A 56532-nucleotide genomic window follows, 5' to 3' on the forward strand; every position below is an offset into this window, starting at 1 on the left:
TCTACACGCATCACTTCGTGCATGCGAATCCGCCCGACACCACGATCACGCCGATCTCGCGCACGATCGGCGCGAGCCAGATCGTCGACGAACTGCTGTTCTGCTTCACGCACACCACCGAGATCGACTGGATGCTGCCGGGCGTCGCGCCGACCGGCAGACGCGTCGAGATCCCGCTCGTCGCGATCGTGAAGTTTCGCGGCGACAAGCTCTATCACGAACACATCTACTGGGATCAGGGGAGCGTGCTCGTGCAGGTCGGCCTGCTCGATCCGGCCGGCCTGCCGGTCGCGGGCGTCGAAACGGCGCGCAAGCTGCTCGACGAAACCGTGCCGTCTAACGGCCTGATGCGCCGCTGGCAGGACAGCGAACCGTCGCCGGACGCGCGTTGACGCGCCCCTTCCGTCACCCTTCGATTCCGGGAGATACCCCATGACTACCCTTGCTGGCAAAGTCGCGATCGTCACCGGCGGCGCCACGCTGATCGGCGCCGCGGTCGCGCAGGACCTGACCCGTGCCGGCGCGTGCGTCGCGATACTCGATCTCGATACCGAGAACGGCTCGCGCGTCGCCGATTCGCTCGGCGAACGCGCGATGTTCGTCGCGATCGACATCACCGACGACCGTGCGATCGAGCGCGCGGTGTCGGCCATCGCCGAACGGTTCGGCGCGATCGACATGCTCGTCAACCTCGCGTGCAGCTATGTCGACAACGGCATCCAGGCGACCCGCAACGACTGGCTCGCCGCGATGGACGTGAACGTCGTGTCGGCGGCGATGCTGGCGAAGGCCGTTCATCCGCACATGGTCCGGCGCGGCGGCGGCGCGATCGTGAACTTCAGCTCGATCTCGGCCCAGTGCGCGCAAACCGGCCGCTGGCTGTATCCGACCTCCAAGGCGGCGATCCGCCAGCTCACGCGCAGCATGGCGATGGATCTCGCGCCCGACCGGATTCGCGTCAACTCGGTGTCGCCGGGATGGACATGGTCGCGCGTGATGGACGAGATGACGCGCGGCGACCGCGCGAAGACCGATCGCGTCGCCGCGCCGTTTCACCTGCTCGGCCGGGTCGGCGATCCGTCGGAGGTCGCGCAGGTCGTGACGTTCCTGTGCAGCGATGCGGCGAGCTTCGTGACGGGCGCCGACTACGCGGTGGACGGCGGTTATTCCGCGATGGGCCCCGAACAGGCGGTGCCGGCCATTCCGCGCCTGGCGGAATGACCGCCCGCCGCCGCTCCCCGCATCCATTCCGGCCGGCATCCGGCCATCCAAGGACATTCTCATGAGACGCATCGCTATCGTCGGCGCCGGCCAGTCCGGCCTGCAACTCGCCTTCGCCCTGCTCGACCAGGGCTACCACGTCACGCTCGCGACCAATCGCGACGCGGAGCAGATCCGCGCCGGCAAGGTCATGTCGAGCCAGTGCATGTTCCATACCGCGCTGCAGATCGAGCGCGATCTCGGCCTGAACACCTGGGAGGAAGCGTGCCCGTCCGTCGAAGGCATCGGCATCGCGGTGCCGCACCCGGACGGCAACGGCCGCAAGGCGATTGACTGGTCGTCGCGGCTGACCCGCTATGCACAGTCCGTCGACCAGCGCCTGAAGATGGCCGACTGGCTCGACGGCGTTCGGCGCCGCGGCGCGGACGTGCGTATCTGCGACGTCGGCGTGCCCGAACTCGAGGAACTGGCGCGCAGCCACGATCTCGTGCTGCTCGCCGCCGGCAAGGGCGAAATCGTCAACCTGCTCGGCCGCGACGACGCGCGCAGCGCGTTCGACCGCCCGCAACGCGCGCTCGCCCTCACCTACGTGAAAGGGATGGCGCCGAGCCAGCCGTATTCGCGGGTGCGCTTCAACCTGCTGCCCGGCATCGGCGAGTACTTCGTGTTCCCCGCGCTGACCACGACGGGCCCGTGCGAAATCATGGTGTTCGAAGGCATTCCGGGCGGCCCGCTCGACTGCTGGGCCGACGTGAAGACACCCGAGCAGCACCTCGATCGAAGCCTGTCGTTCCTGCAGCAGTATGTGCCGTGGGAATTCGAGCGCTGCCGCGACGTCGAGCTGACCGATCCGAACGGCACGCTGTCCGGGCGCTTTGCGCCGACGGTGCGCAAGCCGTTCTTCCGGCTGCCGTCGGGCCGCACGGTGTTCGGGATGGCCGATGCGGTGGTGGTCAACGATCCGATCACAGGCCAAGGATCGAACAACGCCGCGAAATGCGCGAACGCCTATTTCGACGCGATCGTCGCGCGCGATGCCGCGCCGTTCGGCGAGGACTGGATGCAGCAGACGTTCGAAGGCTACTGGGCCTACGCGCAGCATGTCGTGCGCTGGACCAACTCGCTGCTCACGCCGCCGCCGCCGCACATTCTCGAACTGCTCGGCGCGGCCGGCCAGTTGCCGTCGCTCGCCGCGGCGATCGTCGACGGCTTCGACGATCCGCGCCGGTTCTCCCCGTGGTGGTTCGAGCCGTCGGCGTGCGCGGCGCTGATCCGCGAACACAGTACCCGTTCGGAGTAACCGACATGGAAACGACCGTTAACTGCAGCTCAAGCGTCGACCCGATGCAATTGCGTGCCGCGTTCGGGCAGTTCCCGACCGGCGTCACCGTGATCACCACGTGCGCGGCCGACGGACGCAAGGTGGGCCTCACCGCCAATTCGTTCTCGTCGCTGTCGCTGGATCCGCCGCTCGTGCTGTGGAGCCTTCGCAAGGTCGCGCCGAGCCGGCCCGATTTCGTCGCGGCCACCCACTTCGCGATCAACATCCTCGCGCACGACCAGATCGACCTGTCGCGCCGCTTCGCGACGCCCAGTGCCGACAAGTTCGACGGCGTGCTTCACGTGGATTCGGACAGCGGCGGCGTGCCCTGCCTCGACGGTGCGAGCGCGCGCTTCGTGTGCCGCAACGTCGGCCATTACGAAGGCGGCGATCACCTGCTCTTCATCGGCCAGATCGAGCAGTTCGACGCGTTCGGCAAGGCACCGCTCGTGTTCCATGCCGGCCAGTATCGTGCGATTGCCGATCACCCCGATCTTTCACACGCCGTTTGATTAGTTATACAAATGAATATCCAGGAGGTGGTGAACATGAAACTCGGCTCTCGCTTGCTCGTCGCCGCAGGCCTCGCGATCGCCGGCCTGGCCGGCCACGCGTCGGCCAACGCGGCCGACCTGCCGCCGGTCAACCTCGGCATGACCAGTTTTCTCGACGGGATGCCGCCGGCTGGCTCCGGCTGGTACGGCACGCAGTACCTGCAGTACTACACGGCCGGCCGCATCAACGACAATGCCGGCAACAAGGTCGGCCTGCCGAAGCAGGACATCGACCTGTTCGCGGGCCTGAGCCAGCTCGTCTATCAATCGCCGCTGACGTTCGCCGGCATGCATCCGGGCCTCGACGTGATCCTGCCGTGGATTGCATCGGCGCGTACCGACGACGGCATCGGCAACGTCGCGCTGAATTCGCGGGCCGGGTTCGGCGATCTGCTGATCGGCCCGTTCATCCAGTTCGACCCGGTGATGGGCGCGCAGGGCCCGCGCTTCGCGCAGCGCGTGGAATTCCAGTTCATCGCGCCGACCGGCGCGTATGATCCGTCGCGCGCGATCAACCCGGGCAGCCATTTCTGGTCGTTCGACCCGTACTGGGCGGCGACGCTGTGGCTGACGCCGAAATGGACCGTGTCATGGCGCCTGCACTATCTGTGGAACGCGACCAACCATCAGCCGGCCGCGTCGCTCGGCCCCGACGTGACGTCGACCCGGGCCGGCCAGGCGATCCATGCGAACTTCGCGACCGAGTATGAAGTGCGCCCGGGCCTGCGGCTGGGACTCAACGGCTACTGGCTGCGCCAGACCACCGACATGAAGGAAAACGGGCAGGACGTGCCCGGTACGCGCGAGGCCGTGCTGGCAATCGGCCCGGGCGCCATGGTCAGCTTCTCGCCGCACGATCACCTGCTGTTCAATACGTACTTCGAGTTCCAAGCGCGAAACCGGCCGCAGGGGACGCGGATGGTGCTGCGTTATGTGCATCACTTCCAGTGATGCGGTGGCGCGGCGGGCACGCAAACCGGCTTGCGCGAGCGGCGCGATTCGTTCGGCCCGCGCACCGGCCGGGAGGCCGGCAACGGGGCCTTCAGGGTTAGCAGTAGGGGGCAGCCGATGAGGGCGGTGGACTACGGCTTGCTCCATGGCCGACCATGGGTCCAGGATGCGTTGACGCCGCTATGGTCGACCTGTCTCGCGGCGCCGCCTGGGGAGGGAGCCTCCATGAAGCCTGTTGCCGTGCCGGCCGGCGCGTGTGTCGGGGCCGGCACGCAAAACCTTTGGCACTGCGCTCGAAGCCGCGCGTGTCCGCCGCTCACGGCGCGATGCTGACGAACGTCGGCAGCAGCACGCGATAGACGTGAATCATCGCCGGCCCGAGCAGCACCAGCATCAGCGCGGGAAAGATGCAGAAGATCAGCGGGAACAGCAGCTTCAGCGCGATCTTCGCCGCACGCTCTTCCGCGCGCATCCGCCGCCGCGTGCGCAGCATGTCCGACAGCACGCGCAGCGATTCGCTGATGCTCGTGCCGAAGCGATCGGCCTGGATCAGCATCGCGCAGAACGACTCGATGTCCTCGACGCCGGTGCGCAGCGCGAAATTGCGCAGCGCCGTCTCCTTCGTGAAGCCGGAGCGCATCTCGAGCAGCAGCAGGTCGAGTTCGCTCGCGACCACGTCGCTGCGAAACCGCAGTTCCTCGCTCACCCGCATCAGCGCCGCGTCGAGCCCGAGCCCCGCTTCGACGCACACCGTCAGCAGGTCGAGCGCGTCCGGAAAATCCTCGAAGATCGTCCGCTGGCGCACCTTGACCCGCTGCGACAGCACGACGTTCGGGATGTAGTAGCCGATCCCGGCGAGCGCCACGAGGATGACCGACAACAGCGCGCGCTCGTCGCCGAGCTTGGTCGTGATCAGCCCCAGCAGCGCCGCGCACGGCAACGCGAGCGCGAGCAACGTCTTCGCGGTGAAATAGAGTGCGGCCGCGCTCTGGTTGCGCCACCCGGCATTCATGAGCCGGATGCGCAGCGGCGAATTCTCCCAGCCCTCCTTCGGCACCGACAGCTTCGAGATCGGGGCGGACAGCTCGACCAGCTTCGCGACCCAGCGCGACGCCAGGTCGTCGCCCAGGCCCGCGGCGGCACCCGCACCCGTATCGGCGCCACCGGCCTGCTGGAGCCGGCGCTGGATACTGCGCGGCGCGAACAGCAGCATCGCGACGAGCACGCCGCCGACCACGAAGATGAACAAGCCGCCCAGCATCACGGCCTGGACCACGTTCAGATTTTGCATGACAGCCTCGCAACGGTTCGTTATTCGACTCGCGCGTCAGACGCGAATGCGGACAATGCGGCGGATCCAGAACAGGCCGAAGAGCATCGACACCAGCATCCCGCCGACCATCCTGATCCCTGCCGGATCCTCCCAGAGCACCGACAGGAACTCGCGGTTCAGCAGCGCCATCGCCGCGGCGGTACCGAACGGCAGCAGCCCGAGAATCCACGCCGACAGCCGCCCTTCCGCCGACAGCACGCGCACCTTGTCGAACAGCTTGAAGCGCTCGCGGATCAGCGCGGCGATGCTGTCGAGCAGCTCGGCCAGGTTGCCGCCCGTCTCGCGCTGGATCAGCACCGCGATCACGAAGTAGCGCAGGTCCTGCACCGGCACGCGCGTCGCGAGGTTCATCAGCGCGTCGTGCAGCGACACGCCGTAGTTGACTTCGTCGAACGTGATCCGGAACTCGCCGCCCATCGGATCGGGAAACTCTTCGCCGACCATCCCGAGCGTGCCCGTGAACGAATGACCGGAGCGCAGCGCGCGCGCGATCATGTCGCAGATGTCCGGCAGCTGCCGCTCGAGCTTGAGCATCCGGCGCGCACGGCGGCGCATCACGTACATCGTCGGCAGGCACGCGGCAAACAGCGCGCCCGGCAGCGCGGCCAGTTGCGGCAACGTGGCGAGGCTCAGCGCGAGCCACGTGAACGCCGCGAACACCACGCTGAGCACGATCAGCTTCGGCAGCGTCCAGTCGAGGCCCGATTGCTGGATCACGAGATCGAGCGAGTGCACGCGCGGCAAGCTCAACAGCAGCCGGTCGAACGGCTTCGAATCGTCGAGCATCCGCTTCTTCAGGATCGACAGCCGCTCCTGCTGCACGTTGCCGCCGGCCGACATCGCGCGAATGCGCGATTCGATCCGGCGCGCGGCGGCGCCGTGCCGCGCGTTCCACCATTGATAGGCGCCTTCGATCGCGAGCACGACCGCGACGAAGGTGAGAATCACAAAACCGTAAAAGATCGTGTTCATGAAGCCTCCCCGGCAGCAAACGGCGCCATGTCGTCAGTTCGTCTCGTAACGCTGGGACGGGTCGTACAGCGAATCCGGCAGGTTGATGCCGAATGCCTGCAGCCGCTCGACGAACTTCGGCCGTACGCCGGTCGCGCAGAAGTGGCCGCGTACCGTGCCGTCGCGATCCACGCCCGTGCGCTTGAACGTGAAGATCTCCTGCATGTTGATGATGTCGCCTTCCATCCCGGTCAGCTCCTGGATGCTGACGATCTTGCGCTTGCCGTCCGTCAGCCGCGCCGCCTGCACGACCACGGAGATTGCCGACGCGATCTGCTGGCGCATCGTCTTCGGCGGCAGCGACAGGCCGGAGACGCTGATCATGTTCTCGAGCCGCGTCAGCGCATCGCGCGGCGTGTTCGCGTGGATCGTCGCGAGCGAGCCTTCGTGGCCGGTGTTCATCGCGTTGAGCATGTCGAGCGCTTCGGCGCCGCGCACTTCGCCGAGGATGATCCGGTCCGGCCGCATCCGCAGCGCGTTGCGCACCAGCGTGCGCTGCGTGATCTCGCCCTTGCCCTCGATGTTCGGCGGGCGCGTTTCGAGCCTCAGCACGTGCGGCTGCTGGAGCTGCAGCTCGGCGGCATCCTCGATCGTCACGATCCGCTCGTTGCGCGGGATGAAGCCGGACAGGATGTTGAGCAGCGTCGTCTTGCCGCTGCCCGTGCCGCCTGACACGAGCACGTTCACCTTCGCGCGCGACAGCGCATCGAGCAGCTCGGCCATCGGCGGCGTCAGGCTCTGGTAGCGCACCAGGTCGTCAATCTTCAGCGGGCTGACCGCGAAGCGCCGGATCGACATCAGCGGCCCGTCGATCGCCGACGGCGGGATGATCGCGTTCACGCGCGAACCGTCCGGCAGCCGCGCATCGACCATCGGGCTCGATTCGTCGATGCGTCGCCCGACGCGCGACACGATCTTCTCGATCACCTTCATCAGGTGCGCGTCGTCGTAGAACGTCACGTCGGTCAGTTCGAGCTGGCCGCAGCGTTCGACATAGACCTGCCGGCACGTGTTCACGAGGATGTCGGAGATGCAAACTTTCGTTCACGAGGCAGGCCGCCTTCCCGCCCATATCGCCGCCGAGCTGGGTTCGTACCGTTATCGCGTGTTCGTCGAGCAGCTCGGCTGGCAGCTGCCGTCCGAAGACGAAAAATTCGAGCGCGATCAGTACGATCGCGACGATACCGTCTACGTATTGGGACGCGATGCGAATGGGGAGATATGCGGTTGCGCGCGGCTGCTGCCGACCACCCGCCCCTACCTGTTGCAGGAAGTGTTCCCGCACCTGCTGGCCGACGAGCATCCGGCGCCGCGCTCCGCCCACGTCTGGGAGCTGTCGCGCTTCGCGGCGACCCCCGAGGAAGGGGCCGATGCCGGCAGCCTGGCCTGGTCGGTGCGGCCGATGCTCGCCGCCGCCGTGGAGTGCGCGGCACGGCGCGGCGCGCGCCAGTTGATCGGGGTCACGTTCTGCAGCATCGAGCGGCTGTTCCGCCGGATCGGCGTGCATGCCCACCGGGCCGGCGCACCGGTGTCGATCGACGGGCGCATGGTGGTGGCATGCTGGATCGACATCGACGCGCAGACGCTGGCCGCGCTCGACCTCGACCCGGCGCTTTGCGCGTCGCAACCCGAAGCGGCCTGAATGCCGGGGTCGCGCAGCAGCGCTTCGAGCGGGCCGAAGCCGAACATCTCGTCGTACACGTCGATCGCGAGCTGCCGCCGCTCGATGTCGTTCGCGGGCGTTCGCTCGTCGTCGAGGATGCGCGAGATCAGCGCGGAGATTTCCTGGCGGACCTGCTCCTGCGGCATCCGCGACAGGTGCTCCAGCTCGACGCGTTCGAGCACGGCCTGGTGAATTTCGCGGCGCAGCTTCTGGTATGCGTCGCGTACCGACGAATGCGCCGGGCCGGCCGGTTCGCTGCCCGCCGCCAGCGGCTGGGCCCGGTGCAAGGACATCTGTTCGCGCAATGACATGATGGTTCCCCGAAAGATTTACATGGACTTGAGCTTCGGCGTGGCCTTGCGGCCGAACAGCCGGGACATCAGCGGTTCGCTGCGCGTCGCGCTGCGTCCGACGCGCACTTCTCCGTCGACGAGATGTTTCGCGCAACCCTGCAATGCCCGCGCGACCGCGGTGCCGCGCCCGAGCCGCGATACCGGATGCCCCTGGTTGATCGCTTCGAGCACGGTGTCGGCGTCGTCGGGAATCATGCAGGCGGCCTGCAGGCCGAGCACTTCCTCGAGCGCGGTGCGGGTCCGGTCGCTCGCGCGCGTCGCGCGGTTCACGATCAGACGCATCTGGTCGGTCGAGTAGCCGAGCGACACGAGGATCTCGAGCAGCCGGCGCCCCGCGCGCACGTGCGGCATCGCGGGCTGCAGCACGATCTGGATCTGGTCGCTGCGATCGAGCGCGACCATCGACAGCGGATTGATGCCGACGCCGACGTCGAAGATCACGAAGTCGTAGCGCGGCGCGGCGACGCCGAGGATCCATTCGAGCGCATCCTCGCGCATCTCGGCGGCCTTGACCGGGTCGCCGGCGCCCGCGAGCACGTGGAAGTTCTCGGTCACATGCGCGACGCTCGCGTCGAGAAACGCGCTGTCGAGCCGCTCGATCTGCGCGCAGAGCTGCGGCAGCGTCGACGGCGGGGTTTCGTCGCTGACGAGGAACGCCGCGTCGGCGAACTGCTGGTTCAGGTCGATCAGCAGCACGCGGCGCTTGAAGCCTTCCGCGATCTCGAACGCGACGTTGCTGGCGACAAAACTCGTGCCGGCGCCTCCCTTGCACGACATGAACGACACGATCCGCGTATCGTCGGTGTCGCTCCGCGTGCTTTGCGCGGCGGCACGCTCGAGCGCGTTGCCGAGCGCCTGCCGATCGAGCGGCCACTGCAGCACGTCGCGCGCACCCGCGCGCATCGCGTCCAGCAGCACGTGCGGCGATGTGTCCGCAGTCACGAGGATGCAGGTCAGGCCCGCGTGAGCGCGGCAGATTCGCTCGATCGCCGACAGCTCGGACGGGTCGGACGACGTGCCGTCGATCAGCAGGATGTCGAACGCGTCGAGCCCGTCGGTGCGATGCTCGATCTGCGAAGGGCGGCCGGTCGCGCGCGTCGCGCGATAGCGTCCGCAGTCGGTGACGAGTCGCGCGATCTGCGTGAGCCGCGCGGTGTCGTCGGAAGCTACGAGGATGTTGATCATGTCGTGTGCCTCGTCTGTTCGATTAGTTGCAGGCAGTGCCGCCGGTCGCGGAAGTCAGGCTTTCGCGCGGCAGCGTTGTCGTGAACGGCGGCATCTTGATCGTCACGTTCACGAACGGGATCATCGTCTTGACCGTGACGTTCTTGACGCTCACGGTCACGAACGAGCAGGTGGTCACGTCGCAGCTCGCCGGCGAGTAGTCCACCGACACGTTCGCGCTCGACAGCAGCGGCAGCAGCTTCGTCACGCGCTTCGCGACGCCGGCGGCATCCACGTCGCAGACCACCGCCGTGCGCGCGCCGAGGCGTACGGCCTCGCTCGCGGTGTTCCAGTAAAACAGCACGCGGCCGAATTCGAAGATGCCGATCAGCAGCATGATCAGCACCGACGCGATGAGCGCGAACTCGACGATCGTCGAGCCTCGCTCGCCGCGTCGGTGCGACAGGGGTGGATGGCGCGCGCTCATGACACTTGCCTCATCACGGTGACGATGTTGCCGAAGGTGATCGACTTCAGCCCCGGGTACGCGGGGATCGGTTGGTACTGGTAGCCCTTGATCTTCACTTCGACGACGTTGATGCTGCCCGTCGCCGTGCCGCTCGCCGCGTTGTTGTCCGCGTCGTAGGTCGGCAGGTTCGAGAACTGCGCCGGGTCGGACGCATCGCCGCAGCCGGTCGTATGCGACGCATCGCAGATGGTCACCATCGACGTGGTGAGCCCCGGCACCAGCTCGGTGCCGGCCGACCCGCAGTTCGTGCTGCCGTACACGACGAGACACTGCGCCGCCGCCACCGGATACGCGCTGTCGGTCGGCAGCCAGACCGACAGGTAGCGCGCGGCGTCGCGCGTTGCCTTGGTCAGCGTCTCGTACTGGTAGATCGCGCGGCCGAACTCGGCCACGCCGGTCGCGAGCATGATCATCGGCATCAGCACGAGCGCGAACTCGACGGCGGCGACGCCACGGGTGCGGGAACGGCGAAACGGGGGCCTTTTCATGATCGCCTCTCTCTATTGAACCAGCATCGGTACCTGGACCCCGGACGCGCTGCCGCTGCCGGGCAAGCCGTGCGTCGCGCACGGATTGTTGCCGGAGACCGACGAGCCGAGGTATTCGAGGTGCGCCACGACACCACCGCTGCCGGGGCTGAACGGCAGAGGATCGAGCATCAGCACGCAATCCCATTGCGTGACGTGCACCTTGCCGCTGCTTCCGCTCAGCGTGGAGCAGTCGCCTTCCGGCGCGAGCGCGACACGGCGGTCGCTGCCATAGGTCTGGTAGTTGCTCGCCGTCGAGGTGCCGTTGGTGGAGATCCCACTGCCCGCCGGCGGCGCGCCGTCGCCCTGATAGGGCTTGAAGTTCGCGCGGTCGATCACGAACTGCGTGTACGCGTCGCCCTTGATGCCCGGCGTTCCGGGCGGCCCGTAGTTCGGGCCGACATACGCGTAGCCGGTAAAGTCGGGCTGGCCGCTCGAGCCGTTCGCGCCGTTCGTATAAATGCCGAAGCGCGTATTCCAGGCGCGCAGCGCCGCCGACTTCAGGCCGGTGCTGCCGAGGTCGGGCGGGCTCTTGATATTGCAGGTGTTGCCCGACAGCTCGCCCGCGATGGTCGGTTCGTTCGTCGAGCCGTCGAGCGCCGCCCAGCCGAAGTTGCCGGGCCCGTAGGTCGAACCGGACGGCGACGTGAGCCAGTCGCCAACCTTGTAGGGCGGCGCGCCCGTCGCGCGGCACACGAACACCGGGATCGCGCAGGTGGTCTGCCCGCCGCCGACCGTCGCGATCGCGCTCGCCGACACTTCGGCCGCGTTCGCGAGCTTGGTGCCCGGCAGCACGTTCAGCACCTCGATGAACCAGTGCGCGATGTTGCTCAGCGACGCGATGCACTTCACGTACTTCATGTTCGCCGGCGTCGTGACCGAGTTCTTCGTCAGGAACGGATTGGACAGCGAATCGCTGAACGTGACGTTCGAATTCGTCACCATCTGCACCGACTTGTTCTGGAAGAACACGAAATTCAGGTGGCCGGCGGCAATGCCGTCGGCCTCGGCGACGGACAGACTGATGGCCGAAGTCAGGTCGCGCGCGGCGGACAGCGCGCACGCATCGGCGCTGTTCTGCAGTTCGCTGCGCGTGACGTACAGCTTGCCGAGGTCCAGCGCGAGACCGACGAACCCGATCATCACCGCCAGTGCGAGACCGACGATGATCGCGACGGCGCCGCGCTGGCGATGGAGGCCGCGACGCGTGACTTTCGGATAGCGAGCTGCGCTGGACATGGCATTCTCCCTGAGCGTGCCGTTGTTATTGGGTCGCCTTGCCGATGCCGATGACGAACGCATTGGCAGGCGGCTGGATCTGCTTGAACGACTTGTCGTAGTTGTCGAGCGCGGCCGCGGCGGCGCCGCCGTCGATGCCCGACGCCGACGCCGATGCCGCGTGTTCGGCGGCATGCGGGTCGATGATCTGGGCCTGCATCACGGTGCGGACCGAATCGCCGAAGCGGCTGTCCCACACCGGGGTCGACGACATGCAGCCGGCAAGCGCGAACGCGAGCGGTGCGGCGAGCGCCGCGCGGCGCACGAATACGAGGTAGGCGGATTTCATGGAGCTTCCCCTTGGATAGCTTCAACGATCGGTGGAATGGGGTTCCGAGCGCGCAACCTGCGCCCGGGCAACCGAGGGCACCCGTTGCTTCGGTCGCGCCGCCGGCTGGGCCGGCGTGCCGGGGCCGGCTGCCGCGAGGCGCGCGGCGGCGGCTTCGATACGCGCGACGCGGGCCGCGTTTGCCACGTTTGCCGCGTCTGGCTGCGGCGCGGTGGCCGCTACCGGCGCGGGCGTCTTCTGCTGCTCGGCCGGCACCGGCGGCTGTGCGTCCGTGCCCTGCGGCGCGCGCGGCGCGGGCAGTGCGGCGGCCGCAGCGGCTGGCGCTTCCGATTGCGGTGCCGGTGCCGGAGTCTGGGCCGGTGCCTGGGCCGGTGCTTCCTGCGGTGCAGCCGCCGCGCCGTTCGACGGTTGTGCGCCCGGCTTGCGGACCCCGCGGCGGCCTTCCATGTTGCCCGTCGCGTACACGTCGAGTTCGTTCGGCTTCGAGAAGCTGTCGGTCGGCAGCGGCACGTCCGCGGTCTGCAGCGGCTTCACGAGGTGCGGCGTGATCAGGAAGATCAGCTCGGTGCGGTCCTGCTGGAACGACGTGCTGCGAAACAGCGCGCCGAGCACCGGCACTTCGCCCACGCCCGGGATCGCCTTCAGCGCGCCGCTCGCGTTGTCCTTGATCAGCCCGCCGATCGCGAACGATTCGCCGTCGCTCATCTGGACCGTCGTCGACGCACGCCGCGTCGTGATCAGCGGCAGGATCGACGTGCCGCCGATGTTGGTCGCGCTCAGCGTGACGCCCGTCTGCGACAGCTCCGACACTTCCGGTGCGACCTTCAGGCTGATCCGGCCGTTCGACAGCACCGTCGGCGTGAACTTCAGCGCGACGCCGAACTCCTCTTCCTGCAGCGTGATCGACGACGTACCGTTGCCGCTGCTCTGCGGGATCGGGATGAAGATCTTGCCGCCGGCGAGGAACGTCGCTTCCTGGCCGCTGATCGTCACGAGATTCGGCTCCGCGAGGATCTTGACGAGGTTGTCGGTGTTCTGCGCGTCGGCCGAGATGCTGAACGGCTTGTTGTTCGCCTTGTTGAAGATGGCCCCGCTCGCGACGCCCGCGAGCAGGTTGCTGACCAGCGCGCCGCTCCACGAACCGAACCCGCCCTGGATGTTGAACGCGCTGCCCATCTGGTTGATCAGCGTCTTCGACACCTCGGCCACCTTCACCTCGAGCATCACCTGCTGCGGCGACGTGACGCTCAGCATGTTCAGCACGCCGCCGCCCTGCTTGCCGCCGCCAGCGGCATCGCCGGCGCTGTCGCCGTACGCGCGTGCGATCTGCATGGCCTGCTGCGCGGCCTGCGAGTTCGACACGCTGCCCGCCAGCACGATCGTGCCGGCGGCGGTCGACACATGGATGTCGCGTTCGCCCGGCAGCAGTTGCTGCAGGGATACCTGCAGGCCGGCGGCATCCGCGCCGACCGCGACGTCGATCACGCGGCATGCGCCGCTCTTGCCCTGCACGATCATGTTCGTCGTGCCGACCGACAGCCCGAGGATGTACAGCGTCTGCGGCGACACCATCGTCGCCTGCGCGACGGCCGGGTTGCCGATTGTCCGATTGCGGACCGGCTCCGGCATCGGCACCAGCAGCGACTTGCCGAGCGGCACGCTGACGCTGGTCGACTCGCGCACGGCACCGACGCAGTTCGGCCCGCGCAGCGGCCCGGCCGTTGCGGCGGCCGCGGCGGCCGGCGCCGGCGCCATGCTGATCGTCATCTGCACGGGCCCCTTGCCGACCGCGGCCGGCGCGCTGGCGCCGCCCTTCGTCAGCACGCCCGCCTCGATGCCTTCCTGGGCCAGTGCGCCATAAACGGTCAGCCATCCTGAACAGAGGATCGCGGCCATCATCGTGCCCCGTGCGACGCGCGTCCGCAGTGGGCCGGTACCTGTACGTTGCGGTTTGAGCTTCATTTTCTCTGATCCCCCGAGAGACCGGCGCCGTGCCGGTTGTCGACTTCCGAGGCCGCCGTATCCTGCTGGCGGCCGATCTGTTTATCTGGCTGTGTTGATCTGCTTCAGAAACATTCCACGCTGCCCTTCACGCCCGCCAGCACGCCGACGCAGTCGCGCCGCGCTGCCGGCGCCGCGTGCGACGCGACGTGCACGCGCACCGTCCGCACTTGTGCGGGAGCGGGAAGCGGCGGCAAATCGGGTACGGGCGGCTTGCCGAGCAGCGTCATCTTGGTCGCGCCATCCGTGTTCAGCGTCTTCTGGTCGACCTGGTTGCGCAGCACGAGCGACAGCGTGCCGACGCTGCGCGCGAGGTCGAGCCGTTCGGCCTGATCGGGCGTGACTTCCAGCGTGACCGCGTTGACGACCTTCGGTGCGGTGTCGTCGCGGCTGACCTGCTGCGCGACGGCGAGCACGAGGATGTGCTCGAGCACGATCTTGGAGATGCTCTGCCCGTCGGTCTTGCCCTGCTGCTCCTGCGTGTTGACGATCACGTCGACGTAGGTGCCCGGCAGCGCGAAGCCCGCAACGCCGACCACGTCGTTCACGCGCACCGTGATCGCGCGGCTGCCGTCGGCGATCACCGCGGACAGCCCGCCCTTCGTGCCGAGCGGCGCCAGCTTCGACTCGATCACCGGCTCGCCGCGCGCCAGGCTGGTGCGCACGACGCGCCCTTCGAGCACCTTCGTATCGGTGAACGCGCCGGGTGGCACGCTGCTCGACGGCCAGCTCACCATGTGGATCTGGTTCTGCCCGAGGGGCTCGCCCAGGTTCAGGTCGGCGGCCGCCACCGCGACGGGCGTGACCGAGTTCGTGGATGTCTGCACCAGCCAGTGGGACGCGAACACGACCGCGGCAAGACCCGCGACCATCGCGACGGCCAGCATCATGAGCGCTCGACTGTTTTTCATGGCAATGCTCCTCGACGATTCGTAAAAAAAACGGCTCAACCGGTGATGTACGTACGTCCGCCTCGCTCGACGGGCGGCGTATGGTTGCCGTCCCGTTCGGGCGCTGCGCCGAAATAACTCGCCCACGCGTCGTACAGCGCGTCGTGCGTCACCTCGGGCGGATCGCCGCGGTAACGCGCGCCGGCGGCGACAAGGCGCAGAAGATCCGCCGGAAAGCACGCGAGAAACGCCTTGCCGGTCGGCAGGTGCAGCCGATGCAGCAGGAACTCGAATGCATCGCTCGCCGAGACGAGACCGAGCGACGCGCAGGCCGCGTCGTACACCGCGCGGTAGTGGTCGATCGATAGCGCGCCGACGTGAAGCTTCGAGCCGAGGCGGCGCAGGAACGCGTCGTCGCAGAACTGCTCCGGCGCGAGGTTGCTCGAGAACACCGGCCACACGTCGAACGGCAGCACGAAGCGGTTGCCGGATTCGAGCGTCAGGAAATCGACGCCGCGATCGAGCGGGCGCAGCCAGCGATTGAGCAGGTCACGCGGCTCGACGCGCTGGCGGCCGAGATCGTCGACGATGTACATGCCCATGTTCGCTTTCATGTGCGGCGGCGCCTGGTAGAAGCCGGCCGCCTCGTCGCGGCGCAGGTCGAGCTCGTCGAGCGTCAGTTCGCCGCCGGACAGCACGACCGGCCGCTTGCACAGGCGCCAGCGGCGATCGACCGACTGGCCGCCCGATTGCGGTTCCGCGTCTACATGCACGAGCGGGTCGTAGATCTGGATCACTTCACCGGCCGCGCAGATCGCGTGTGGCACCGGCACGCGGCCGTGCATCAGCGAGCCGAGCCGCTCGGCGAGGAAGGTCTTGCCGCTGCCGGCCGGGCCGTAGATCAGCAGCGGACGGCCGGCGTTCAGCGCCGCGGCCGCCGCATCGATGACCGACGTGTCGATCACGATGCCTTCGAACGCGGCCCACACGTCGCCCTGGTCGATGTGCAGCTTGCGCACCGAATGCGCGCTCACGGATTCGAGATACGCGTCGAGCGTGACCGGTGCGGGGCCGCTGTAACCGCTGCGCGCGCGTTCCTCGAGCGCGAGCACGCGGCCCGCGTCGGTCAGGCGGAACGTCACGTCGAGATCGGTCGCGCCGCGATGGGTGAGCTCGACGAGATGCTCGCGCACCAGGAACGCGAAGATGTCGTCGAGCACCGCGAGCGGCAGGCAGTGCCGCTCGACCAGGTCGCCGTATGACGGGCGGCCGAGCATCAGCGTCGACTTCAGCACGAGCCCGGCGACGAACGTCGTGCTCAGCCCGGTTTCGCCGAGCGAGCGCGGCGCCGCCGGCAACTGCGCGCCCAGCTTCGTATTGGCCTCCCGCGACGGCAACGGATCGGGCAGTTTGGATACCTGCGCGTCGCGTCTCGGTTCGGTGTGATTCGTGTTCATGGTCGTTCCGTCCTCGTTGCGGGTTCGTCGCGCTATGCGCACGACGCGAACAGCATGCCCAGCGTGCCGGCCGCGATCGCGACGCCGTACGGCAGCGTACCGACCGACGCGATCTCCGCGGGGCCGTCGGCTGCCCCTGCGCGCGCCCCTTGCGAACGATGCGCGAGCAGCGCGCGGACGTTCGCCCACATCTGGCGCATCCGCCCGCGCAACAGCGCGAACGCGATGGCGCCGATCCCGCCGGCCACGAAGGTGGCCAGCACGATGTAAAACGTCATTTCCGCACCGACCCATGCGCCGATCGCGAGCATCAGCTTCACGTCGCCGGCCGCCATCCCGCGCAACAGGTAGAACGGCAGCAGCAGGCCGAAGCCGGTCGCTGCTCCCGCGAGCCATCCGAGTGAGCCTGCCAGGACGCCGTGCAGCATGCACTGGGCGGCCAGCGCGCCGACGAGTCCGACCGCGACGAGGCGGTTCGGAATGCGGCGGGCCGCGATGTCCGTGCTGGCCGCGGCGACCGCGAGCAGCGTCACGCACAACGGAACCGGGTAAGGCGGCGCAACGAGTAACATGGCGAACCTCGCGGAGCGAATCGATGGATCAGGAAACCATGGCCAGCGCGGTGGTCACGGCAGCCGTCACGGCCGTTGCGATCACCTCGTACGTATCGGCCAGCGAGCCTCTCAGCGTGACGACGCTGCCCAGCACCGCGACGGCGAACATCGCCCCGAGCAACGCATATTCGATCGACGTCACGCCCTGCTCGTCGCCGATCCAGCGGCGACATACGGCACGCAGTCTGGCTTGCATGATGGTCTCCGGTTCCGGTTGATCAGATGACCGGGACGGCTCGAGCACTGCACCAGCCGAGCCGTCCGCGGTACGGTCCATCAGATGCCTGCAACCGCCGAATCCAGGTCGGCCGCGATCGTGCTGAACACGGTCTTGAGGTCCTTCCCGATCGTCGACAGCGCGAGGATGATGCCTACCGCGATCAGTGCGGCGATCAGGCCGTATTCGATGGCGGTCACGCCGTCTTCATCGCGGACGAAACGGCTGGCTTGTTGAATGAACTTGGACATGGTTATCTCCTTGCGTGATGACTTTCAAAGCCCTCGTGTACCGGCTGGATCGATCGATCTGGCGTCGATACGTCGAGGAAAGTTGTTAATGCCGTGTGGTGCCGGCGAACGATTCGGACGAACCACCCGCCGCACCGTCCATCAGAGTCCTGCTACCGCCGAGTCCAGATCCGCGGCGATCGTGCTGAACACGGTCTTCAGATCCGTACCGACCGTCGCCAACGCGGCGACGATTCCGATCGCGATCAGTGCGGCGATCAGGCCGTATTCAATGGCCGTCACGCCGCGCTGATCCCGAATGAACCAGGCGATCTTTTCGATGATTCTTGACATGAGCACTCTCCTTTCGGACTGCTATGAAATACCCTTCGTCTGTCATGACGTCGGGGACGGGCACCACCGGCACTACGAGAAAATCGAAACGTGACGCTCAGCTGCGAAGACAGGGATGCGCACACCTGTCTGTGTGAACGGATTTCAGTGAGAGTGAACACGAGAGATGCGCGTACGGTTCGACCAGCCGGATAAGCCGGGCAGGCCGATCGACCGGAACGGCGCGACTGCCGTTCGGCGCATGGAATCCAGTTGAACGGGAGACAAACTCCCGGCGATGCGGTAATTCGTTTTCAACGCGGCCAGCCGGCCGCGATGTGCTGTGGTCTTTCATTTTTATTCCCCATGTGCTGCGATGCCGATCTTCTTGTTGCCCTGACGCTATCGGGTCTCATCGGTCGATCGACGACGATTCTCGCGGTTCATCGACCTGGAGCTGCGTGTTCCCCGACGCGCTCCGGCCCTCTTCTCCGCAGGTGATTCCGAGGCAGGTTCCGTCTGTCTGTTCCCGGAACCGCCCGGTCGTCACGTCGTCGACTGCCGTGCCAACGCTGACGCAAAGAGCAGGCCACCTTGGGCGAAATCCATGCACATCAAGGGTTCCAGCGATCCCCTAGTTCCCGGGTCAATGGTGCGACGAACGAAATGTTTCAACTTTGATATATGCATTCCCGCGAGCGAGGTACGCCGGAACGCTCGCCGCCGCGCTGCACAAAGGGTCCAAAAAATTTTCTCGGGATTTTCCCGGACGCGGGCAGCCGGTTGCATTTCACAGCATCGGCGGGACGCGACACCGCTCGAAACCGCGGAATGTTTCAGGCCAGAAACATAAATCCGGCCTGGGTCGTTTTCTCATACCTTAAAACGCGATTTTCACGCCTGTCACCGATTAATCGGGATCCCGCCTTCCAGTGCGCGGTTTGCAACACGCGATTTTTTCTTCAACAATGCATTCACCGGACAACGCCATTCAGAGCGATTCGATCCGGTGGCACGACAACATGAAAACGGCTGCGACAGACCAAGCAGCCTCCACCACAAACGGGGCATCATGTACACAGCCAATCGTGGAACGCGCGATCGCGCAATACGCTGTGCTCAATGGTTGACAGCGGACCGGATCGTTCCGTACAGCTGCATCATGCTGATGCTCTTCGCCGCGCTGCTGGCCGTCTGGGGCATCGTGACGGACGGCTTCACGTCGAATGCCACCGCCCGCCCGGGCACCGACTTCTCGGTCTTCTGGACCGCATCGAACCTCGTGTTGCAAGGCCATGCCGCGGCGGCCTACGACTCTTCGTCATTCCTGCAGGCCGAGTTCGCGCACTTCGGTGCGTATCTGCAGCACCGGCCGCTTCCCTGGCTCTATCCGCCGACGATGTTGCTGTTCATCGCGCCGGTTGCCCTTGTGCCTTTCCTGCCCGCATATTTCCTCTTTTTCGCGGGCAGTCTTTTATGCTACGCGTTCGCCGTCTCGCGGTTGTCGGGATTGCGCGCGCATCTTCCGCACCCGCGCGCCGCGGCGCTCGTCGTGGTCGCGTATTCGGCGGTGTGCATGTCCGCGCTGTTCGGCCAGAACAGCATCCTGACCGCCGGCATCGCCGCGCTCGCGCTGCATCTGCTCGGCAAGCGTCCGGTTGCGGCCGGCGTGCTGATCGGGCTGCTCGCGATCAAGCCGCAACTCGCCGTCGTGTTCCCGTTCGTGCTGATCGCGGCGCGGGCGTGGCGCACGTTCGCGGCGGCGGCGATCAGCGCGACGCTGTTCGCGGCGGCCGGGATCGCGCTGGCCGGGCCCGGCGCGCTGCACGGGTTGAGCCACGCCATGCAGACGGTACGCGACCAGCATTTCATGCTCGCGTCTTACTGGCTCGCGTCGCCGACGCCGTTCGCCGCGTTGCGGCTCGCGGGTGCGCCGGTGGCGGCCGCGCTGGCCGCGCAAACGGCGGTCGCGCTACTGGCGATCGCCGCGGCCGTCGACGTGTGGCGCCGCACGCGCGACATGCGCCTGCGCGCCGCGGTGCTGGCCGTCGCCACGCTGCTGACGACGCCGTATCTGTGGAACTACGAACTGACCTGGCTCGGCATCGCGATCTTCTGCCTGATCGCGCACGGCCTCGACGAGGGCTGGCAGCCCGGCGACCAGGGCATCCTCGTGCTCGCGTGGCTGCTGCCGATCTTCGAGATGCTGAACCGGCTGATGAAGCTGCCGCAAATCGGGCCGGTCGTGCTGCTCGCGGTGCTGTTCGTCGTCGTGCGTCGCACGGCACTCATGTCACGGAGCACGCAATGAAAGCGCCTTCGTTCGCTCGTCATGCGCATTCCGCCGTCGATCTGCATCCGGAACTCCCGATCGCGGGCCCGCGCCGCTATCCGCACTGGCTCAATCGCGATCGCGTGCGCCTCTATGCGGGTGCCGTGCTGCTGACCGAGTTGCTGTTCATCGGCATCTACCTGGTCCGCCTGTTCCTGTCACACAACGCCGCACTGGAGCCGCTGTCGCAGGATTTCTCGCCGATCTGGAGCGCCGCGCGGCTCGCCGCGCACGGGCATGGTGCCGACGCGTGGCATTTCCCCGCGCTGTTCGCGGTCCAGAAGCTGGCGATCCCGACAATGACGCTCGCGGACGGCGCGCTGCCGTGGCTCTATCCGCCGACGATGCTGCTGCTCGTGCTGCCGCTCGGCTGGCTGCCGTACATGCTGGCACTCGTGCTGTGGCTCGGCGTCACGTATGTGCTGTTCGCCGCGACGATCCGCGCGACCGTGCAGCGCGATGCCGCGTGGCTCTGCGCGCTCGCGTTCCCCGGCGCATTCCTCACCGTGATCGTCGGTCAGACCAGCCTCTTTACCGCGATGCTCGCGGGCATCGGCCTGCTCGCGCTGAACCGCCGCCCGGTATGCGCCGGGATCTGCTTCGGCTTGCTGACGATGAAGCCGCAACTCGCGGTGCTGTTCCCGCTCGCGCTGCTGTGCGCGGGCCAGTGGCGCGCGCTGGCCGCGTGGGCCGCGACGATCGCCGGAAGCGCCGCGCTCGCGACACTCGCGTTCGGTGTCGGCCCGTGGGTCACGTTCGTGCATGTGATCGGCAACGTCTACGCGATCGTCGGCACCGGTCACGCCAAGCTCGCCCGCATGCCGACCGTGTTCGCGCTCGCGACGATGGCCGGCTGGCCCGCGATCGTCGCGCGCGGCCTTCAACTGCTGTCGGCCGCGGCCGCCGCGGTCGCCGTCGTCTACGCGTGGCGCGGCGCGTGTTCCTACGCGCTGCGCGCCGCGACCCTCGCATGCGCATGCCTGCTCGTCAGCCCTTATCTGTACGACTACGACCTGACCTGGTACGGCATCGTGATCGCGTGGTACGCGCGTTATGCGTGGACGCACGGCTGGCGGCGCTTCGATCGCGAATGGCTGATGCTGCTGTGGACGATGCCGCTCGCGGGCCTCGCGGTCGTCTCGCATCTGTCGTTCCAGTTCATGCCGCTCGTGACGCTGGCATCGCTCGCGCTGCTCGTCAGCCGGATCGCGCAGGAAAGACACGACGTGCCGTCGATGCCCGACGCGCGCGACGACTCGACCGAGACCGGCTTCGCACATCCGGTCCGACCGCACCACCGCCCGGCGCACGGAATGCGCCGCACCGGCCGCCCGACGCTCGGCGCAGGCCGGTAAAGCGACATCACAAGGGGAATCATCATGCGGGAACCACTCTACACGCCGCTCGTTTCGCTGGTCGTGCCGTTCTATAACGAAGGCGAGGCCGTCGAGCGCTTCTTCGACGTCGTGATTCCGTTGCTGACGGCCATCGACGCGATCCGCTTCGAGATCGTCTGCGTGAACGACGGCAGCCGCGACGACACGCTCGAACGCCTGATCCGGATCAGCACCGGCGAGCGGCGCGTGCGCGTGATCGATCTCACCCGCAACTTCGGCAAGGAAGCGGCGCTGACGGCCGGCCTCGACGAAGCCACCGGCGACGCGGTGATTCCGCTCGACGCCGACCTGCAGGATCCGCCGAGCCTGATTCCGGTGATGATCGAACACTGGCGCGCCGGCGCGGAAGTCGTGGCGGCAAAGCGCAGCAACCGCGCGTGCGATTCGTTCGCGAAGCGCACCGCGGCCGCGATCTACTACCGCGTGCACAACCTGCTGTCAGATGTGAAACTGCCGGAGAACGTCGGCGATTTCCGGCTGATGGACCGCAAGGTCGTGAACGCGCTGCGCAACCTGCCCGAGCGGCATCGCTTCATGAAGGGGCTGTTCGCGTGGGTCGGCTTCAAGACCGTGATCGTCGAATACCAGCGTGACCCGCGCAGCGCCGGGCACTCGAAGTTCTCCGGCTGGAAGCTGTGGAATTTCGCGCTGGAAGGGATCACCAGCTTCAGCACGGTGCCGCTGCGCAGCTGGACCTACATCGGCGTCGGCATCGCCGCGCTCGCGTTCCTGTACGGCTCGTTCATCATCTTCCGCACGCTGCTTTTCGGCAATCCGGTGCTCGGTTACGCGTCGCTGATCTCGGTCACGCTGTTCATCGGCGGCATCGAGCTGATCGGGATCGGTGTCGTCGGCGAATACATCGGGCGGATCTACGACGAGTCGAAGCAACGGCCCGTCTACCTGATCCGCCGCCGCTACCAGGCGCACGGCAAGGTGATCGAACTTCCGGTCGCGCGCGATGCGCGCCGCCAGATCGCACGTCGGCGCGTGCAGTTGCCGGGCCGTGCGCGGATCGACGTACGCTGAACGCGCGCAGACGGCCATGATCGACCTGCTCCACGCCGAGCGCACGCGGCTCGTGCGCTTCGGTTTGTCCGGGCTCGGTTCGACCGCGCTCCATACGCTGGTCGCGTCCGCGCTGTTCGCGCTGTTCGATGCGACGCTGGTCGCCGCGAACGCGGTCGCGTTTCTCTGCGCCACGGCGTTCTCGTATCTCGCGAATACGCTGTGGAGCTTCTCGTCGACGGTACGCACGCGCAACGCGCTGCGTTTTCTCGTCGTCACGCTGGCCGGCTTCGTCGAAACGCTGCTGCTCGCGCGTGCCGCCGAAATGCTCGACGTGTCGCGCGCGACGAGCATCGTCGCGATCGCACTGCTGATCCCGCCGACGACGTTCGTGCTGCATCGGCTCTGGACCTACCGGTAAGCGCGCGATCGCCTGCCGCCCGGCCGCCGGCTACCTGCCGCGAATCACTCCTTTCCGCTCGCGAATCGTCATGCCGCCACGGCGACGGTCGCTCGCGATCGCGCCGGCTATCCACCCCTTTCTCCGGTCAAAAATAATCGGCAAATCGATTAACAGATTCAATTTTCTTCCATTTATGCAACGCATCGATCCGATTGAATCCGATTTCAAATCAATCCACGATAATCATTTTTATAACCCTGTTTACCCTTACAGCTTCCAGAATTAACCGACCGGGATAATCTGCATTCGCCATCGCACCCGCACGTGCCAGACATCGTACAAATCCTTACAGGGCAAGGCGGTGGCAGATGCACGAAGCAATTCGCGCAACGATGAGTCCCATTACTTCAAACGGGAGCTTCTATGTCACGCGTTACCGATGTGCTCGTCTCGATCGATACCGAAACCATTCTCAAAAATTATCCGAATCCCAGCAGGGATCCGAAAAGCCCGACGCTGATCGACTGGAAGCACGTGTACATGGTCACCAACCAGGACAACGTGGTTTCCGGGCAAGCGGGCGGCGAACTCGACCTGAAGGCGCAGGTCGGCGACCTGATCCGCTGGCGCGAAACGAGCCTGTCGCTGGGCTTCGAGAAACAGGTGGTCTTCTACGGCTTCATCGCCAACCAGGGCAAGGACCTGATTTCGACGCCCACGCCGCGCAAGGCCACCGCATCGGTTCCGATTCCGAACCCGAGCTCGCCGTCGACGCCGACCTGCCAGAAGATCGACAACTATTACTGGTCGTCGGAAACGCTGTCGGAAGGGCGCGTCACCTACCACTTCTACTTTCAGATCATCGACCGCAACTGCCAGTCGCTGGGCTGCTATCAGTGGGATCCGTTCATCTCGATCCACAACTGATCGCGGCAGGCGGGCGGCCGCGCGGCGGTCGCCCGCGTCATTCCCTTGTTGCGGAGGACGCGCTCATGTCTGGTCTTCGTTGCGATGTGCTCGCGATCGTCGACGCCGTCACGCTGCTGTCGACCTACCCCGATGCGAGCCGGAACGCCGACGCGCCGACCGTGATCGACGGCCGGCACATCTATGTGGTGAGCCCCGGCGACGACGGGCAGCTCGGCCACAACGACAGCCGGCTCTTCGCCGGCCTGTCGCCGGGCGACCAGCTTCGCCTGCGCGAAACCGCGCTCGCGCTGCGCGCCGAGGTGAGCGTGCTGTTCATCCGGTTCGCATTGAAGGACACCGGCATCGTCGCGCCGATCGAACCGGAAGTGCGCGACGCCGCGACGCCGGTGCCGGATGCCGACGACCTGCTTCATCCGCCGTGCCGGCCAATGAAAGACCACTACTGGCGCAGCGACGTGCTGGCCGCGGGCACCACCACGTGCACGGCCGACTTCGCCGTGCTCGATCGCGACGGTGCCGTGTCGGGCTATTTCCGCTGGGAAACGACGGTCGAGATCGCCGGCAGCCGGCCGAATACGAAACAGCCCGGTTTCCAGCCGTCGTCGGACCGCGACGGCAACTTCAACCTGCCGCCGAATACCGATTTCAAGGCGATCTTCTACGCGAATGCCGCCGACCGGCAGGACCTGAAGCTGTTCATCGACGATGCGCCCGAACCGGCCGCGTCGTTCGCCGGCAACGGCAACGACGGCGTCAGACAGTTCACGCTGAACTCGAAAGGCGGCAAGATCCGGATCGACGCATCGGCCAACGGCAGGAAGTCCGCGACCGATGCGCGCCTCGCGCCGCTGTCCGCGGGCGATCAAGTGTGGCTCGGCTGGCTCGGCGCCGAGGACGGCGCCGACCGCGACTACAACGACGGGATCGTCATTCTTCAGTGGCCGATCACCTGAGCGGCGCCGCGCAGCGACACCTGGTGCGCGAGCATCGAATTCATGCTGAATCGCGTACGCGCTTCCCGCACAAGCACTGTAGTCACGATCGCAACCTCATGCCCGTTGCTCCAGCTCCGCCGCGTCCGCGTTGTCGCGAGCCCGCCGGACCGGCAATCGCACGCAGAACGTCGTGCCGCGCCCGGGTTCGCTCGTCACGTCGATTGTGCCGCGATGGCGCTCGACGATGCCGTGCGATACCGACAAGCCAAGCCCGGTTCCCTGCCCGACCGGTTTCGTCGTGAAGAACGGATCGAAGATCCGCCGGACGACGTCGGGCGTCATGCCCGTTCCGGTGTCGCTGATCGCGATCGACACCTGCTCGCCGTCGCTCGACGTGCGGATCGTGATCACGCCGCGCTCGGGAATCGCCTGCGCCGCGTTGACCAGCAGGTTCATGAACACCTGGTTCAACTGCGACGGCAGGCATTCGACCTGCGGCAGGTCGCCGTAATCGCGCACGATGTCGGCCTTGTACTTCAGTTCGTTATGGACGACGTTGAGCGTGCTCTCGAGGCCCGCATGGAGATCAACCACGCTCCACTCGTCGCTGACCGGGCGCGAGAAATCGCGCAGGTCCTGCACGATGCGCCGCACCCGCACCGCGCCATCGATCGATTCGTCGATCAGCGTCACGATCTCGTCGCGGACGTAGTCCAGATCCGCGGCGCGGCCCATCGCCGTCAGCGCATCGCGCGCGGCCGGGTCGAGCTGCGGCAGCGCCGCTTCATGCGCCGCGACCACATCGAGCAAGCTTCGCACCCATGTCTTCAACGTATTGAGGTTCGCACTGACGAAGCCGATCGGATTGTTGATCTCGTGCGCGACGCCCGCCGCGAGCTGGCCGATCGACGCGAGCTTTTCCGACTGCAGCAACTGCACGTGGGTTTCCTCGAGCACATGCAGAAGGCGCCGCTGCTCTTCCTTCTCCTGTTCGAGCCGTGCCTGTGCGGCCTTGCGCTCGTCGATCTCGGTCGCCATGTTCTCGCGCGTGCGCTGCAGCATCTCCGTCGTCTGCTCGTAGCGGTGCAACGCACGTTCGAGTTCCGCGGTGCGCATTCGCACGAGCCGCTCGAGCGTGTCGGCCATCCCGCGCAGAAAGGTTGTGCGCGCATCGAAGCGGCTGAGCAGCAGCGTGACGATCAGCGTCGCCATCGTAAACAGCGCGACGGTCGTCGCGAGCCACGGCGCGTCGATCCCGTTCGCGGTGCCGCATCGCGCGTCCGACGCGAAATGGGCCGCCGCCATCCCCGTATAGTGCATGCCGGTAATGGCGATGCCCATGATGAAGGCCGCGCCGACGCGTTGCGCGGTCGCATGACGCGCCTGCCGCACACGCAGCGCCTGCGCGATCCATAGCGCGGCAGTCGACGCGATCACCGCGATGCCGATCGACGCGGCGAACAGTGCGGGATCGTAGCGAATGCCGGGCTGCATGTGCATCGCGGCCATCCCCGTGTAATGCATGCCGGCAATCCCGCCGCCCATCAGCGCACCGCCCGCGAACAGCCGCCGCCAGCCCAGCCGTGCTCGCGTGACGACGTTCAGCGCGAAATACGACACGAGCACCGCGATCGCCAGCGACGCGCCGGTATCCGGCAGTGCATAACCGAGCGGGATCGGCAGCGAAAACGCGAGCATGCCGACGAAATGCATCGACCAGATTCCGGTTCCCATCGCGGCCGCGCCGCCGCCCAGCCACGCACGCTTGAGCTTCGGGTTGTCGAGCAGCGAAATGAACGCGGCCAGGTCGAGCGTCGTATAGGACGCCAGCGTCGCGATGGCGAGCGACAGCAGGACGAGCGGGATGTCATAGGTGCCGTGCATGATCGAGCGCCCCGATCGATGTGAATGCATTGCCGCCGCATGCGGTCGAGCGCGCGCGGCGGCCATCAGGCCATGTGTTCTTCGTCAGCCGGGAGGCGCACCCGCGTTGTGCGCCGGCATCGATGCGGCCGAGCCGGCCAGAACGAGGATGTCGAACGGCGTCCCTTCCCGCGCCTCGAAACGGCGCACGAGCTCGATCTGGTGCGCCGACATCACGCTGCCCTTCGTCATCAACAGCACGCCGCGATGCGTGCGCAGATCGTCGGCGAGCTGCATCCCTTCGCGCAGCTGCGCGGACTTGATCTCCGCGACGGACGCCGCGATACCGAGACTCGCCGGGTCACGCATCAGCTCGATGCAACGTTCGACGATCTGCGGGTCGTATCGCACGCTGGCCTGCGAGCGCAACGCATCGAGCGCCTGTTCGACCGAATGCGGCACACCGATTTCTCCGTTGCGCAGCCCTTCGAAATCGCGTGCGATCGCAACGATCCGCGAGCCGAGCGGAATCGCGTCGCCGGTCAGCCCGTCCGGCGTGCCGCGTCCGTTGAAGCGCTCGTACTGGTGCAGCACGATCGACGCGACCTTGTGCAATTGCGCGACCGGCGTCAGCACCATCTGCGCGCGCAGCGGATGCTGCTGGAATAGCCGGTGTTCGTCCGTCGTCATTCGCGCCAGCGGCTTGTGCAGCAATTCGTCGGGCAGCGACAACTTGCCGATGCCGTGCAGCAGCCCCGCGAAATAGACGTCCTGCGCGTGCAGCTCGCTCATCCCCGACGCCAGCGCGAGCCGGCGCGCGATCTCGCCCACGCGCATCGCGTGTCCGCCGGCGGTCCCGCAACGCAGCTCGATCATGCTCGCGCAGACCTGGACCATTGCCGTGAAACTGCTTTTCAGGTCGCGTTGCGCCGCTTCGAGGAACATCACGGTCTGGCCGAGTTCCTCGGTGCGTGCACGCACCTGCGTTTCGAGTTCCGTGTTGAAACGGCGAAGCGCCTCGTTCTGCGCTTCCGTCAGCGCGGTCAGCCGGGCCGCTTCGTGGCGCAAGCGCCGCTGCTCCAGCGCCTGTTCGATGGTCATCAGCAGATCGTGATCGTCCCACGGCTTGTTCAGGTAGCGATACACGCCGCCTTCGTTGACGGCCTGCACGACCGATGCGATATCCGCATAGCCGGTCAGCAGGATACGCATCGTGTCCGGGTACAGCGCCCGCGCGCGGGCCAGGAATTCCGCACCGCTCATGCGCGGCATCCGCATGTCGGACACGATCAGGTCGACCTCGGTCGACGCCAGTATCTCGAGCGCGGCCTCGCCGCTGTCGGCGGTCAGGATGTCGTAGCCCGCGGGCCGGAACACGCGCTTGAGCGCCGACAGCACGTTCGGCTCGTCGTCGACCAGCAGGATCGACGGTGCGCGGCACGCGTCGTCGGATGCCGTTGCCGCTTCGGGCGTTTCAGGCAATGCCTCGTTCGGCCCGTTTGTTGCGAATGTCGTCATAATTGGCCTCGGATCGATTATTCACACCATATCTCTCTGCAACATCGGCTTGCACGGCGCTTTCCTATATCGGGGGAAACGCTAATACGTCCTTTCGTGAACGCGAATGAAGAACGTCAAAAACATAATCCAGTTCTTGCCAACCCTGCGTTTCGCGCATGGTCGACGTAACACGCCGGCGCACCATCGCACTGCGGTGGGCGAACCATCGCCGCCATTTACGCGTCGTCGCTGCGGTGTTATAACGCGGTGTCGGAAAAGGCAGACTTGGTTTGGTAAGCCCAAGTCCTTTCATTGGCGAAAGCTCTGGTCTTTGCCCCGTGCATGAGATCCCCACGACGAACATTCGACGCCGATCAGGCATCCAAACGTTCGTCCGTGTGGCGCTCAACCTGAGAAACGCTCCGGTCGAACATCGACACAGGAGTGGTTCATGCACGAGCACCATCAGGATATTTACGACGTCGTGATTGCCGGGGCTGGCCCCGTCGGTCTGTTTCTCGCCTGCGAGCTTCGCCTGTTCAAGCTGTCGGTCCTCGTGCTCGAGCGCGCCGAAACACCGCACTCTCCGTTGAAGTGCCTGCCGTTCGGCATGCGCGGCCTTTCGGCCCCCACCCTCGAAACGCTTGACAGGCGCGGGCTGCTGGACGAGGTAATCGAGGCCGGGCGTGCCGACCCCATCGCGGACAAGACTGCGACGATCGCGCACTGGATGCAGCAGCCGCGCCGGCCCGCCGGTCATTTCGCCGGCATTCCGTTCCATCACGACGACATCGATACCTCGAAGTGGCCGTATCGCCTGTCAGGCTCGGCCGACACCAGCATGGCAGTGGCAGTGGAGACACTCGAAACGGTCCTGGCTCGTCGAGCCGGCGCGACGGGATGCGAGATCCGGCGAGGCCTGAGCGCCGACGCATTCCACGAGTCGGATGGAGCGGTGATCGTTCATGCGGGTGGGAACACTTTTCGCGGGCGCTGGCTCGTCGGCTGCGACGGCGGCCGCAGTGCGATCCGCAAAGCCGGCTGCTTTGATTTCGTCGGTACTGGTCCGGAGTTCACCGGCTACTCCGTCGAAGTCGACATGGCTGAGCCGGACGCACTTCCCCCCGGCCGACACTACACATCGACGGGCATGTACACCTATGCGCGGCCCGGCACGATTGCGATGGTGGAATTCGACGGCGGCGCGTTTCACCGCCTTCACCCCGTCACGCTGGAGCATGTGCAGGCGGTGCTGCGCCGCGTGTCCGGCACTGAAATCACGCTGACCAGGCTCAGGCTGGCTACCACGTGGACGGATCGTGCCTTCCAGGCAACGACCTATCGGAACGGACGAGTGCTGCTCGCGGGCGATGCGGCGCACATCCACTCCCCTTTGGGCGGTCAAGGGCTCAATCTTGGACTCGGAGACGCGATGAACCTCGGCTGGAAACTGGCAGCCACCATCCGTGGCGATGCGCCGGCCGGTCTGCTCGACAGCTATCAACAAGAGCGGCATCCGATAGGGGCACGCGTTCTCGATTGGTCGCGTGCGCAAGTCGCTCTTATGCGACCTACCCCCGGCACGCGCGCGCTGGAAGCGATCGTTCGCGATCTCATCGAGACCCGGGATGGGGCAACGTATTTCGCCGAGCGCGTCTGGGGTGTTTCGCTTCGCTACGATCTTGGCAGCCCTCATCCGCTGGTGGGCCGCAGCGTACCCGATTTCGAACTGGTCGACGGAACGAAGGCAGGCCGCCTGTTGCGCGACGGGCGGGGACTCCTGCTGGACTTCGATTCAGGCGCATCGCTTCAGGCGCTTGCGAACCGTTGGCGCGAGCGCCTCGCCTATGTCGCAGCCGACGCCAAGGATCGGTTAGGTATGCGCGCTATATTGGTGCGTCCGGACGGGATCGTCGCGTGGGCATGCGAAGCCGATCCCGACCATGAAGAAGTCGCCCATGCCATCTCGCGATGGTTCGGCGAAACCGGGCGTGCAGGTGATTCGCCTCGTCGATAGCAACGTCAGATAACCTTTTGGCATGCTTATCTCTCTTTCAGTGGGCGCATTCGGACAACCGCCCTATGGGTGTGCGGTAACCGGTTCTAATTCGACGCAACGGGCCTGAACGGCAACGGACGCCTGCTCGCGTCCTGACGATCGATCATCCAGCCGGGATAACAACTGGGCAGCACACTCACGGCTTCAAGACGCGCAAGCTCGTCCTCGGTGAGAACGACATCGACCGCGCCGAGATTGTCTTCGAGCTGTTCGACCCGTTTGGCGCCGATAATGACGCTCGTGACATGCGGCCTGGCGAGCAGCCAGGCGAGCGCTATCCGGGCGACCGAGATACCGCGCGCGTCGGAGATGGCGCGCATCTCCGCAACGCACGGCCAGGCCCGATCAAGATCGACCGGCGGAAAATCGAAATGGCTGCGCCGCGAACCTTCTTCGGTTGGTGCCCCGGGACCGAACTTCCCGGAAAGCAAGCCTCCCGCGAGGGGCGACCAGACAAGCAGCCCCATCTGCTCGTCGATAACGAGCGGCACCAGTTCGCGCTCCACGTCGCGTCCGGCGATCGAATAGTAGGCCTGCAGCGTTTCGAAGCGCGTGGCATGAAGCGCGGCACTCAGTCCGAGCGCTTTACCGATCTTGCCTGCGCGCCAATTCGACACGCCGACATAACGAACCAGCCCCTGCCGCGTAAGGTCGTCCAGGGCCCGCAGCGTTTCTTCGATTGGCGTGACAGAATCGCTGGCGTGTATCTGGTAAAGATCTATATGGTCGACCTGGAGCCGTTCCAGGCTTCTCTGCACCGAATCCATGATGTGACCGCGCGACGCCCCCTGATCGTTGGGTTTCGGGCCCATCATGCCGGCGGTCTTCGTCGCCAGCACGATTTCGTTGCGTGGTACTCCGATGTCTTTCAGTGCCTGTCCGACGAGTCGTTCGGACTGGCCAAAGGAATAAATGTCGGCGGTGTCGATGAAATTGATTCCCTCGGCAAGCGCGCGGGCAATCAACCGGTTCGCATCGTCCTGACCGACTGCGCCGATCGCCTTCCACATGCCCGCGTCGGCATTGCCACCCAGCGTCATCGTGCCGAGGCACAGCTCCGAGACATACAGGCCGGTGCGGCCGAGTTGCTTGTATTTCATGGCCATTCCTTTCAAGAGTGGCTGGATAAACAGGTGGCGGCGTCCGTTCCGTCGCGTCGCGCGCGCCAGGATTTCAGTTGCGTTGAGCGTGTCCGGATCGAAACTGTCCGGCGATCATCGCGACGCGTGCGCCGTAGCGGCGCGCCGTCTCGAGATCCCCAGGCGACATCTCGTCAGGCGACGCATCGGCAGGCGTCTGCGCCATCGGCGCGATATAGGAGCCCATGCGATTCAGGTCGTCACGCATCGAAGCCTTCACGTTCGCCGGCTTGATATCCATGCTGACCCAGATGCCGCCGTGCTGCCCGGCGAGCAGAAAGAAGTATTCGAGCGTATTGAGCTTGTCGCCGTTGATACTGGCGCTGTTGGTGAAGCCGCCGAAAATCTTGTTTTGCCACCCGCCTTCGAACCAGGCTTTCGAGGATGCGTCCGCGAATTTCTTGAACTGCCAGCTGGGGCCGCCCATGTAGGTCGGCGAGCCGAACAGGATCGCATCCGCGCCGGCCAGCGTATCCCACGCATCCTCGGCAAGGTTTCCGTCGGTGTCGATTGCGACGAGTACGGCGCCGGCGCCTTCGGCGACGGCTGTTGCCATACGCTCGGTATGCCCATAGCCGGAGTGGTAGACAACGACCGTTTTGATCGCAGAGGTATGTTGTGTCATGGTTGCTCCCTTTCGTTCAAGTTGTCCGCCGTGGACGACATGGGAAGCCACTCTACTGAGTCGCAACTGAGTTATAAATGATGACAAATTGAACGTTCCGTTACTCCCTGGGTGAACAATGCAAAACCTCGACGCGCTTTTGATCTTTGCCCGTGTCGCCGAAATGACGAGCTTCACGCGTGCGGCCGAAAGCCTCGGAATTCAGAAGGGGCGTGTGTCGATGGTGATCCGCGGACTCGAGCGGGATGTCGGCGTGGCGCTGTTGCATCGGACCACGCGGAGCGTGCAGCTTACTGAAGACGGACGCGCCTTTTATCTGCGCGCACGGGACCTGCTGGCCGAAGTACAGGAGTTGCAATCGATGTTCTCGGGTCATGGCACACCGCTGCGGGGAAGGTTGCGCGTCGACATGCCCACCGAGTTGGCACGAAGCGTCGTGGTTCCCGCCCTGCCGCAACTGATGGCGGCACATCCGGAGTTGGAACTGGAACTTTCCAGCACCGATCGGCGTGTCGATCTCGTCCAGGAAGGGTTCGATTGCGTAATCCGTCTGGGTCCGATCGTCGACGAGACGCTGATTGCCCGACCGCTGGGCAAGCTGCGCATGACCAATGCGGCGAGCCCGAGCTATCTGGCACGGTACGGCATGCCGCATACGCTCGATGATCTGCTCAGCCAGGGGCACCGGATGGTTCACTACACGCTGACACTCGGCGCCCGGCATGCCGGATGGGAATACCCGGACGGCGACGGTTATGCGTCGCTTCCGTTGCCGAGCGCGATGCAGGTCAACAGTGTGCAGACCTATCATGCCGCCGGGCTTGCGGGCATCGGGTTGATCCAGGCGGGATATTCGGCGCTCGCGCATCACATCGAAAGCGGCGCGCTGGTGGAGGTTCTGCCCGACTTGCGTCCCGAGCCGCTCGCCGCGTCGCTCGTCGTGGCCCATCGGCGCAACCTGTCGCCACGCGTCCGGGCTTTCATGGATTGGATCGAGGAGGTATTGGAGCCGTATTTCGATTAACCGTCACGTGTAGCGGCTCAACGGGGCAGAAAAAAGCCGAACGCGGAAGTACGAGTTCGGCCCGGCAGCGAGGTATTCGCACGACAGCCGAACTCCGATAGCCGCCCCATGGACCACATTCAGAAGAAGATTTCGGCAAGATGCGCAGCTACGGTCAATGCCAATACGTGGTTGGCAGATGGCCGTCGCGAGGTGGTCGCCGCTCTTCGATCCGTCGCGCCGACGTTACGCTTGACGCGGTGTTTCAACGGGTGGTGTGCCGTCATGAAATAGCGCTTTCAGCTGTGAACGCAGCTCCGGCGAATCGGCATGCTTGTGAACCGCGACCGCATGCTGTACGGCCGCCTCGAGCAATTCGTTTTCGGAATCCGCGGATAGCGCAACGGAACAATTCATTTCGCTCGGGAATTCCCGGCAATCGATGTATTTGCGCGTCATGATGTCCTTCCTCATACGACAGTAGTCATGGGTCTTGCGTGGATGACCGCGCGGGATGCCGCGCGAAGCATATAGGCACGATTGCGCCTCCTTGTCGCGGACGAAATGATTTTGAAAGTATAGGTCGCGTGCAATGAATTCGCGGTAACGCATCGAAATTCACGACGTTCCGCGTGCGTCGCCCGCACGCCGTGCCGCAGGTGCCGTCCGCGGCCGGGAATGAAGCAGGGATGTAATCAACGGCCGACTACATGACTGACGAAATCCGCACACGAAAGTCCACGGTCCGGGCGGAAGCGACGTTTGGATGGCAGTCCGAAAGTGCGGGTCGATGGCCATAGATGGCCGGGTGGCGTGCAACGCTGGCTGGTACAGCGTGGAATCGTCGCGCTGGCGAAGTCCGTGCGAAAGGAGCGGATGCTGGAAAACCTGGCCGTCTCCGACTTCGAATTGTCTGACGAATACAGCTTCTTCTCCCATCGCGATCCGGCGATCGGGAAGTGGATGAGCGAACGGAATCTCGGCCTCTGATGCGCAATCGCGGCGGCCGTCCGGCCAAACAGCCGTAATTTCGATTGGGTAGACTGCAGGGTCTCATCCTTGACCTTCTCACCGATTTTATGGCTACTGCACCGTCGGACAACGCCTCTTCCGAGTTCATTCCGGCCGACGTGAGGCAAACCGTCGTCACCCAAACATTGCCGTCCGCGCAGATCGGTATCAGTCGGCTGAAGACGGCACGAAGAAATATGGGTCGGACTGCGCCCTATGACCTCGAAGACGCCGATCTCATCGTGTTGCAATTGCGCGCTTTCGGCGAACAGGAATTGTGGCTTGACGGACGTGCGGCTCGCTTCGTCCCCTACAACGCAGGGACCGTGACGATTCACGACCTCGACCGCAGGTGGGTGGCGGATCTGAAGGGGGCGTTCGACTGCCTCCACTTCCATCTGCCTCGCCGAACGCTGGAGGAAACGGCCGATGAAATCGGCGGCCGGCGACGACCGCAGCTTTATTTGCCGCCGCACTTGAGCGCAACCGACCCGATCGTCCATCACCTCGGACAGTCATTGCTACCGGCGTTGGCGCAGCCCGAGCATGCGTCGCAACTCTTCATCGACCAAGTCGCGCTCGCTTTCCAGACCCATATCGCGCAACAGTACGGCGGCATCGGCGAGCAGCGGGAAAGGCAGACCGGCAAACTCACGCCGTGGCAGGAGCGTCAGGCAAAAGGACTCCTGTTCGAACACCTCAACGGAAAAATTTCGCTTGTCGATGTGGCAAAGGCCTGCGGTCTGTCTCGCAGTCATTTCGTCAAGGCTTTTCATCAGACCACGGGACTGCCTCCGCATCGCTGGCTGATCAATCAACGCGTAGAGCTGGCAAAAAAGTACATGCGCACGTCCCCCATGCCTCTGAACATGATCTCGGATTTGTGCGGCTTTGCGGACCAAAGCCATTTCACGAGGACATTCATGCGCCTGACCGGTGTCACACCTCGTCAGTGGCGTGCGGACAACCGTTGATTTAAGCACCGCGGTACTAACTACTTCCGCGTCGCAATCGCTTTTCCCGTGCCGCCTGCATTGCGCACGCTCCCTCGATAATCGCCGCCCTGTTCCGCTTCACTCCCCTGACGCGACATCAATCTCGCGGACGATTTACCGATAGAACCAAAAGTTACCGTTAGTTTCAAAGATGCCCAAATAGTAGGCTGAAGCGACGCTATTCTTCGGTTACCCACAATAACACCCATGGGGGTGACAATGAATAAGCTCTTTAAAGGTGCCCTTTGCGCTGCGATCGTGCCGTTCGTTCTTGCCGGCTGCGGCGGCGGAGACGACGGCGGCAGCGTGCAGAACGGCACGCTGCATGTCGCGATGACCGACGCACCGTCGTGCGGCTTCGATCATGTGTTCGTCACCGTGTCGCAGGTGCGCGTGAACGCCAGTTCGAACGCGGGCGACAACGACGGAGGCTGGTCGACGATCACGCTGCCGGCGCCGCAGAAGATCGACCTGCTGTCGCTGACCAACGGCGCACTCGCCGATCTCGGCCAGACCGCGCTGCCTGCCGGCCAGTACCAGCAGGTACGCCTCGTGCTCGCGCAGAACCAGGGCAACACGCTCGCGAACTCGGTCGTGCCGACGGGCGGCAGCGAGCAGGCGCTCGCGACGCCGAGCGCGACGCAAAGCGGCTACAAGATCATCTCGCCGTTCACGGTCCAACCGAACACGCTCGTCGACCTCGTGCTCGATTTCAATGCGTGCAAATCGATCGTGCAGCGCGGCAACGGCACCTATGCGCTCAAGCCGGTCGTGACGGCAACGCCGACGGTCGTGAGCGGCGCGATTTCCGGCTACGTCGCACAGGCCGAAGCGGGCGCAACGGTCTATGCCGAGCAGCGTGGCAAGGTCGTGCGCGGCACGGTGGCCGATAGCAGCGGCAAGTTCGTGCTGTCGCCGCTGATCCAGAGCTCGACGCAGGGCAATTACGACGTCGTGATCGTGCAGAACAACGTCGCGTCGGGTGTCGTCCGCTCGGTGCCGGTTGTCGTGAACACGAGCACGGCCGTGTCGACGTCGAACCTGCCGATCACGCTGCCTGCTTCGACGATGAGCACGGTCAGCGGCACGGTGACGGCGAGCGCGAACGCGCTGGTGCGCGCACTGCAGACGATCGATGCAAACGCATACGAGATCGCGTCGATCAACGCAAACCTGGACACGGGCGCGTACGCGCTGTCGGTGCCGACGGCCGCGCCGATCGTCGGCACGTACTCCGGTTCGCTGCCGGTCACGCTGGCTGCGGCGCCGGCGTCGGCGGGCCAATATACGATCGAAGCGGACGCAGCGTCGGGCGCAACGCAATCGACGAACGTCAATGCAACGACTAGCCAAACGAACGTCAATTTCAATTTCTGACGGTTCAACGGCATAACGGAAAGGGCCGAACGGCCCTTTCCCCTCAACGGGAGAACGAAGTGAAAAAAGGGGTTATCGCGTTGCTTGCTGCGGCGAGCATGATCGGTGCACTCAGCGGGTGCGTGGCTTACGTTCCCGGTCCGCCGGTAGTGGTCGCGCCGCAAGGTGGTCCGGGGAACGGTTTCTGCCCGCCCGGACAAGCGAAGAAAGGTAATTGCTGATGCGAGGCCCGCACAAACGCGGGCCTTTCTTTTATCCGCTGTGCGCCGATGGACCGGATCAGAGCCGCAGATAAACTCGGGAAGCCAAAGCAGCTTTACGTCTGACCGATGACTATCCTGTTACCCGATACACTGCAAGCCACTCGCGAGTAATGCGGCAGTACCTGCGGCCTCTCTGACAAGGCTCGGCGCACAAACCTACGCCAATACCTAAGCTCACCCTTTTGGGGATCGGCCGGTACCGCCGCCGGCTGCCGACGTCTGCGAGAGGCGACCTCCGCCCCACTCCGGACTCTCGACCCAGTACGAAATCAGCGGCTGCAAGCAAGTGCGGATTCAATCCGTCCATGCCCCATTCGTATTTGTCGACGCCTCGTCACTTCCTATCGTCCCGGGCAGCGGCGGTCTCGTGCGTTTGCGGCAATTCTTGTGGACCGTCAGTCCCCGGGGGGGCGTACCGTCACATCGCCGACGACCACTCCTCTAAGCCCCTCCCGTAGCGCCGCGACATTCTCTACGCCGTTCAACTGCTCGAACTCCCGCTGCGCTTCCCGCCATAGCGGGGCCGCTTTTTTGTGCAGGCGCCGCCCTTCTTCGGTGAGCTCAACAACGCGGCTTCGACCGTCCGTGGGCGAGGGCTTGATCGCGACGAAGCCGTCGCGCTCAAGGAAGCCAACCATCTTCCCCATCGCCGTCCGTTCGATATCGAGCCGTTCGGCAAGGGCGTTGACCGCGGCACTTCCCACCTCGTCCAGTGCGGCCAGGGTGAGGAATTGCGTAATGCGCAGGCCCGCCGGCTCGAGATGGCTATCGTAGAGGCGGGATATCTGCCTGCTCGCCTTCCTCACTGCGAAGCAGTTGCATTGATCGATTCCAAGCGGCTGGTCGAACGGCAACATCTGGTTCCACTCCTCATTTCTTTTGATTGCCGGAATGCTACGCGCACGCGCGAAGTACGGCGGTATCTTTCGATGAAAGTCGACACTGAAAACGTTGGCGCCCCGGCAATCTGCGCGCCTCAAGTCTCGCCCCCCGTAGCCGACTCTCGTCATCTGCGGCGTTTAGAGCCCTTCCGGCGGAGTAATATAGCCCGGCACGTCAGCCGACAGCGTACTCTTTAGCACCGCTGTACCCTCGTCGGCCATAACCTCGCTCTTGCCGGCGGCGAGAGCGTCATAGGTCTGCCGCACAACATCCTCGGGGCTGGCTTTAGGCACGTCAATGCCATTGGTCAGGTCGGTATCCACGAATCCGACGTGCAGGCCGAGAACCTGGATGCCACGCTCATGCAGATGAAAGCGAAGCTGGTTCGTATAACTCCATGCTGCAGCCTTTGACGCCGCATACGGCGTCAGATACGGCCGCGGAAGCCACACGATGTCGGAAAGCACGTTGATGATCGCCGCATGCCGCTTGGCCGCCAATATCTGCTCGAAGGCCTGCGTGACGCGCACTACGCCGTAGTAGTTGGTATCGAACATGCGAGTGGATTGCGCTTCGACGTCGGCCGCCATGGGCCCGTCGATCAGAGCAGCTATGCCCGCGTTGTTGATCAGCAGAGTCGTATCCGCCGCCTGTTTCACGGCTGCAGCGATCGATGCCGTATCCGTAACATCGATCTTGACCGGCACAATGCCCGGCTCTTCAAAGCCATTCGTGTTGCGCATGCCCGCGTACACTTTCGTCGCCCCGCGACGACGTGCCTCTCGTGCAAAAGCCAGGCCCAGGCCGCGATTGGCGCCGGTGATAAAGACGGTGGCGTTCTTGATTTCCATGACAAGCTCCTTTTTTAAAGCTGCGCGCTCCGGGGAGATGCATCTTCCTCCGCTGGCCTGCGGCGCCTGGTTCAAAGAAAAAGGTTTTCCGGAAGCTGCTTTGAAAGTGCCACCCGCAGATGGGCAGCGAGAGTCAGCACAGCGTCAAGCGGGCTCATCCGTACGCTAACGCGCGGCACTGATCCGTCGGAGTTGTGGTCGACGACGACGACCGCACTCAGGTTCTCGCCGCTCGTCAGAACGGCCTCGTACTCGAGAAAGAGCCGCGAACCGACAGCCTGAACAAATGTGGGCGTCTGCGAGGCGTAGAACGTTCCGACGGCGTTGACTGCCAGCCGGATTTCGTCGCGCCCTGATACGGGGCCACGCAACACCGAGCTGACCAACTCTGCATCAGTTGTTAGATCGTCCAGAAACGGGTGACGCTCGTCTTGAGTGTGTGCCATTTTCAAACCTCGACTCGTTTGGGGTCGTGCTCACGCGAATACGGCTCGATTCCGAGTAATGAACTGCTGGACCGAGAGTGGCGGCTTTCCGGTAATTTTCTCGATGACATCGTTGGTACCCGCGAATACGCCGTCACGGTAGTTCTGAGCAACCTCGACCAGATGCTGCGTGAGGAACGGTGGAAATTTGTAGAGATTTTCCATCTTGATCCGAAACTCCTCGATGGAACTTGGCTCGTATTCGATCCGGGCTCCGAGAGCCTCACTCATCGCCGCGGCGATCTCGGTATGGTTCATCTCGACGGGACCATGGAGCGTATAGATCTTGCCCTCGTGGCCTTCGGGGTTGGCCAGGACATGGGCGATAACCCGCCCCTGATCATCAGTGGCGATGGGTGCGTGACGGCCATTGCCAAAGGGAAATTCAATCTTTTTCCGGGCCCAGATCTCCTTCGCAAAATGCGGATAGACGAGCCAATCGGCAAAGAACGTGGGGCGCAGATGGGTAGTCGGAACGCCCGACCAATCGAAGACCCGCTCGGAAACCCAGTGATCCTGGGCCGCGTGGCTTTTCGACTCCCGGCGCGCGGAAATCTGCGACATGTTGACGATCGCCTTGACGTCCGCCTCTTTTGCGGCCTGCGCGAAATAAGCAGCAGCCCCGATGATTCCCGGCGCGATCGGATGGAGAAAATAGGCCGATCGGATTCCTTCCATCGCTGCACGGATGTCATTGATGTCGGTGAAGTCTCCAACGGCGATATCGACTCCGCGCTGCCTCAGAGCGGCCGCCCGATCGTCGTCCGTGCGCACATATGCGCGCACGCGCCTGCCCATCTTGAGCAATTCGTCGATAGCGATACCTCCGGTCCGTCCGGTTGCACCGCTCACAAGTATTTCGGCCTGGTTCATGGTTTGGCTCCATTTGGAAATAAGAGCATATGCTCTCTTGCAGCCAAGATAGGAGCATATGCTTCAATTGTCAAGGCATTCTTTTCTTGTCTGCGCTGGACGCGATGTCGCGCCCCCTGGGAACGCTATGCTTTATCGGGCCGAAGGCATTGGGGGGACGGATCGACGGGCTGTCTGGCTACCGCCATGCCCCGAAGTTGCGGGCAAAGCACGTGAGCCTCGCGCACGGCGACAGCCGAACGTCCGTTATGGCCGACGACGCAACGCACATCGTTCACGGTCGAACGGCGGTTCACAGGGGCGGAGCGGTCGCACGAATATCCACGCGGCGGCCTGGATGAATGGCGCTTCATGGCCTGGATGCGTCACCGTCATATAGAATGGTGCGCTTTGCCCGTACTCCTATGTGGTTCAAAAATCTTCAGCTTCATCGTCTTCCGGCGCCTTGGGCCGTTACCCCCGATCAGATGGAAAAATGGCTGGCGCCCCACGCATTTCAACCGGGCAGCAGCGTCGAGATGCAGAGCTTCGGATGGGCGTCGCCGCGTGACGACGGCGCGCTTGTGTATTCGATCAACCGGCAGATGCTGCTGCTGTTTCGTGCCGAAAAGAAGCTGCTCCCGGCGTCGGTCGTCAATCAGGTGACCAAGGCCCGGGCGCTTGAAGTCGAGGAGCAGCAGGGCTTCAAGGTGGGGCGAAAACAGCTGCGCGAACTCAAGGAGCAGGTTACCGACGAACTGCTGCCGCGCGCGTTCACCATTCGCCGCGATACCCGCGTGTGGATCGATACGGTGAACGGCTGGCTCGTCATCGATGCGGCTGCACAGGCTCTTGCCGACGACGTTCGCGGCCTGCTCGTCAAATCGATCGATCAGTTGCCGCTCGCCGGCGTTCATGTGGCGCTTTCGCCGGTCGCCGCGATGACGGATTGGCTGCTGTCCGGCGAGGCGCCGGGCGGATTCACCGTGGACCAGGACGCCGAGTTGCGCTCGAGCGGCGAAGGCGGCGCCACGGTGCGATACGTCGGCCACGCGCTGGAAGCGAACGACATGCGCCGGCACATCGAGGCCGGCAAACAATGCATGCGCCTCGCGATGACCTGGGATGACCGGATCTCCTTCGTGCTGACACCGTCGCTGACGATCAAGCGTGTCACGCCGCTCGACGTGATCAAGGAGGCGACGGATCCCACCGCGCAGAACGACGATGAACGCTTCGACTCGGATGTCACGCTGATGACAGGTGAATTGGGGCGGATGCTGACCAGTCTCGTCGATATCCTGGGTGGCGATCAGCACGACTCGATTCATAAGGCGGCGGCAGCCTGAACTCCGTCGGCGGTCGAGGATCATCGCGCCGCGACGGCGAGGATTCGCGCTGACGCGACATTTCGAGGAGGACCGTCGCCGCGCTGGCGGCGGGTCGCGGCTGGGCGCTCGCGACTCGGAGCGGCCCTTCTCGTCAAACTTCCAGATCCATCGACCGCGCGACCTTAGCGCCATCTCCGGTCATCAATCGCGAAACTTTGCCGTCGTCAATGTCGAGCACACTTTGATGACGTCTGGAGACGGTGGTTGCATCAATCGCTCCTGTTTGATGACGATCTCCCGGTCTTCGATATGCCCATGTTCATGGAGAAAGCACGCCAGAGGGCCAGCAGCCATTCCTGCCGCTGATGCCTCACTGAGGCCAAATCGTGGCGCGGACATACGCGCCGCGCTCGCAACCGAGATCAAAGGCGCCTGCGGGAACATAGGTGTTTCTTTACCTCTTTCGCGACCGATAGAGTGTGGGCCAGTCACCGGGCCCAACACCACCACAAGTATTCTGCTGCGACGCAGCCGAAATCTGAAATGCCTGACCATCCCAGATCCATTCGGCCCGAAAACCGCAATCAGCCAGCCCGCGCCCCTTGGCAAAAGTCGATAGGACGCCGGTAGCAGGGTCAAAGCTCGGTTCGAACAGTGAGGAGTCTAAAACTTCCCCCGCAGGATCCCTCAGCTTGATGGGCTCCGGTGCTCCGCCACCAATTCGCGGCGCGATGAACACGTCCGATGATCCTTGGTAGGCTCCCTGAATGCATGGGAGAAAAACCAACGCCTTCTGTGTGTTGAGCGCATACGCCGCTTCTTCGAGATACTTTGACGCATTGTTCTCGCAACTACTGGCGTCCCGAATATGTTTCGTGCGCGTGATCAGGCTCTTTTCCTCTTGATCGGGCAACTGCGAAACGATCTTCCGTGTCGGTACGACCGGTAGTGACGGTGCGAGTGTGACTCGGGAGGCCGGCGCAGGGCCCTTGCGGATCAGCGCGGTGACACCCCCGATTCGTCCCTGCCGATCATCGATGCGCAACAGCGCGGCGACAATGCCATCGAGAGGAATATAAGCGCTTGCCTCCGAACCGACCTGAAGCTTTGTGCCATTGCGAAGCCGGGATACGAAGGCTGCCACGGCCGCCGGCCGCGTTGCCGACAAAGTCGCCACATTATTGGCGTAGTCGACACGCCAGGCCGACTCGTCCAGCCGCAGCGGCTCTCCATCAACACGCAGGTCACCGAGATCGATGCTGTCGTTGGTTACGACATTTAGCCGTGCTTCGAGCGAACTGCTTGGCCCGGCCGCGCGAATGAAGCGCAAGTCTGCGCTGGATTCGCCACCGTCTGCGAAACCCTTCGCCTCGCAGGTCAAGGCGTTGTCGCAGGCGACCAACCATGACTTATAGGTGTCGTAGCTGGGCGCGCCGACTTCCCGAGGAGGAGCTGCTCTGGCGACGAGGGAGACGGCCGCGCCAGCGAAAACAGCAATGAGCACTGCGCTCGTCTCAATGGCACGATTTTTCATGTACTTTTACTGAGGCGAATATGAGCCGCATCGTAACGGAAGTGATGTGCCATCAATCAACGTAACTCGGTGCGGCAACCCTTGAATCGAGGCAAGCAACGAATCCAAAGCAGATGTTTGATATATGGCTGTTGCCGACGGCGGATTCAACCGGTCGATGCAACAGCTTGATGGAATCGCTCAGCCATTGGCATGTGAGCCGGTAAAATCAGTCCGTCAACAGGTGATCGATATATGCGGCCAATGCCAGCCGCACGTTCCGATGATCGTTTGCCGACATGCAGATGAAAAATTCCCGGCAAGCCCACTCGTTGGTCAGTCGAATAGGCTGTCAGCCCATAATCTGCGTGCCGGGCACATGAGCAATCAACCACAGACGCGCCGCTCTTACGGCAAGATGGAGTGGCCTGCGTTGCTGCGCAAGCTGGACCGCATCGACCCTTCTTGTCGCCGCTGAAAACGCGAAAGCCCGGTGCAACGCCGGGGTTACGTAAACGGGCCGATGCAATCGCTATCAGGCCGACGATGCCGCCGACGCGTTGCTGCCCGCGCGGCGACGGTACAGCCTGAGCGTCGCGCACAAGCTGCAGAGCGCAGCGAAGCTCAGCCAGTAGCCTGGGGCGGCCTTGTCATGCAGGACCTGAATCAGATACGTCGATACCGCCGGCGTAAAGCCGCCGAACAGCGCCGTCGCGAGACTGAACGCCAGCGAGAAGCCCGCGACGCGCACTTCGACCGGCATCACTTCGGTGAGCGCGGCGACCATCGCGCCGTTATACATGCCGAAGAAGAACGAGAACCACAGCAGAACGATCAGCATGCGCGCGAAGCTCGGTGCATCGGAGAGCCAGGACAGCGCCGGATAAGACGTGAAGATCGCCAGCATGGAAATGGCGAGCAGCAGCGGCTTGCGGCCGATGCGGTCGGAAATCATGCCACCGATCGGCAGCCAGACGAAATTCGATGCAGCCACAAGCAGCGTGACCATCAGGCTGTCGGAGGTGGACAGCTTCAGCACCGACTTCCCGAAGGTCGGCGTATAGACGGTGATGAGATAGAAGGTGGTGGTGGTCATCGCCGTCAGCAGCATGCCGCCGATGACGGTGCGCCAGTTGCCGAGCAGTATCGCAAAAATCTCGCGCGCCTGCGGATGATGCCGCCGCGCTTCGAACGCTGCGGTCTCCTGCAGCGAACGGCGCAGCATGAACAGGAACGGCACGATCGCGCAGCCGATGAAAAACGGCACGCGCCAGCCCCATGCACCGATCTGCTGCGCGGACAGCCACTGGTTCAGCCCGTAACCGATGGCCGCCGCCAGGACGATGGCGACCTGCTGGCTCGCCGACTGCCAACTCGTGTAAAAGCCCTTGTTATCGGGCGTCGCCATTTCCGCGAGATAGACAGACACGCCGCCCAGTTCCGCGCCCGCCGAGAAGCCCTGCAATAGACGCCCGAGCAGCACGAGCGCCGGCGCGAGCAGGCCGATCGTCGCGTACCCAGGCACGCAGGCAATCAGAATGGTGCCGCTCGCCATGATCGACAGCGTAACGATCAGCCCGGTGCGCCGTCCGACCTTGTCGATATACGCGCCGAGAAAGATCGCACCGAGCGGACGCATCAGAAAGCCCGCGCCGAACACCGCGAAGGCGAGCATCAGCGAGGCGAACTCGCTGGTGGACGGGAAAAAGATCTTCGAGATCGATGTCGCGTAGAAGCCGAACAGAAAGAAATCGAACTGTTCGATGAAATTGCCGCTGGTCACGCGCAACACGGCGGCGGCCCTCGTCATGGGCGAAACGCCGGAGGTAGCGGCGATCGATTCTGTGCGGTTCATTGCGTCTCCTGCTTCTTATCTATAGTGATGGGCGCCCAAGGCGCCCTAGTGACTGCTAATCCGAACTGAGGCTCAATGTGTTGCGTTGCCGCTTCTCTATCGACGATTTGAGCAACGCCGCCGAGCGGAAGATGCCGTGCGCGAACTTGCCGTAAGGCAGCGTGGCGAACAGCGCCATCACGATGCCAAGATGAATCGCGAGCAGCGACGGCATCGCCGAGGTCGTGCGGAGCGCGAGCAGCGCGAGACCGGATGCGCTCGTCAGAAGCAGGAGCGCGATGAAGCCGCGGTCCATCGGACGCTGACGGGCATCGCCCCGCTCCGGAACGCGTTTCAGGTTCAGCCACAGCAGTCCCGCCGCCCCCGCAATCAGCCCAATGCCGCCCGCGGTTCCCAGCAGCACCGGCACGCTCAGAAACGGATACGGCGCTTCCAGACCAAATGCATAGTGATAGAGCGTCGCAACTGCGGTTGCTGCAAAGCACAGCATGAAGCCGTAGAACGTCAGGTGATGGAAACGACGCCGCGCCAGTGTGAAGGCATCGCTCTCTTCGTTGCAGCCGTCGCCGTGGCCGCCGTCCAGGTACTTGAGCGTCAGCGCGTTCTTGGCCGCTTCCGCGACGGCTGGCGCGTTCGCCGTTCCTGCCGACACGTCGCGCCAGAAACGCGTGACGCCCACGCCGAGCGCGAGAATGACGAACAGGAAAACGATGCCAAACATCGCCGCGAGCAGGTTGTGCGGGAAGATCGCGTAGAAGTTCGCTGGCGCGACATCGCCCGACAAGCCGCCGTGTAATGCCGTACCGAGCAGCAGAAACAGCGTGAGTCCGGCCGCCAGTGCCACCGACAGAGTCAGGCCGTTGCGTTTGTACAGCGCGCCGAACGACGCGGGAAACGCGTATTCGGTGTAGGTTTCGAGCCGGACTTCGGCCATCGCTTTCGGCACGTTCACGCCGAATTCGTGCGGCGGCGCGTATTGGCACGCGTGATAGCACGCGCCGCAGTTGTGGCAGAGATTCGCCAGATAGTTGACGTCCGACTTGCCGAATTCCAGGCGGCGCGTCATGGCCGGGAACACGGCGCAGAAGCCTTCGCAGTAGCGGCAGGCGTTGCAGATCTGCATCTGTCGTGCCACTTCGGTTTCGCCGGCGCTCATCGGCACAATGGGGATCACGCGCGCCGTGCTGCCGTGCGACGTTTTTTTCGTATCGACCGATAACGCCGTGCGCATGCGTTCGGGCGCGAGCGGGTCAGACTGCTGCACTGGTTGCCTCCGTCGTTTTGAGTGCGGCGCGCGCGGCCTGCGTCCCGGCGATGCGCCCGAAGGCCGTGCCGATCGACATGCCGACGCCCGCTGTATAGCCCTTACCGAGCACGTTGCCGGCCATCATTTCGCCGGCCACGAACAGGTTCTCACTGGCTTTGCCGCCAAAGTGAACCTGCGCACGGTCATTGGTCTTTAGTCCGAGATACGTGAACGTGATGCCTGGCCGCAACGCATAACCGTAAAACGGCGGCGTCTCGATGCGGCGCGCCCAGTGCGTCTTGGGCGGCGCGAGACCTTCGGTGTGGCAGTCGTCGAGCGCGGTGTGGTCGAAGGTGCCGTCGCGGCATGAGTCGTTATAGCGCGCGAGCGTTTCCATGAAGCGCGCTTCCGGCAGCCCGAGCTTGCGCGCGAGTTCCGGCAGCGTATCGGCCTTTTCGCCCGGAAACACCGGCGGCATGAAGCGGCCGATTGCTTTCGAGTCGATGATCGAATAGCCGATCTGCCCCGGTTGATGCGCAACGAGCCGTCCCCAGATTGCATAGCGCTTCGGCCAGAAATCCTCGCCTTCGTCGTAAAAGCGCTCGGCGTCACGATTCACCACGACGCCCAGAGACACGCAGTCGATGCGCGTGCAGATGCCGCCGTCATACAGCGGCGCGCGTGCATCGATGGCGACGCAGTGTGACTGCGACGGGTCGCCGATCATGTCCGCACCGGCGTCGGTCATATGCTTGATGAGCACGCCCTTGTTGAAGCGCGTGCCGCGAATCAGGAAGTTGTCGGCGGGCCATTCGCCGCGCTCGTTTTGCCCCCACGCTTCGCGCAGCCATTCGCGATTTGATTCAAAGCCGCCTGCCGCCAGCACGCAGGCGCGCGCCTCGAAGCGCTGGCTGCCGCTGCGCGCCGCGATAAAGAGGCTGCCGTCAAGTTCAAGCGAATCGACGGGTGTTTCATAGCGGATATCGACGCCGAGCGCTTCGGCGCTGCGGTAATACGCGTTGACGAGCGCCTTGCCGCCACCCATGAAGAACGCGTTGGTGCGGGCCACGTGCAGCGCGCCGGACAGCGGCGGCTGGAAGCGTACGCCGTGCTTCTGCATCCACGGCCGGCACGACGACGACGCGCGGATCGTCAGCCGCGCGAGATGCTCATTCGTGATGCCGCCGGTGACTTTCAACAGGTCCTGCCAAAATTCCTCTTCCGGATAGGCATCGACGAGAACGTCCTGCGGCGCATCGTGCATGCAGCGCAGATTGCGTGTGTGTTGCGAGTTGCCGCCGCGCCATTCGCGCGGCGCGGATTCGAGAAGCAGGACCGAGGCGCCCGCTTCGCGCGCCATCAATGCGGCACACAGCGCAGCATTGCCTCCTCCGATTACGAGCACATCGACCATCAGACTTGTCTCCTTTTGGACAAATCGTAAAGGTCTCGTGCCCGCGTCGCTACCAGCCAGCCGTCAAGGGGTCTTCACTTTTTGTGAAGGCCGAGGCTCCCGCAGCCGCGCACCGGGCCAGCGCCCCTCCTGCACCAGTTGACGGGCGACATCGGCGAGCACCACGCGCGCAGCGAGACCGGCGGGAGACAGTTCGTCGTCGGAGATGCTGGCGAGTATGTTGTGCCGTGTGGCGTATTTATCCGCGACGGGCACGCTCGTCAGTATCACGTTCTCGGGCCTTGCGAGCGCCGCGCCAGGCTGTATGGTCGCGCCGATGCCGGTGCGGACGAAGTCCATCAGGAGTGCAAGGCCGTCGACTTCGGCGACGATGTTCGGCTCGTATTCGGCGCGCCTGAACGCTGATAACAGCAGCGAACGCAGCCCATGCGTGCCGCTGGGAAGAACGAGCGGAAGCCTGCCGAGATTTTTCAGCCGGACGGATGCGCTCGTCGGCATGCCATCGAGATCGCCCGCGCCGATCAGGAACAGCCGCTCATCCAGCAGCGGCAGCACGCTCCAGCGTTGTGCGGACTCCTCGCGGAACAGCACGGCGAGATCGATCTGACGCGCGCTCAGCATGGATGCAAGATAGCCGGAGAGACTTTCGACCATGTGCAGCCGCACATCGGGATAGCGCGAGCGCATGGCCTGCATGAATGCGACACCTAGCACGCTCGCCGTGCTCGGCGCCATGCCGACGCTGACATGGCCCGACAGACGGGCTGAGCGCGCAGCGAGCGCGGCATCGTCGATATGACGCAGCGCGAGTTGCGCCTGACGCCAGAACGCCAAACCTGCGTCGGTTGGAACGACGCCGCCCGAGGTGCGTTGCAGCAGACGCGTGGACAGTTCACCTTCGAGACGGCTGATCTGCTGACTCAATGCCGAGGTCACCACGCCGAGTTCCAGCGCTGCCTTGCCCATGCTTCCGTGTTCCACGGCGCTGAGAAAATAGCGTAGTTGTCTGAGTTCCATTCCGCGATCGGTCAGGAGGAGTAAGCGGGTATTTTGACAGAACGTCGTCGGACCATCCTCGGCATAGGCGCCGCAACGCGTCCCCTATAGCGTCTGCGACCGGCGTGAAAACGGACTCTCGAATGACCTTCCAACGGCCCGGTTGAATCCGCCACCCTCAACAGCCGTTCAGGCTCCCTCTACCGCAACGACCGCTTCCAAGCCGCACCCGCCGCTCGCCTGACCGAGTTGGCCAGATAGGCGTCCTGCGAATATCCTGCGCTATCAACCACGCCTGAAATCGCAAAGGCTTCGTCTTGATCGTGTATCGTTTGTCAATAAAGTTGAGCGGCATATGTAAATAAAATCAATGGCTTGCAAAAAATTCTGCCATGATTGCTCGCTTCATTTTTCCATACAAGTTGAGAAAAATCCGCTGAATTGATACGAAATACGAGCACTCGCTAATAGGCTTGATTCTTCCCAAGATGTGGCGGTCTATCGATCAATTTTCGTCAAGATAGGCCGAGCACTATAGCGGAAGTGGCCTCCCACGCCACCTCCGCTCACAACTCTAGTCGGCGGGACTAGCATTGACGAGAGCCATCATCAAATGCGTCAGGGCTTCCGCCACTTGTCCGGCTTCCCGGCACGCCGAGCCTGCTCGGACACCAATGAAGCAGCTGGTCGGCCGGCCTTGCCAACCACGCATTTCCTGGCCTCCGGATAGCGCTCGCGAACCCACTTCGACAGTTTCTGGCGACAGGGATAGCCCAATCTCCTGAGGATGAAGGCGAAGCAGCGCCCGTGGTTGACGTAATGCCCGAGTGCTACTTTCATTCTTCGGAGTACATCGGCATTACGCGAACATACCCCCACTGCAGATCGCCGCTCTTATCGAGTTCGTTACACCACGCCTTCAGAGAATTCTTCGTCAAATAACCCAACGGGCGAATGGTCGCCTTGCTTCGCACCCCGAGTTGCAGATACAACTCGACCGCCCGAACGCGTTCTTGGTATGAATACATGGACTACCTCCAAAGTAGTCCACGATTTTGTCCGCATCCCCGGTGGGTTAAGACTCGGTGAAAATCAACACTCTAGCCACTGCGGAAGGCGAGCGTCACAGCAGATCACAACGCAGCCTTTTCGGCAGCCTACGCTTATAGAGTGGTTGGAGCAGCGCCTCACACTCCCGCAATAGCCCCTTCGTCGTCCGAGCGAATCCCGTCCTTGTGATGTCCGCCGGCATCATCGACCGAAACATCCGCAGACGACGGCGCGAGCACGTTTCCCCATTTCGCGACGGCGGCCGAGGCGACCGCATTACCCAGCACATTGGTCGCCGTGCGCCCCATGTCCAGGAAATGATCAACGCCGATGATAAGGAGCAGCCCGGCCTCGGGGATATTGAACTGGCCCAGTGTCGCGGCGATGACGACCAAGGAGGCGCGCGGCACCCCGGCCATGCCTTTGCTGGTCAGCATCAGGATGGCAAGCATCGACAACTGCTGCACGAACGACAGATGAACGCCATACGCCTGCGCAATGAACAGCGTGGCAAATGTGCAGTACATCATCGTGCCGTCGAGATTGAACGAATAGCCGATCGGCAAAACGAAGCTCGCGATACGTTCGGGGACACCGAAACGGACCAGTTGTTCCAGCATCTTCGGATAAACGGACTCGCTGCTGGCCGTACTGAAGCCGATCAGCATCGGCACACGCATGAAACGCACAAGCGAAAATACCCGGCGCCCGAACAACACGCCACCGGCCAGTACCATCAGAAGCCATAGCACGATCAGGCTTCCGTAGAATTCGCCCATGAACCGGCCAAAGGTTACGAGAACCGACACGCCGCGCGTCGTCACGACGTTCGCGATCGCACCGAACACCGCGAACGGCGCGAGCGCCATCACATAGCCGGTCACTTTCAGCATGACGTGAGCGACCTGGTCGAGCATGCGAACGACGAGTTGCGCCTTGTCGCCCAGCGTCGTAAGCCCGACGCTGAAGAAGGCGGCGAACACCACGATCTGCAGGATTTCGTTGTTCGCCATCGCCCCCACAATGCTGCTGGGCACTAGATGCACCACGAATTCCTTGGGCGACAGCCCGCTCGTGCTCAACCCGGTCGAGGCGTTGATCGCGGGCAACGGCAGGTTGAGCGCGCTGCCGGGCTTCAACCAGTTGGCGATCAGCGCGCCCAGCGCGAGCGAGATGAACGACGCGAAGAGAAACCAGCCCAGAGTCCTGATCCCGATGCGGCCCACCGCGCGCACATCGCCGATCTTCGTCACACCGATGACGAGTGAGCAGAACACGAGCGGCGCGATGATCATCTTGACCAGGCGCAGAAACACGTCGGCGAGAAGCGAGAAATAGCCGCCGACCTGGTTGGCTGCATCCGCGTTGGGCAGCATCGCGTGACAGGCAACGCCGGTTGCGATGCCGAGCACCATCCCGACAACAATGCGTGCAGCAAGAGGAAATTTCATGAGTGTCTCCAAGCGTATCTTTGACAAACGACATTGACGAGAGGCGTCACGCGCCAAGCCGCAGGTAAGCCATATGCGCGACGGCCGCGTCCTGCAGGGCGATGCCGACTGCCTTGTAGATCACGATGTCGGGGGCGTCCCGTGCGCGCTGCTCGTCGGCGCCGATGACGGTCGAAAGGTCCACCATCGTCCTGCTGTCGATCACGGCACGCGACGGGCGCAGCAGGTCACCCGTTTCGAACGGCGTCTGCTGCATCCAGTCCACGACGATGCGCGAGGCCGCGAGCAACGACGCGTCGTCGAGTTCGCGTTGATCGGGACGCGTCGCGCCGATACTCGCGACGAATGCACCCGGTCGTAGCCACTCGCCGCGTATGACCGGTTCGGATGCACGCGTTGCGACGACAACGATGTCGGCGGCGGCGCACGCTTCGGCATCGACCACCGATACGTTGAGACCGAACCGATGCCCGAGGCTGTCGGCAAGTGCATGCGCGGATACGGCATCGCGGCTGTGAATCATCACTGCGCGCAATCCGGCTCGTCCGGCCAAGGCCTCGGCATGAGCCCGCGCCTGCACGCCACTGCCGAACAGTCCGAGGCGTTGGCTCCCCGGACGCGCCAGATGTCGGGCCGCAAGCGCGGTGGTCGCAGCCGTGCGCACGCCCGTGATCGCATCGCCCTCGAGCATCGCGAGGAGCCCGCCATCGACGAGCGAAAACAGCGCGATGTAAAAGCGGAACTGGCCGTCGATCGTCGTGTACATCTTTATCGCCGCGACCTTGGCCAGGCCCAGCATTGCGCTCATTGCGCTGAACTTCACGTCGGACAAGCCGATGCGTGCGCGAGGCTGAACGGCCGCTGTGCCGTTCTGCAGGTCGAGATAGGCATCGCGAATGGCGTCCGATGCGAGGCGCACGTCGAGCACTGCCGCGATCTGGTCGTTGGTAAAGATCTTCATTGCTGCGGCTCCAGCATCATGCTTTCGACTGCGCCGCTGATCCAGCAGCCCGCGTCGGCGTTGTCGGGGTCTCGCATTTCGACCCGGATGCTGGACGGCTTGCCCATCGCGTACCCTTGATGCACGGTCATGCCCGACGCGCCGTGCGCGAGCAGGCCGTAGTGCAACGCACCGTAGAGGGTCGCGGCCGCGGCGATACCCGTCGCCGCATCTTCCGGATACCCGGACGAGCGCGGAAACTGGCGCGCGTGCACCTCGAGAGGTTGTGTACGCTCGACCGCAAACGGATAAAGGCCCGTCGATTCGAGCTGGTCACATAGCGCCTGCACCTTTTCGAAGGACGGCGTCAGTGCATGAAGTCGCTGCACCGAGCGAATCGGTATCAGCGTCTTGGTCCGGCTCGTCGTGGCGTTGACGATGCCGAGAGCATCCAGATCGTCAGCATCGATGCGCAGCACATCGCATATCGCGGCGTGCAGCCGCGCGTCTTCGATCGATTGCACGATGCCTTTGGGCTGGCTCACTTCAATGGATTGCGTGCTTTCGTCAAAGCGAGCGTCGACGATGCCGCTCAACGTCTCGAGCGTCGCGACGCGGGATGTCCAGCGGCCAAGCCGCCGCAGAAGCCACAATGCGCCGAGCGTCGCATGACCGCACATCTCCATCTCGTGCCGGGGGACGAAGAAGCGCAGACGATACGTACTGCCCGTATCACGCGGTGCGCACACGAATGCGCTTTCGTGACCGTAGCGCGCGGCGATCGCCATCATCTCGTCCGCCGACAGCGAATCCGCATCCAGTACGACGGGCGCGGGGTTGCCGCCGCCCTGCCCTGCGGGAAAGACGCGCACGAAATGCATGCCCCCGTGCGGGGGTAACCTGGATGTGGCATTGGGGGAATGAGGCAACAAGGACGGGACATTCTCGACCGACATGAACTGGCTCCAGCGTGTAAGTGACGCCAGCATGCCGAACGGGAACCAAAGTTTCGCCGCCTATTGGGCCACGACAAGCACACAACCGGGCCAATCGGGCGTCCGGCCCACCGCGCGGGAGTCCGCGCACACCCGTGTTTTCCCTGAGAACCGGGCTTGGCTGGCTGCGTGAGTGCCCGGCTACGTGCACGGAAGGTTGTACCGCTATACTGGGACATCCCATTGATACACCGGTCCACAAGGCCCGCTATGGCCAGTCGCTACCCACCGCATGGAGCGCCCAAGGGTAAATTCGTGAAGCACTATCCGACCGCCAATACCCACTTGTCCGAAAATCGCATTGCCGATGTTCGGCAGGTTTCGATCGGCGATTACCGCACGCAGCCCCACGAACATGACGAGTACATGTTCTTGCTGCCGCGCACCGGCCAACTGATCCTGAACGTCGAATCGAACGCCTCGCCCTTGCGCCTGGCGCCCAAGTCGTTTGTCGTGGTGCCGCCGCAGCGCCTGCACGCTACGCACGGCTATCGGAAGGAGCAGGAACACGTCGCCGTCTATGTGGCGAGTGATTTCGTCGCGTTCTGCGAGCGCAAGGCGCAAAGAAGCCTGTCGTGCGCGAAGATTGCCATCCGGTCCGCGCCGTTGGCGCTGCTCAACGCGGTGCGTCTCGCCACCGACACCGGTCAGCACGACGTCGGCGAACTCGCGGCCTATCGGCGGGAACTGACTAACAAGACGTTGGCGGCCACGTGCGTCGAAGCGGGACTGATCGCGGGCCATCTGCCGTTGACACCCATCGACGCGCGCCGTGAACTCGTGAAAGACATTCGGGGATTTCTCGACGCGACACTCGATCAATCGATGGGGCTCGATCGCATTGCCTACGAGTTCGGTCTGTCACGGCGCACGTTGACGCGCCTGTTTCGCGACGTCACTGGCGAATCCATCGTCGACTATCAATCGCGGCAGCGTGTGCATCACGCCACGCAGCTATTGCAATCACCCGGCATGACGGTCGTTATGGCGGCGGCAGCGGTCGGTCTCGATTCACCGTCCTATCTCGCCCGCCTGTTCCGGAAGCACGGATTGGCGCTACCGCGATCCTTCAAGGCGTAACCTCGAAGTGCACATGCCCGAAGCGCCGATGGCGACGCGGCATCCCCGGATCTTCTGAAGGCTGAAATGTGCCAGCCTCAGTACTCGGCTCGGGCGCGAGGAGGACGTATCGTCAGTCTAGAATTTGCCATCTATTTCCCTGACCTGCCTGATTTCTTCGGGCCATTTCAATCTTGGATAACGGCCCCGGTTGAATCCGAGTTTGAATTGGCAATCGTTCTGTCGTGGTAAGGTTCCCAATCTCGTTGGTGCGTTCATCCCGGCGCACGATTGGTACGCGCGGTTCTGGGGCGACGCGAACGGCTCTGAACGACCCGGAGCGGCCCTTCAGGCAGCCCGAAAGCGGTCGTTCTTGCCGCATTCGACGCCCGCGCTCATGCCCCTTGGAGTCTGAAAAAGAATGTCTCGGATTGACGATCCGTTTCCCATGGACAAACGCCGAAATTAGTGAGCAGCGCCTCATATAGTAAGCGCCTCGTCAAGTCGTATTCTGCGATGCGTATTGCACCATTGTCCCGGGTAAATATCTTCTGCCATTCCTCGCGTGGACAATCGTCTTCCTCGAAATATGTCGACGCTGAAAACCAGTGAACCTCGAATTCCTTCGGCGTTCCGCATTCGAATATCGGAGGCAATCCTCGGACCCCGGTCGTCTGAAGTCTTGAGCGAGTTCGTGCGCCACATTCGAAGAAGGTATAGCCATAGCTTCCGCCTGAGTCGTACTGACAAAAAGCAAGCAGAAGGTCTGGTGATCCGGTCACTGAGATAAGTTGCTGACCATCGATCGTTGGATCTGACAGTATGTGCCAAACAAGATCGTGACTGTAAACAAAGCAGACGTTGTCGAAGAATTGCACCATGACATCGCCTTGAGACCTAATGTCAAATTCACCACGGTCCGGCGCTTCTATTTGCGCGACGTCCTTATTGAACAGCTTGGAAACGAGTTCTGCTGCCGATTCAGTTTGGATTTCCGTACGAAATCCAATGCCTGCGAGTGCAATTCCCATTGTGTCGTCACTTCTTATTGTGAAAACCGGTAAGTCACATAGTCAATCTCGACGCCGATCATTGCCTGACAAACCCGAGTGCCCACGGTTCGCTTACAACGAAAGACTGCGGCATTGTCGACGATTTGTGGACCCATGTCGAATGTCCCAAACTGGCCGAAAGCCGACCTATCCTGCGTTCAAGACAGCTGGATCGATCTCACTATCTGTCAGCCCAAATCTCGCCATGCGAGCGCGATGATCTGGCGAACCGAGATATGAACGAAGTTGCTGATTAACCGCTTTTAAAAGATCCCCGTTCTCTCGGTTAAATGAAAACGCTCCCAGCGGAGGCGTCCGCTGTCTGCCGTTCATTTCCGGCTCGTGCGCAACGGCCTCGATCACCGAGTCGCCCATCCGGCTCGCAACAATTCGATTTCCCAAGGCCGTGCTCGCATATGCGTCAATCGCGCCAGAGAGAACGGCCACGATCGCGTCGGCTTGTTGCTCGAAGATGACGATTTGCTCCTGGCTTACACCTGACGCCGTCGCCGAATCATGCTGTACCTGTCCGGCAATGATGCCGAGGCGCGCATCGGGACATTCGGCGATTGAGGAATAGCTGCTGAGCGCTCTCGGGTTTCCTGGTCGAACCAGAAAGCCGTCCTCGATTCCCCACACCGGCACGCTGAACGCCACAGTATTGGTACGCTGCGGCGTCACAAAGAGAGGAACGTTCATGTCCCAACGACCTTCTTCAACGCCAGATAGCAATTCGCTGAACGTCGTCAGGCAATGCTCGATCCTGGTGACGCCGATCTGTCGCAGGATCGTCTCAGCGAGCTCGATATCTGCACCGGTAGCGGTGCCATCCGCTTCGGTCCAGCCGAACGGAGGTTCTTCGATGTACGCAATCGTTACCTTCATCGCTTCGTCTCGCAAACCGAAAACGGCCGCCAGACTTGGCGGCCGATTGTTGACGATTTTACTCCCATGCATAAATGTGTCTTCCCGGACTCGGCCAGCTGCGGTCCCGGCAGCCCGGGACCGTCTGAATCCGCCACCCGAATACGCCGTTGGTGGCACGCTCGCAAACGACTGCAATTGATCGGGAACCGGTAGCGACAGATCTAGTCCAGCACCAGCGGCAATGTATGCGGATTCATCGATCCGACGTCCTTGCCGTGTCATAACCTCATACGCTCAATACGACGGGCCGGCGTCGGGAAATCGGATACCCTCCCCGGCCATGCCGACCGTGAGGTAGATCACACGACCGTGATAGCGAGCTCCTCCGTATACGCATTCAACCGGTCACCAACCCGCACCTTGAGTACATCGATGAACCGTTTGATTTTTGCGTCGACGAACTGACGCGACGAATACACCGCATATACGTTGCGCTGAGCGGTGTGGAATTCAGGCAGGACGCGAACCAGCGATCCTTTACGCAAATCGTCGATTGCCGAGAAGGCGGCGATCAGCCCGATCCCCGCGCCCTCCTGCAGCACCGTGGACATCGCATCCATGTCGTTGACACTGAAGTGCGATCCCGTCGGACGATACGTCGCGTCGCCGGCCCTGCCTTGCAGATGCCACTCGTCCGGTGCGTAATCGACCGTGCTCAGGAGCACACATGTGTGATCGACGAGATCTTCCACACATTCGGGAGCCGGATATCGTGCCAGGTAATCGGGCGACGCCGCCAGAATGCAATGGCTGGCGCCGATCTTCTGGCTCACATACGCCGAGTCCGGCAGCGTGCGCGCGATCACGATCGCCACGTCGAGCTGCTCTTCGAGCAGATTCGGCATCCGCTGCGACAG

The 56532-nt window shown here is 63.9% G+C and carries 52 protein-coding genes and 5 pseudogenes (2 of these 57 only partly in view); 20 read left to right on the forward strand and 37 right to left on the reverse strand.

The window, feature by feature from the left end; genetic code table 11:
• From ACNQQL_RS06685 to ACNQQL_RS06705, 5 genes are all read left to right on the forward strand, one after another.
• Positions 1-392 carry the 3' end of a dienelactone hydrolase family protein gene (locus ACNQQL_RS06685; protein WP_347063633.1) on the forward strand. 856 nt of this gene lie to the left of the window's left edge, so 392 of the gene's 1248 nt are visible here — the last part of the coding sequence; its start codon lies off the left edge, out of view; the stop codon is at positions 390-392.
• A gap of 40 nt (positions 393-432) precedes the next feature.
• Complete coding sequence (locus ACNQQL_RS06690) at positions 433-1221, forward strand: SDR family oxidoreductase (RefSeq protein ID WP_204421111.1); 789 nt, start codon at positions 433-435, stop codon at positions 1219-1221.
• A gap of 61 nt (positions 1222-1282) precedes the next feature.
• Positions 1283-2521, forward strand: a complete 1239-nt coding sequence (locus tag ACNQQL_RS06695; RefSeq protein WP_347063634.1) for a styrene monooxygenase/indole monooxygenase family protein — start codon at positions 1283-1285, stop codon at positions 2519-2521.
• A 5-nt stretch (positions 2522-2526) separates the two neighbouring features.
• Positions 2527-3054 (forward strand): flavin reductase family protein, encoded by a 528-nt coding sequence (locus ACNQQL_RS06700; protein WP_347063635.1) that lies wholly within the window; start codon positions 2527-2529, stop codon positions 3052-3054.
• Positions 3055-3090: 36 nt separating this feature from the next.
• A complete protein-coding gene (locus ACNQQL_RS06705; RefSeq protein WP_174417058.1) occupies positions 3091-4047 on the forward strand; it encodes a SphA family protein in 957 nt (318 codons plus the stop codon).
• Positions 4048-4363: 316 nt separating this feature from the next.
• On the opposite strand, the gene ACNQQL_RS06710 is transcribed toward ACNQQL_RS06705, so the two are convergent.
• From ACNQQL_RS06710 to ACNQQL_RS06720, 3 genes and pseudogenes are all read right to left on the reverse strand, one after another.
• A complete protein-coding gene (locus ACNQQL_RS06710) occupies positions 4364-5338 on the reverse strand; it encodes a type II secretion system F family protein (protein ID WP_347063636.1) in 975 nt (324 codons plus the stop codon).
• Between the two features lie 36 nt (positions 5339-5374).
• Positions 5375-6352: a type II secretion system F family protein gene (locus ACNQQL_RS06715; protein ID WP_347063637.1), complete on the reverse strand. Its 978-nt coding sequence runs from the start codon at positions 6350-6352 to the stop codon at positions 5375-5377.
• 33 nt (positions 6353-6385) lie between these two features.
• Positions 6386-7423 (reverse strand): annotated as a pseudogene (locus tag ACNQQL_RS06720) (CpaF family protein); the annotation flags it as partial.
• Here ACNQQL_RS06720 and ACNQQL_RS06725 point away from each other — a divergent pair.
• Entirely contained in the window at positions 7422-8033 is a 612-nt protein-coding gene (locus ACNQQL_RS06725) for an acyl-homoserine-lactone synthase (RefSeq protein ID WP_015877501.1), read from the forward strand. The pseudogene ACNQQL_RS06720 and the gene ACNQQL_RS06725 sit on opposite strands and share 2 nt — an antisense overlap.
• Here the strand turns inward: ACNQQL_RS06725 and ACNQQL_RS06730 are convergent.
• The 13 genes and pseudogenes from ACNQQL_RS06730 to ACNQQL_RS06790 form a co-directional block, all read right to left on the reverse strand.
• Positions 8033-8365, reverse strand: a pseudogene (locus ACNQQL_RS06730) (CpaF family protein); the annotation flags it as partial. The gene ACNQQL_RS06725 and the pseudogene ACNQQL_RS06730 overlap by 1 nt on opposite strands.
• Positions 8366-8383: 18 nt before the next feature.
• Positions 8384-9592, reverse strand: a complete 1209-nt coding sequence (locus tag ACNQQL_RS06735) for an AAA family ATPase (protein ID WP_347063638.1) — start codon at positions 9590-9592, stop codon at positions 8384-8386.
• Positions 9593-9614: 22 nt separating this feature from the next.
• Positions 9615-10058: a TadE/TadG family type IV pilus assembly protein gene (locus tag ACNQQL_RS06740; RefSeq protein ID WP_347063639.1), complete on the reverse strand. Its 444-nt coding sequence runs from the start codon at positions 10056-10058 to the stop codon at positions 9615-9617.
• Positions 10055-10588 (reverse strand): TadE/TadG family type IV pilus assembly protein, encoded by a 534-nt coding sequence (locus ACNQQL_RS06745; RefSeq protein ID WP_347063640.1) that lies wholly within the window; start codon positions 10586-10588, stop codon positions 10055-10057. Before ACNQQL_RS06745 ends, ACNQQL_RS06740 begins: the two co-directional genes overlap by 4 nt.
• A 12-nt stretch (positions 10589-10600) precedes the next feature.
• The gene (locus tag ACNQQL_RS06750) at positions 10601-11866 is read right to left on the reverse strand and encodes a pilus assembly protein TadG-related protein (protein ID WP_347063641.1); all 1266 of its coding nucleotides are present in this window, start codon (positions 11864-11866) and stop codon (positions 10601-10603) included.
• 25 nt (positions 11867-11891) lie between these two features.
• On the reverse strand, positions 11892-12194 hold the full coding sequence (locus ACNQQL_RS06755; protein ID WP_175963012.1) for a hypothetical protein: 303 nt from the start codon (positions 12192-12194) through the stop codon (positions 11892-11894).
• 21 nt (positions 12195-12215) lie between these two features.
• Positions 12216-14156 (reverse strand): type II and III secretion system protein family protein, encoded by a 1941-nt coding sequence (locus tag ACNQQL_RS06760; RefSeq protein ID WP_347063642.1) that lies wholly within the window; start codon positions 14154-14156, stop codon positions 12216-12218.
• A gap of 104 nt (positions 14157-14260) precedes the next feature.
• Positions 14261-15106, reverse strand: coding sequence for a Flp pilus assembly protein CpaB (gene cpaB / locus ACNQQL_RS06765; protein ID WP_347063643.1), 846 nt, complete (start codon positions 15104-15106; stop codon positions 14261-14263).
• Positions 15107-15141: 35 nt separating this feature from the next.
• Positions 15142-16542, reverse strand: a complete 1401-nt coding sequence (locus ACNQQL_RS06770) for an ATP-binding protein (protein WP_347063644.1) — start codon at positions 16540-16542, stop codon at positions 15142-15144.
• A gap of 32 nt (positions 16543-16574) precedes the next feature.
• Positions 16575-17114: an A24 family peptidase gene (locus ACNQQL_RS06775; RefSeq protein WP_347063645.1), complete on the reverse strand. Its 540-nt coding sequence runs from the start codon at positions 17112-17114 to the stop codon at positions 16575-16577.
• A gap of 28 nt (positions 17115-17142) precedes the next feature.
• Positions 17143-17352: a Flp family type IVb pilin gene (locus tag ACNQQL_RS06780; RefSeq protein ID WP_347063646.1), complete on the reverse strand. Its 210-nt coding sequence runs from the start codon at positions 17350-17352 to the stop codon at positions 17143-17145.
• A gap of 80 nt (positions 17353-17432) precedes the next feature.
• Positions 17433-17624: a Flp family type IVb pilin gene (locus tag ACNQQL_RS06785; protein ID WP_011349893.1), complete on the reverse strand. Its 192-nt coding sequence runs from the start codon at positions 17622-17624 to the stop codon at positions 17433-17435.
• 141 nt (positions 17625-17765) lie between these two features.
• A complete protein-coding gene (locus tag ACNQQL_RS06790) occupies positions 17766-17957 on the reverse strand; it encodes a Flp family type IVb pilin (RefSeq protein WP_034182591.1) in 192 nt (63 codons plus the stop codon).
• Positions 17958-19008: 1051 nt separating this feature from the next.
• Here ACNQQL_RS06790 and ACNQQL_RS06795 point away from each other — a divergent pair.
• The 6 genes from ACNQQL_RS06795 to ACNQQL_RS06820 all read left to right on the forward strand — a co-directional run bounded on the left by ACNQQL_RS06795 (position 19009) and on the right by ACNQQL_RS06820 (position 24959).
• Positions 19009-20247, forward strand: a complete 1239-nt coding sequence (locus tag ACNQQL_RS06795; RefSeq protein ID WP_347063647.1) for a glycosyltransferase family 87 protein — start codon at positions 19009-19011, stop codon at positions 20245-20247.
• Complete coding sequence (locus ACNQQL_RS06800) at positions 20244-21623, forward strand: glycosyltransferase family 87 protein (protein WP_347063648.1); 1380 nt, start codon at positions 20244-20246, stop codon at positions 21621-21623. Before ACNQQL_RS06795 ends, ACNQQL_RS06800 begins: the two co-directional genes overlap by 4 nt.
• A gap of 24 nt (positions 21624-21647) precedes the next feature.
• Positions 21648-22694, forward strand: coding sequence for a glycosyltransferase family 2 protein (locus ACNQQL_RS06805; RefSeq protein ID WP_072439585.1), 1047 nt, complete (start codon positions 21648-21650; stop codon positions 22692-22694).
• A gap of 16 nt (positions 22695-22710) precedes the next feature.
• Positions 22711-23094 carry a GtrA family protein gene (locus tag ACNQQL_RS06810; RefSeq protein WP_347063649.1) on the forward strand — a complete coding sequence of 128 codons (384 nt, stop codon included), beginning with the start codon at positions 22711-22713 and terminating at the stop codon, positions 23092-23094.
• Between the two features lie 405 nt (positions 23095-23499).
• The gene (locus tag ACNQQL_RS06815; protein WP_072439581.1) at positions 23500-24003 is read left to right on the forward strand and encodes an inclusion body family protein; all 504 of its coding nucleotides are present in this window, start codon (positions 23500-23502) and stop codon (positions 24001-24003) included.
• A gap of 65 nt (positions 24004-24068) precedes the next feature.
• Positions 24069-24959, forward strand: coding sequence for an AidA/PixA family protein (locus ACNQQL_RS06820; protein WP_347063650.1), 891 nt, complete (start codon positions 24069-24071; stop codon positions 24957-24959).
• 96 nt (positions 24960-25055) lie between these two features.
• Here ACNQQL_RS06820 and ACNQQL_RS06825 read toward each other — a convergent pair whose 3' ends face one another.
• Both ACNQQL_RS06825 and ACNQQL_RS06830 read right to left on the reverse strand, forming a co-directional pair.
• The gene (locus tag ACNQQL_RS06825; RefSeq protein ID WP_347063682.1) at positions 25056-26825 is read right to left on the reverse strand and encodes a histidine kinase; all 1770 of its coding nucleotides are present in this window, start codon (positions 26823-26825) and stop codon (positions 25056-25058) included.
• A gap of 84 nt (positions 26826-26909) precedes the next feature.
• Positions 26910-28322 (reverse strand): HD domain-containing phosphohydrolase, encoded by a 1413-nt coding sequence (locus ACNQQL_RS06830; protein ID WP_347063651.1) that lies wholly within the window; start codon positions 28320-28322, stop codon positions 26910-26912.
• A 433-nt stretch (positions 28323-28755) separates the two neighbouring features.
• Here ACNQQL_RS06830 and ACNQQL_RS06835 point away from each other — a divergent pair, with 433 nt between their 5' ends.
• Complete coding sequence (locus ACNQQL_RS06835; protein ID WP_347063652.1) at positions 28756-30321, forward strand: FAD-dependent monooxygenase; 1566 nt, start codon at positions 28756-28758, stop codon at positions 30319-30321.
• An 86-nt stretch (positions 30322-30407) separates the two neighbouring features.
• On the opposite strand, the gene ACNQQL_RS06840 is transcribed toward ACNQQL_RS06835, so the two are convergent.
• Together ACNQQL_RS06840 and ACNQQL_RS06845 are read right to left on the reverse strand one after the other, a co-directional pair.
• A complete protein-coding gene (locus ACNQQL_RS06840) occupies positions 30408-31463 on the reverse strand; it encodes an aldo/keto reductase (protein WP_347063653.1) in 1056 nt (351 codons plus the stop codon).
• A gap of 73 nt (positions 31464-31536) precedes the next feature.
• Positions 31537-32127: a flavodoxin family protein gene (locus ACNQQL_RS06845; RefSeq protein ID WP_347063683.1), complete on the reverse strand. Its 591-nt coding sequence runs from the start codon at positions 32125-32127 to the stop codon at positions 31537-31539.
• Between the two features lie 118 nt (positions 32128-32245).
• Here ACNQQL_RS06845 and ACNQQL_RS06850 point away from each other — a divergent pair, with 118 nt between their 5' ends.
• Positions 32246-33151, forward strand: a complete 906-nt coding sequence (locus tag ACNQQL_RS06850; RefSeq protein ID WP_347063654.1) for a LysR family transcriptional regulator — start codon at positions 32246-32248, stop codon at positions 33149-33151.
• 225 nt (positions 33152-33376) lie between these two features.
• Here the strand turns inward: ACNQQL_RS06850 and ACNQQL_RS06855 are convergent, their stop codons facing one another.
• Positions 33377-33589: a DUF1059 domain-containing protein gene (locus ACNQQL_RS06855; RefSeq protein WP_072439835.1), complete on the reverse strand. Its 213-nt coding sequence runs from the start codon at positions 33587-33589 to the stop codon at positions 33377-33379.
• Between the two features lie 354 nt (positions 33590-33943).
• On the opposite strand from ACNQQL_RS06855, the pseudogene ACNQQL_RS06860 reads away from it, so the two are divergent.
• The 3 genes and pseudogenes from ACNQQL_RS06860 to ACNQQL_RS06870 all read left to right on the forward strand — a co-directional run.
• A pseudogene (locus ACNQQL_RS06860) lies at positions 33944-34120 on the forward strand (aldo/keto reductase); the annotation flags it as partial.
• Between the two features lie 89 nt (positions 34121-34209).
• On the forward strand, positions 34210-35115 hold the full coding sequence (locus ACNQQL_RS06865) for a helix-turn-helix transcriptional regulator (RefSeq protein WP_111020665.1): 906 nt from the start codon (positions 34210-34212) through the stop codon (positions 35113-35115).
• 240 nt (positions 35116-35355) lie between these two features.
• Positions 35356-36513, forward strand: coding sequence for a DUF4382 domain-containing protein (locus ACNQQL_RS06870; RefSeq protein WP_347063655.1), 1158 nt, complete (start codon positions 35356-35358; stop codon positions 36511-36513).
• A 658-nt stretch (positions 36514-37171) separates the two neighbouring features.
• Here the strand turns inward: ACNQQL_RS06870 and ACNQQL_RS06875 are convergent.
• The 4 genes from ACNQQL_RS06875 to ACNQQL_RS06890 form a co-directional block, all read right to left on the reverse strand.
• The gene (locus tag ACNQQL_RS06875; RefSeq protein WP_175963474.1) at positions 37172-37633 is read right to left on the reverse strand and encodes a MarR family winged helix-turn-helix transcriptional regulator; all 462 of its coding nucleotides are present in this window, start codon (positions 37631-37633) and stop codon (positions 37172-37174) included.
• 162 nt (positions 37634-37795) lie between these two features.
• Positions 37796-38509 carry an SDR family oxidoreductase gene (locus ACNQQL_RS06880; RefSeq protein ID WP_347063656.1) on the reverse strand — a complete coding sequence of 238 codons (714 nt, stop codon included), beginning with the start codon at positions 38507-38509 and terminating at the stop codon, positions 37796-37798.
• 71 nt (positions 38510-38580) lie between these two features.
• Positions 38581-38955: a hypothetical protein gene (locus ACNQQL_RS06885; protein WP_072439561.1), complete on the reverse strand. Its 375-nt coding sequence runs from the start codon at positions 38953-38955 to the stop codon at positions 38581-38583.
• Positions 38956-38985: 30 nt separating this feature from the next.
• Positions 38986-39867: an NmrA family NAD(P)-binding protein gene (locus tag ACNQQL_RS06890; protein WP_072439558.1), complete on the reverse strand. Its 882-nt coding sequence runs from the start codon at positions 39865-39867 to the stop codon at positions 38986-38988.
• 404 nt (positions 39868-40271) lie between these two features.
• Between ACNQQL_RS06890 and ACNQQL_RS06895 the strand changes: the two genes are divergently transcribed.
• Complete coding sequence (locus ACNQQL_RS06895; RefSeq protein WP_347063657.1) at positions 40272-41195, forward strand: recombination-associated protein RdgC; 924 nt, start codon at positions 40272-40274, stop codon at positions 41193-41195.
• Between the two features lie 436 nt (positions 41196-41631).
• On the opposite strand, the gene ACNQQL_RS06900 is transcribed toward ACNQQL_RS06895, so the two are convergent.
• Entirely contained in the window at positions 41632-42711 is a 1080-nt protein-coding gene (locus tag ACNQQL_RS06900; protein WP_347063658.1) for a DUF1176 domain-containing protein, read from the reverse strand.
• Positions 42712-43078: 367 nt separating this feature from the next.
• On the opposite strand from ACNQQL_RS06900, the pseudogene ACNQQL_RS06905 reads away from it, so the two are divergent.
• A pseudogene (locus ACNQQL_RS06905) lies at positions 43079-43168 on the forward strand (class II aldolase/adducin family protein); the annotation flags it as partial.
• 57 nt (positions 43169-43225) lie between these two features.
• Here ACNQQL_RS06905 and ACNQQL_RS06910 read toward each other — a convergent pair.
• From ACNQQL_RS06910 to ACNQQL_RS06945, 8 genes and pseudogenes are all read right to left on the reverse strand, one after another.
• Positions 43226-44545, reverse strand: a complete 1320-nt coding sequence (locus ACNQQL_RS06910; protein WP_072439550.1) for an MFS transporter — start codon at positions 44543-44545, stop codon at positions 43226-43228.
• Between the two features lie 55 nt (positions 44546-44600).
• On the reverse strand, positions 44601-45809 hold the full coding sequence (gene tcuB, locus ACNQQL_RS06915; RefSeq protein ID WP_347063659.1) for a tricarballylate utilization 4Fe-4S protein TcuB: 1209 nt from the start codon (positions 45807-45809) through the stop codon (positions 44601-44603).
• Positions 45796-47205: an FAD-dependent tricarballylate dehydrogenase TcuA gene (gene tcuA / locus ACNQQL_RS06920; RefSeq protein WP_310136271.1), complete on the reverse strand. Its 1410-nt coding sequence runs from the start codon at positions 47203-47205 to the stop codon at positions 45796-45798. The genes tcuB and tcuA overlap by 14 nt, the downstream gene beginning before the upstream one ends.
• Positions 47206-47268: 63 nt before the next feature.
• Positions 47269-48222: a LysR family transcriptional regulator gene (locus ACNQQL_RS06925; protein WP_347063660.1), complete on the reverse strand. Its 954-nt coding sequence runs from the start codon at positions 48220-48222 to the stop codon at positions 47269-47271.
• 639 nt (positions 48223-48861) lie between these two features.
• Positions 48862-49229 (reverse strand): annotated as a pseudogene (locus ACNQQL_RS06930) (IS3 family transposase); the annotation flags it as partial.
• Between the two features lie 159 nt (positions 49230-49388).
• Positions 49389-50702, reverse strand: a complete 1314-nt coding sequence (locus ACNQQL_RS06935; protein ID WP_347063661.1) for a dicarboxylate/amino acid:cation symporter — start codon at positions 50700-50702, stop codon at positions 49389-49391.
• Between the two features lie 46 nt (positions 50703-50748).
• A complete protein-coding gene (locus tag ACNQQL_RS06940; protein ID WP_347063662.1) occupies positions 50749-51630 on the reverse strand; it encodes an ornithine cyclodeaminase family protein in 882 nt (293 codons plus the stop codon).
• 29 nt (positions 51631-51659) lie between these two features.
• Entirely contained in the window at positions 51660-52598 is a 939-nt protein-coding gene (locus tag ACNQQL_RS06945; protein ID WP_083534107.1) for a PhzF family phenazine biosynthesis protein, read from the reverse strand.
• A gap of 294 nt (positions 52599-52892) precedes the next feature.
• On the opposite strand from ACNQQL_RS06945, the gene ACNQQL_RS06950 reads away from it, so the two are divergent.
• Positions 52893-53717 (forward strand): AraC family transcriptional regulator, encoded by an 825-nt coding sequence (locus tag ACNQQL_RS06950; protein WP_347063663.1) that lies wholly within the window; start codon positions 52893-52895, stop codon positions 53715-53717.
• Positions 53718-54091: 374 nt separating this feature from the next.
• On the opposite strand, the gene ACNQQL_RS06955 is transcribed toward ACNQQL_RS06950, so the two are convergent.
• The 3 genes from ACNQQL_RS06955 to ACNQQL_RS06965 all read right to left on the reverse strand — a co-directional run.
• Positions 54092-54727, reverse strand: a complete 636-nt coding sequence (locus tag ACNQQL_RS06955; protein ID WP_347063664.1) for a hypothetical protein — start codon at positions 54725-54727, stop codon at positions 54092-54094.
• A gap of 168 nt (positions 54728-54895) precedes the next feature.
• Positions 54896-55633: a transporter substrate-binding domain-containing protein gene (locus ACNQQL_RS06960; RefSeq protein WP_347063665.1), complete on the reverse strand. Its 738-nt coding sequence runs from the start codon at positions 55631-55633 to the stop codon at positions 54896-54898.
• A 341-nt stretch (positions 55634-55974) separates the two neighbouring features.
• A protein-coding gene (locus ACNQQL_RS06965) for a LysR family transcriptional regulator (RefSeq protein ID WP_347063666.1) crosses the window boundary here: on the reverse strand, positions 55975-56532 show its 3' portion. Its footprint extends 378 nt past the window's final position; 558 of the gene's 936 nt are visible here — the last part of the coding sequence; its start codon lies off the right edge, out of view; its stop codon occupies positions 55975-55977.

It is taken from the genome of Burkholderia sp. LFS061, from assembly GCF_047978125.1.
Classification (GTDB): domain Bacteria; phylum Pseudomonadota; class Gammaproteobacteria; order Burkholderiales; family Burkholderiaceae; genus Burkholderia; species Burkholderia pyrrocinia_C.

Coding starts and splice junctions, on each gene's coding strand:
- ACNQQL_RS06800 (WP_347063648.1), top strand. CDS start 20,244: ATGAAAGCGCCTTCGTTCGCTCGTCATGCGCATTCCGCCGTCGATCTG.
- ACNQQL_RS06780 (WP_347063646.1), bottom strand. CDS start 17,352: ATGCAAGCCAGACTGCGTGCCGTATGTCGCCGCTGGATCGGCGACGAG.
- ACNQQL_RS06890 (WP_072439558.1), bottom strand. CDS start 39,867: ATGAACCAGGCCGAAATACTTGTGAGCGGTGCAACCGGACGGACCGGA.
- ACNQQL_RS06825 (WP_347063682.1), bottom strand. CDS start 26,825: ATGCACGGCACCTATGACATCCCGCTCGTCCTGCTGTCGCTCGCCATC.
- ACNQQL_RS06805 (WP_072439585.1), top strand. CDS start 21,648: ATGCGGGAACCACTCTACACGCCGCTCGTTTCGCTGGTCGTGCCGTTC.
- ACNQQL_RS06895 (WP_347063657.1), top strand. CDS start 40,272: ATGTGGTTCAAAAATCTTCAGCTTCATCGTCTTCCGGCGCCTTGGGCC.
- ACNQQL_RS06935 (WP_347063661.1), bottom strand. CDS start 50,702: ATGAAATTTCCTCTTGCTGCACGCATTGTTGTCGGGATGGTGCTCGGC.
- ACNQQL_RS06740 (WP_347063639.1), bottom strand. CDS start 10,058: ATGAGCGCGCGCCATCCACCCCTGTCGCACCGACGCGGCGAGCGAGGC.
- ACNQQL_RS06695 (WP_347063634.1), top strand. CDS start 1,283: ATGAGACGCATCGCTATCGTCGGCGCCGGCCAGTCCGGCCTGCAACTC.
- ACNQQL_RS06790 (WP_034182591.1), bottom strand. CDS start 17,957: ATGTCAAGAATCATCGAAAAGATCGCCTGGTTCATTCGGGATCAGCGC.
- ACNQQL_RS06855 (WP_072439835.1), bottom strand. CDS start 33,589: ATGACGCGCAAATACATCGATTGCCGGGAATTCCCGAGCGAAATGAAT.
- ACNQQL_RS06865 (WP_111020665.1), top strand. CDS start 34,210: ATGGCTACTGCACCGTCGGACAACGCCTCTTCCGAGTTCATTCCGGCC.
- ACNQQL_RS06875 (WP_175963474.1), bottom strand. CDS start 37,633: ATGTTGCCGTTCGACCAGCCGCTTGGAATCGATCAATGCAACTGCTTC.
- ACNQQL_RS06725 (WP_015877501.1), top strand. CDS start 7,422: ATGCAAACTTTCGTTCACGAGGCAGGCCGCCTTCCCGCCCATATCGCC.
- ACNQQL_RS06745 (WP_347063640.1), bottom strand. CDS start 10,588: ATGAAAAGGCCCCCGTTTCGCCGTTCCCGCACCCGTGGCGTCGCCGCC.
- ACNQQL_RS06750 (WP_347063641.1), bottom strand. CDS start 11,866: ATGTCCAGCGCAGCTCGCTATCCGAAAGTCACGCGTCGCGGCCTCCAT.
- ACNQQL_RS06850 (WP_347063654.1), top strand. CDS start 32,246: ATGCAAAACCTCGACGCGCTTTTGATCTTTGCCCGTGTCGCCGAAATG.
- ACNQQL_RS06885 (WP_072439561.1), bottom strand. CDS start 38,955: ATGGCACACACTCAAGACGAGCGTCACCCGTTTCTGGACGATCTAACA.
- ACNQQL_RS06735 (WP_347063638.1), bottom strand. CDS start 9,592: ATGATCAACATCCTCGTAGCTTCCGACGACACCGCGCGGCTCACGCAG.
- ACNQQL_RS06775 (WP_347063645.1), bottom strand. CDS start 17,114: ATGTTACTCGTTGCGCCGCCTTACCCGGTTCCGTTGTGCGTGACGCTG.
- ACNQQL_RS06835 (WP_347063652.1), top strand. CDS start 28,756: ATGCACGAGCACCATCAGGATATTTACGACGTCGTGATTGCCGGGGCT.
- ACNQQL_RS06900 (WP_347063658.1), bottom strand. CDS start 42,711: ATGAAAAATCGTGCCATTGAGACGAGCGCAGTGCTCATTGCTGTTTTC.
- ACNQQL_RS06830 (WP_347063651.1), bottom strand. CDS start 28,322: ATGACGACATTCGCAACAAACGGGCCGAACGAGGCATTGCCTGAAACG.
- ACNQQL_RS06785 (WP_011349893.1), bottom strand. CDS start 17,624: ATGTCCAAGTTCATTCAACAAGCCAGCCGTTTCGTCCGCGATGAAGAC.
- ACNQQL_RS06870 (WP_347063655.1), top strand. CDS start 35,356: ATGAATAAGCTCTTTAAAGGTGCCCTTTGCGCTGCGATCGTGCCGTTC.
- ACNQQL_RS06960 (WP_347063665.1), bottom strand. CDS start 55,633: ATGAAGGTAACGATTGCGTACATCGAAGAACCTCCGTTCGGCTGGACC.
- ACNQQL_RS06770 (WP_347063644.1), bottom strand. CDS start 16,542: ATGAACACGAATCACACCGAACCGAGACGCGACGCGCAGGTATCCAAA.
- ACNQQL_RS06795 (WP_347063647.1), top strand. CDS start 19,009: ATGTACACAGCCAATCGTGGAACGCGCGATCGCGCAATACGCTGTGCT.
- ACNQQL_RS06840 (WP_347063653.1), bottom strand. CDS start 31,463: ATGAAATACAAGCAACTCGGCCGCACCGGCCTGTATGTCTCGGAGCTG.
- ACNQQL_RS06710 (WP_347063636.1), bottom strand. CDS start 5,338: ATGCAAAATCTGAACGTGGTCCAGGCCGTGATGCTGGGCGGCTTGTTC.
- ACNQQL_RS06700 (WP_347063635.1), top strand. CDS start 2,527: ATGGAAACGACCGTTAACTGCAGCTCAAGCGTCGACCCGATGCAATTG.
- ACNQQL_RS06945 (WP_083534107.1), bottom strand. CDS start 52,598: ATGTCGGTCGAGAATGTCCCGTCCTTGTTGCCTCATTCCCCCAATGCC.
- ACNQQL_RS06815 (WP_072439581.1), top strand. CDS start 23,500: ATGTCACGCGTTACCGATGTGCTCGTCTCGATCGATACCGAAACCATT.
- ACNQQL_RS06910 (WP_072439550.1), bottom strand. CDS start 44,545: ATGAACCGCACAGAATCGATCGCCGCTACCTCCGGCGTTTCGCCCATG.
- ACNQQL_RS06755 (WP_175963012.1), bottom strand. CDS start 12,194: ATGAAATCCGCCTACCTCGTATTCGTGCGCCGCGCGGCGCTCGCCGCA.
- cpaB (WP_347063643.1), bottom strand. CDS start 15,106: ATGAAAAACAGTCGAGCGCTCATGATGCTGGCCGTCGCGATGGTCGCG.
- ACNQQL_RS06955 (WP_347063664.1), bottom strand. CDS start 54,727: ATGGGAATTGCACTCGCAGGCATTGGATTTCGTACGGAAATCCAAACT.
- ACNQQL_RS06820 (WP_347063650.1), top strand. CDS start 24,069: ATGTCTGGTCTTCGTTGCGATGTGCTCGCGATCGTCGACGCCGTCACG.
- ACNQQL_RS06760 (WP_347063642.1), bottom strand. CDS start 14,156: ATGAAGCTCAAACCGCAACGTACAGGTACCGGCCCACTGCGGACGCGC.
- tcuA (WP_310136271.1), bottom strand. CDS start 47,205: ATGGTCGATGTGCTCGTAATCGGAGGAGGCAATGCTGCGCTGTGTGCC.
- ACNQQL_RS06925 (WP_347063660.1), bottom strand. CDS start 48,222: ATGGAACTCAGACAACTACGCTATTTTCTCAGCGCCGTGGAACACGGA.
- ACNQQL_RS06845 (WP_347063683.1), bottom strand. CDS start 32,127: ATGACACAACATACCTCTGCGATCAAAACGGTCGTTGTCTACCACTCC.
- ACNQQL_RS06880 (WP_347063656.1), bottom strand. CDS start 38,509: ATGGAAATCAAGAACGCCACCGTCTTTATCACCGGCGCCAATCGCGGC.
- ACNQQL_RS06810 (WP_347063649.1), top strand. CDS start 22,711: ATGATCGACCTGCTCCACGCCGAGCGCACGCGGCTCGTGCGCTTCGGT.
- ACNQQL_RS06705 (WP_174417058.1), top strand. CDS start 3,091: ATGAAACTCGGCTCTCGCTTGCTCGTCGCCGCAGGCCTCGCGATCGCC.
- ACNQQL_RS06715 (WP_347063637.1), bottom strand. CDS start 6,352: ATGAACACGATCTTTTACGGTTTTGTGATTCTCACCTTCGTCGCGGTC.
- ACNQQL_RS06690 (WP_204421111.1), top strand. CDS start 433: ATGACTACCCTTGCTGGCAAAGTCGCGATCGTCACCGGCGGCGCCACG.